Here is a 53,994-nt window from a genome sequence, read left to right on the forward strand (position 1 = left end):
ATGATGTTGACCACACCGGCGATGGCGTCAGAGCCGTACAGCGCCGAAGCGCCGTCGGTCAGCACTTCCACGCGCTCGACGATGGCCGACGGAATGGAGGCGAGGTCCGAATAACCGCCGGCGCTGACGCCCATGCGGCGGCCGTCGATGAGCACCAGGCTGCGTTCCGGGCCCAGGTTGCGCAGGCTGACATACATGCCGCCGAAATCGCGCGAGGAGGTCAGCGAGGAGGCGCGGCTCATGCTCGGCGAACCGGCAGCGGTCACGTCCTGCAGGATGTCGGCAACATTGACGTAGCCCTTCTTCTCGATCTCTGCGCGGTTCAGCGCAACCACCGGCTGGGCGGTTTCGACACTGGCCTGGCGGATGCGCGAGCCGGTGATCTCGATGCGGTCGAGGTTGGTGGTGTTGTCGCCTGCATCCTGTGCAAAGGCGGGGGTGGTGCAGCTGGCGGCCAGCGCGAGGGTGATCGCGTTGCGCAGCGGGGTGGTCTTCAGGAACATCCGTGAAATCTCGTGTTTCAGAAAAAAACATGCGCCCGTTCTGTGGGCGCGGAGGGTGCTGCAAACCAACGTGGGGGGCGCGATTCTAGAGTGTTTTCATTCGTAACTGTTTGTCCCGGCGTGTCACATGCGCGCGAAGATGAATCGCAACCAACAATCCACAGGCTGGATGTGCGCAGCATCACGTGTGCGCTGTTTTGCGTGCGCAGAGGCATCGATAGCGGCCGGTGCTGGGTAATCTGTAATGCGCGTGGTGTGCGGTCGTTCATCCGCGCATGGCGTCTGCACGGTAGATCTGCGCCATAAAAAACGGGCGAAGCCTTCGCTTCGCCCGCTCACATCCATCGCTTCATGCACTGCGTTGATCAGGTTTCGCGCAACGCCGTGGTGATCGGCAACCGCGCCGCGCGCAGTGCCGGGAACAACCCGCCGACCAGGCCGATGCCCAGCGCCCACTTCAAGCCGGTCCACAGCAGTTCCGGCGACACATGGAACTTGAACACCACCGCGCTGAAGTTGCTGCCGATGGTGGACACGCTGTAGCCATTGAACACCAGCCACGCCACGGCGCAGCCCAGCAGGCCGCCCAGCAGCGCCAGCAACATGGTTTCCAGCATTACCGCGGTCACCACCGGCAGGCTGCGGAAGCCGATTGCGCGCATGGTGGCGATCTCGCGCGCACGCGTAGCCACTGCCGCATACATGGTGTTGAGCGCGCCGAACACCGCGCCCACCGCCATGATGGTGCCGATCACCTTGCCGAGGATGTCGATCAGCTTGGTCAGGCCACCGCCCTGCTTGCTGTAGTACGCGCGGGTGGTTTCCACATCCAGCTTCAGGCGCGGATCGGCGGCAACGGCGGCCTTGAACTGCTCGAAGCCGGGCTTGCCTTCGGTACGCACGCTGATCGACTGCCAGGCACTGCGCTGGTAGGTGGTGGCCAGCGTATCGGCGTCGGTCCACAGTTCCGAATCATGCGCATCGCCGGTAGCGAACACGCCCACCACGGTCCAGCTCTGGTTGCCCAGGGTGAGGGTCTTGCCCACTTCCATATCGCGGAACTGGCCCTGCGCACCCTGGCCGACCACGATCTCGCGCAGGCCGGCGCTGAACTTGCGGCCCTGCACGATCTTCACTTTGTCATGCACGGCCCAGGCCTGCGGGCCAACGCCGCGGAACTGCGCATTGACGTCTGTGCCGTCGGCGCGCGAAACCAGGTTCACCACCTGCGACAGTTCCGGCGACAGCAGCGGGCGGCCTTCGCCATCGCGCGCCACGCCGGGCAGGGTGGACAGGGTGGGCACCTGTTCGCGGGTGATGACCGAGTTGGTTTCCGCCTGCGAACCGCCGCGCAGCACGATGGCGGTGGTGTCATCGCCGGTATTGCTGAGCGTGGCCTGGAAGCCTTCGCCCATGGCCAGCATGGCCACCAGCACGCCGACCACGCCGGCAATGCCGACCACGATCACCGAGGACGCGCCCCAGCGTTGCGGCAGGCTGGCCACGCCGATGCGGGTGGCGGCCAGCGCCAGCCGTCCGCCGCGGGTCAGCAGCAGCCACAACGCCAACAGCACCGCCACGGCAAGTACGCCAAACCACGGCAGGCCGATCCACAGCACCAGGCCCACCGCCAGCAGCAGCACGGTGAAGGCGTTGCCGAACCACTTCTTGAGCTTGTTCATGGGGTGTCCTCCTCAGCGGCCGGCCAGTGCGTCGACGATCTTCAGGCGCTTGGCGCGCAACGCCGGCAACAGGCCGACGATGATGCCGATCACCACGATCAGGCCCAGCCCCACCAGCCAGGTGGGCGTGGGGACGTGGGGCGGCAGCATGCCCATGCTCTTCGGGCCGATGGCCGGCAGGATCAGCGCGGCCAGGCCCATGCCGATCAGGCCGCCCAGGCCGATCAGCAGCACCGATTCCACCATCACCAGCGCCAGCACGGTGCTGTCCTTGAAGCCCAGCGTCTTCAGCGTGGCCAGTTCCGGCACGCGTTCGCGCACGGCCTGGGCCATGGTGTTGCCGGTCAGCAGCAGCAGGGTGAAGAACACCGCTCCCATGATCGAGGTCACGATCATGCCGATGTCGGCAAACTGCTTGACGAAGGCCTGCTGGAACGCCGATTCGGTCTGGGTCTTGGTCTCGTGGTCGGAGTTGGCCGAGATCGCATCGATGGCCTGGGCCACGCGCGAGGCATGGTCCGGGTTGTCCAGGGTGACCGTGTACCAGCTCACCTGGTTCTTGATGTAATCGTTGGATTCGTCGAAGTACTTCCAGTTCATCATCAACTGGCGTTCTTCGTTGCCGGCCTGTGCGCGGTCCTTGGAACGGTAGATGCCCTTCAGTTCCAGTGGCCAGTCGTTGCTGCCGCCGCGCGGGAAGATGGTGGCCTGCAGCGGAATGGTGTCACCGATCTTCCAGCCGAACTGATTGGCCAGCGTTTCGCCGACGATGGCGCCGGTGCGGGTCTGCTTCCAGTCTTCCAGCTGCGCCGGGTCGATCTGCAGTTCGCGGTACACATCGAAGTAGTTGGGCGACACCGAGAAGTTGGGGAAGAAGTTCTTCGGGTCCTGGTAGATGCCGCCGAACCACATGCCATAGGCCACGTCGCGCACGCCGGCCACCTGCCGCACCTGGGTTTCCAGGCGGATCGGCAGCGACTGGGTGATGGACAGGCGCGAGGCGACGATCAGGCGGTTGGCACCTTCCACGCTGCCGCCGGAATTGAAGGCCACGCGCACCGAATCGAGCATGCCGAACAACAGGAACGCGGCCACCACCGACAGCAGGGTCAGCAGGGTGCGGGTACGGCTGCGGAACAGCTGCGCCCACACCAGGGAGAAGTATTTCATCGCCGCAGCCTCCGTCAGTGGGCCAGCGGGGCGTCGGCCAGCTCGCCCTTGTCCAGGTGCACCGTGTGGGTGGCGTACTCGGCCGCCTTCGGGTCATGGGTGACCATGATGATGGTCTTGCCGTGTTCGCGGTTGAGCTGCTGCAGCAGGCCCAGGATCTCCTCGGCCGACTGCCGGTCCAGGTCGCCGGTGGGTTCGTCGCAGATCAGGAAGGTGGGGTCGGAAACGATGGCGCGGGCGATCGCCACGCGCTGCTGCTGGCCACCGGACAGTTCGTTGGGGCGATGGCTGCGGCGGTCGGCGAGGCCGACCAGGGTCAGCGCGATTTCGGCGTTGCGCTTGCGCTGGGCCGCGCTGAGGTGGGTCAGCAGCAGCGGCAGTTCTACGTTCTTCTGCGCGGTCAGCATCGGCATCAGGTTGTAGAACTGGAATACGAAGCCGACGTGGTGGCTGCGCCAGGTGGACAGCTGGCCGCCGCTCATCTGGTCGATGCGCTCGCCCTCGATGCTGATCTCGCCGCCGCTGGGGTTGTCCAGCCCGCCGATCAGGTTCAGCAGGGTGGTCTTGCCCGAACCGGACGGGCCCATCAGGGCGACGAAGTCACCGCGGGCGATGTCCAGGTCGATGCCGTGCAGCACCTGCACCTTTTCCGGGCCACGTTGGTAGGTCTTGGTGATGTTGCGCAGTGAAACCAGGGTCGACATCGGGAATTCTCCACAGAGGCGGGAAACAGGAATGCGCGCCGGCTGCAGGCCGGAGGGCAGGCGTCGAGCGGTGTTGCCGGCGGCGCCACGCAGGCGCCAGGCCGTTACTGCGCTTGTTTCTGCTGCACCTTGCTGCCGTCGTGCAGGGTGTCGGGCGGGCTCAGCACTACCGCTTCACCGGCGCTCACGCCCTTCAGCAGCTGGCGGTCCTTGCCCATGGCCTGGCCGGTCTGCACGCTGCGCTGCTGCACGCGATTGTCATCGCCCAGCACGAACGCCACCGACGCGCCGTCGCGCTGCACCACGGCGTTGTCCGGCACGCGCACGCCCTGCGCCGTGCTGGCCGCGGCCTGCGGCTGCGCCTGTTCCAGGAAGCTGACCCGCACGCCCATCTCCGGCACGATGCGCGGGTCCTTCACCTTCAGCGCCACCCGTACCTTCACCGTGGCCTTGCCGCGGTCGGCGGTGGGAATGATGGCGATCACCTCGCCCGGAATCTTCCATTCCGGGTAGGCATTGAGCGTGGCTTCCACCGGCATCTTCGGCTGCACGCGGCCGATGAAGGCCTCGCCCACTTCCACTTCGATTTCCAGCGAATCCATGTCCACGATGGTGCCGATGCCGGTGCGGGTGAAGCCGCCGCCCGCGGACAGCGGCGAGACGATTTCGCCCGGCTGCGCCGCCTTGGCGGTCACCACGCCGGAAAACGGGGCGCGCACGATGTTGTTGTCCACGCCCAGATCGGCAATGGCCAACTGGTCGCTGGCGACCTTGACGTTGCGTTGGGCCGTTTCCAGCTGCGCGCGCAGGCTGTCACGCTGGGCCACGGCCTGGTCGTACTGCGAACGCGAGACCAGCTGCTGGCCCACCAGCGCCTGCAGGCGGCTGGCTTCGGCGGCGGCCTGGCGCTGCTGCGCCTGCAGGCCGGCCACCTGTGCTCGTGCGGCCTGCACCTGCGATGCGGAGAGGCTGCGCTGCGCATCGGCATCGATCGGGTCCAGGGTGGCCATGATCTGCCCGGCCTCCACCCGCATGCCTTCCTCGATCATGACTTCGCGCACCTTGCCGGTGATCTTGGCCGACACCGTGGCCATGCGCCGGGCCACCACGTAGCCGCTGGCATCGAGCACCGAACTGCTGGCATTGCCCTGCTGGATGGCCACGGCCGGGGCGGTACTTACTTCCACCGCCGGTTCGCGGCCGAACAGCAGGAAGGCCGCGCCCCCCAGCAGCAGCACCAGCAGCGCCAGCACGATCCACAGCCAGCGGCGCGAACCGCCGCTACCGCGCGGGGGCGGCGGCGCGCCGCGGTCGATACGGAGTTCTTTCAACAATTCGGCAGAAGCGTTCATTGCGTTCCATCACAGGCGTTCGGGCGGGTGTGACCGGAAGCGCGGGCAGCGGCGGTTCCGGCGGTGGAGCGTGCGGCACAGCATGACGGCAGGCACGGCGGCAGGGGCAGTGACAGCTGTCATTGGAAGTTCCTGACGGCGGCAACTGCCGGATGTGACCACGGCAGCACAGGATGGCAACGTCCCCGCTACCGGCACTGCACATGGATCCGATTCCCCCGTCGCTGGCCCGCCTGCAGCAGGTGCAGGTGCACTACGGCAACCACACCGCGCTGCACGGCATCGACCTGCAGGTGCGCGCTGGCCAGGTGCTGGCGCTGCTGGGCCGCAACGGTGCCGGCAAGAGTACCGCGATCAGCGTGTTGTTGGGCCTGCGCCGCGCCGACGCCGGCCAGGTGGAACTGCTGGGCGGTGATCCGCAGCAGCGCGCCAGCCGCCTTGGCCTGGGGCTGATGCTGCAGAGCACCAACCTGCCGCCGATGCTGCGCGTGGACGAACTGGTGCAGCAGGCCCGTGCCTGCTATCCCGACCCATGGCCGTTGCCCGAAGTGCTGCAGCGCGCCGGCCTGCAGGACGTGGCACAGCGCCGCTATGGCCAGTTGTCCGGCGGCCAGCAGCGCCGCGTGCAGTTCGCCATTGCCATCTGCGGCCGGCCGCGCGTGCTGTTCCTGGATGAACCCACCACCGGCCTGGACATTCAGGCCCGGCAGGGGATGTGGCAGGCGGTGCGGCAGTTGGTGGCGGAAGGCTGCGGCGTGCTGCTTACGACACACTATCTGGAAGAGGCCGAGGCGCTGGCGCAGCGCGTGGTGGTGCTGGAAGGCGGCCGCGTGCTGGCCGACGCACCCTTGGCCGAGCTGCGCCTGGCCGACCGGCCGCGCCGCATCCGCTGCCGCAGCGCGCTGGCTGTCGAGGACGTGCAGGACTGGACGGGCGTGCAGCAGGTACAGCGCGACGGCGCGCATCTGCAGCTGCTGGCCAGCCCGGCCGAGCCGGTGGTGGCGCGCCTGCTGGCCGCCGATGCACAGCTGCGGGAGCTGGAAGTGCAGGGCGCCGCCCTGGCCGATGCATTCCTTGATCTGACCCGGGAGGCTGCATGAACACCCTCGTTCACCGTGAATCCAGCAGCGCAGACCGCTGCCGTGCCGCGCTGCGCCCCTACGCCGCCGAACTGCTGGCCGAGCTGCGCCGCGCCTGGCGAACGCCGGCCTTCGTGCTGCCGTCGCTGTTGTTCCCGGTGCTGTTCTACCTGCTGTTTGGCGTGCTGCTGGGGCGCGGCCACGCGCCGCTGTACCTGCTGGCCACTTACTGCGTGTTTGGTGCCATGGCGCCCGCCCTGTTCGGCTTCGGCGTGCAGCTGGCGCTGGACCGCGAAGGCGGCCTGCTGACCCTCAAGCGCGCGCTGCCGCTGCCCCCGGCGGCGCCGTTGCTGGCGCGGCTGGCGATGGCGGTGCTGTTTGCCACGTTGATTGCCGCGCTGCTGGTTGCCGTGGCGCATGCCTTCGGTGGCGTGCGCTTGCAGCCGCTGCAGATCCTGCAGCTGCTGGCCGTGGCGGCGCTGGCCGCGGTGCCGTTGGGTGCCATCGGTCTGCTGATCGGCAGCCACGTGGGCGCCAGTGCGGCGCCAGCGGTGGTGAACCTGGTGTACCTGCCGCTGGCGCTGCTGTCCGGCCTGTGGCTGCCGTTGGCGGCCCTGCCGAAGGTGTTTTCCACGGTGGCGCCGCTGTGGCCGACCTGGCATCTGGCGCAGCTGGCGCTGCCGGTCGTGGGGCAGCCCGCCACCGGCAGCACCCTGGGCCATCTGCTGGCGCTGCTGGCAGTGGCCGCCGCCGCCCTGCTGCTGGCGCGCCGCCGCCTGCGTCGGATCGGCTGAACTGGCATGATCGACAGCGATCATCCCCGTCTGGATTCCCCCGTGCCATCGAACTGGCTTGCGTCGCTGCTGCGCCCTGCGCCGGATTCATCGGTGGCCGATCTGCTGCGGCGTGGCAAGTCGCCGTGGAGCGGCGCCATCCATCTGCTGTGGTCGGTCTGGATCTTCCTGACCCCGGTGCTGGGCAATGGCTTCACCCTGCGCTGGCTGTTCATCACCCTGGCCAGCTATCCGCTGTTCCTGCTGCTGTACGCTCGGGTGATGCTGGCGCCGCGCCACCACGCCTGGCGCTACGCGCTGGCCATGATCGCCATGGCGCTGGTGCTGCTGCCCTGGTATCCGTCGGGCCTGAGCTACTTCGTGTTTGGCTGCGTACTGCTGCGCATGAGCGGGCGCGGCGGCTGGTGGGTGTACCTGCTGCAGCTGACCGGCCTGAACCTGCTGTTCGGCGCGGTGGCGCTGTACTTCGGCTACCCCTGGCAGGCGCTGGTGTGGATGCCGGCCGTCTCTTTCATCGTGGGCCTGGTGGTGAACGTGGAATCGCTCAGCCACCAGCGCGACGTGGCCTTGCAGCTTTCCCAGGACGAAGTACGGCGGCTGGCCACCACCGCCGAGCGCGAGCGCATCGGCCGCGACCTGCACGACCTGCTGGGCCATACCCTTTCGCTGATCACGCTGAAACTGGAACTGGCGCGCAAGCTGTACGACCGCCAGGACGAACGTGCGCGGCAGGAAATCGGCGAGGCCGAGGCGATTGCCCGCGAAGCGCTGGCGCAGGTACGCAGCGCGGTGACCGGCATCCGCGCCAGTGACCTGGCCGGTGAGCTGGCCTCGGCACGCCTGTTGCTGGAATGCCAGCAGGTGCATCTGCAGTACAGCGTGCCGCCGCCGATGCCGGTGGAGGTGGAACGCGGCCTGGCGCTGGTGCTGCGCGAAGCGGCCACCAATATCGTGCGCCATGCGCAGGCCACGCAGGCGCAGGTGGACTTCATGCTGGAAGGACGACAACTGGTGATGCAGATACGCGATGACGGCCGCGGCGGCGTGCAGGCCGAAGGCAATGGCTTGTGCGGCATGCGCGAACGGGTGGCCGCGCTGACCGGTGCGCTGGCCGTGCAGTCGCCGCGTGGCGAGGGCACCGTGCTGACCGTGCGCGTGCCGCTGGCGGCGGCCACGGTGGCGGTGGCCCCGGCTTCCCTGCCGCAGGAGGGCGCCGCATGATCCGCATCCTGCTGGCCGAAGACCAGGCCATGGTGCGTGGCGCCTTGTCGGCACTGCTGGGCCTGGAACCGGATATCGAGGTGCTGGGCAGTGCCGCCGATGGGGAAACCGCGTGGCGGATGCTGCAGCAGTTGCAGCCAGACATCCTGGTGACCGACATCGAGATGCCGGGCCTGACCGGCCTGGAGCTGGCCCAGCGCATCGCGCGGCAGGAGCTGCCGATCAAGGTGGTGATCGTGACCACCTTCGCCCGTGCCGGTTTCCTGCGCCGCGCGCTGGAGGCGGGCGTGCTGGGCTACCTGTTGAAGGACGCGCCGGCGGAGAACCTGGCCGAGGCCCTGCGCAAGGTGCAGCAGGGCGTTCGTGCGATCGACCCGCAACTGGCGCTGGATGCCTGGTCGCAGGCCGACCCGCTGACCGACCGCGAGCGCCGCGTGCTGCGCCTGGCCGGCGAAGGCCGCAGCGCCAGCGAGATTGCCGAACAGCTGGGCCTGTCGCACGGCACGGTGCGCAACTACCTGTCCGAATGCATCGGCAAGCTGGGCGTGGCCAACCGCATCGAAGCGTATCGGCTGGCGCGGCAGAAGGGCTGGCTGTAGGCAGCGGTAGCGCCGGGCCATGGCCGGCGGCCGATTTCTGCGGGGGCGCGCGCGCTTTCTGTAGAGCCGAGCCATGCTCGGCTGCTGTTCGTGTGCAGGCGCGGAAACGATCCGCCGGGCATGGCCCTGCGCTACCCCTTCAGTCCTTGCCGCGGGCCATGGCCTGGAACACGCCGTCGCGGCGCACCCACAGGTGGAACAGCGCTGCGCCCACATGCATCAGCACCGTGGCGAACAGCACGTAGGCCAGCAGGCTGTGCGCATTGCGCAGGGCCGCATACAGCGCCGGGCTGTGCGGCACCAGGGCCGGCAGGTGCACGCCGCCCCACAGGGTGATCGGATAGCCACCGGCCGACAGCATCGCCCAGCCGATCAGCGGCATCGCCAGCATCAGCGCATACAGCATCCAGTGCGACGCCGTGGCCGCCAGCACCTGCCAGGCCGGCAGATCGGCCGGCAGCGGGGGCGGACGGTGGCGCAGACGGTTGTACAGGCGCAGCAGCACCAACACGAAGATCGCCACGCCCAGCGGCCGGTGCAGGTCGATCAGCAGCGGCCGCAGGTGCAACGAAGCGACCATGGTCACGCCGATGAACAGCATGGCCACGATCATCACCGCCATGGTCCAGTGCAGCACCCGCGCCAGCAGGTTGAAGTGGCCGTTGCCGGTGTTCATCGTGCGGCCTCCTTCGGTTGTTCGACGTTGCCGGCGGCGCGTTCGCGTTCGCGCCGGTTGAAGGACTGCGAGTACACCGCCGAGCGGGCGGCCAGGATCGGATCATCGCTGCCACGCACGCCGCTGGGCAGGATCAGCGGATCGAAGTTGATCTGTCCGCAGGCGCCTTCTTCCTGCGATTGCATGCGGTCCAGGCTGAGCACGCCGGCCACTACCTGTTCGCGGGATTCGGGCCACGGCACCGACGGGTCGTCGATGGCATCGCCGGCGGCGGCGGTGCTGACCACCAGGTTCCAGCGCACCGGGCCGCTGGCCAAGCGCTGGCGCAGTTCCTGGCTGAGGAAATCGACGCTGGCCTGCTTGCGCGCCTCGGCATCCATGACCACCACCGGCGCCTGCGGCTGCCAGCGCCAGCGCACCGCGCGCTTCTGGCCCTGGGCGTTGGTGAACCAGAAGCTGTTCACGCTGTTGTAGGTGGTGTCGGCCCAGCTGCTGGTCCACGGCGCGGTCTTGGCCCACTGCTGGAACGCCTGTGCGCTGGGGTACTTCGCCAGCACGGCGGCCATCTTCGCCGGGTCGGGCTTGCCGGTGGCCGGGTCGGGAATGCCGGCGCGGGTCTGTTCGAAGAAGGCCTCGGCGGTGGGTACGGCGAAGAACGGGAAGCTGTTCATCGCCATCCGCCATTCCTGGCCGTCATCGCTCACCATCTGCACGGCCAGGCTGCGCACGCGCGCGGTGTTGTCGGCGCCATAGGGATCGCCACCGCCGATCGACAGGCGGCCCATCACCGGCACGCGTGGCTGCGAGAACACCCGGGCGCTGGACAGGGTGCGGGCCTGTGCGCTGGGTTCGAACCAGCCGCTTACGCAGATGCCCTTGCTGTGTGCCCGGCGGAAACCGGGATGGGCCGGGCCGGTGGCTTCGATGGTGTCGGTGAAGCGCTGCGCGGTGAGGCGGTCGCCGATCCAGCCGGCCAGCCACGCGAAGAGGAGCGCAACGCCGCCCAGTATCAGCGCGATCAGGGCGATCCAGGGCAGCGGCGTGTGCGGGCGGGGCGGGCGCGGCCCCTGGCCGGCGCGGGTGAAACGGAACAAGGGCATGGTCGGGTTCCTGCCTTCACTGGACGTGTGGGTGGTCGACCCGCACATCCTCGCAGAACCCTTCCAGGCCCGGTATTCAATTTTTCGTCAGATTTGCCGACCGGTTCCGGTAGCGCCGGGCCATGCCCGGCGGCATCTTCAGGCGTAACGCGCCTTCAGCATCGCCCAAGCCGAACGCAGCGCCAGCGCTTCGCCACCGGCCGGGCGACCCGGGCGTTCGCCGTCGTTCCAGGCGTACACATCCAGGTGCGCCCAGCGCTGGCCCTCGGCCAGGAAGCGTTCCAGGTACAGCGCGGCGGTGACCGAACCGGCCATGCGCGAACCGGCGTTGGCCAGGTCGGCCACGCCACTGGACAGATAGCGCAGGTACGGGCGCCACAGCGGCATGCGCCACACCGGGTCACGGGTGGCATCGCCGGCCTGCAGCCACTGCTGGGCCACGTTGTCGTCGTTGCTGAACAGCGCCGGCAGATCCGGGCCCAGCGCAATGCGCGCCGCACCGGTCAGGGTGGCGAAATCCAGTACCAGGTCCGGCTGCTGTTCGCTGGCGAAGGTGAGTGCATCGCACAGGATCACCCGGCCTTCGGCGTCGGTGTTGTCGATTTCCACGCTCAGGCCCTTGCGGGTGGCGATGACTTCGCCGGGGCGGAACGCATCGGGGCCGATCGCGTTTTCCACGGCCGGCACCAGCAGGGTCAGCCGCACCGGCAGCTGCTGCGCCATCACCAGACCGGCCAGAGCCAGGGCGTGGGCGGCGCCGCCCATGTCCTTCTTCATGTTGCGCATGCCATCGGCGGGCTTGATGTCCAGGCCGCCGGTGTCGAAGCACACGCCCTTGCCGACTACCACCAGCGCCGTGTCGCTTTCCTTGCCCCAGCGCAGCACCACCAGGCGCGGTGCACGGTGCGAGGCACGGCCAACGGCATGGATGGCCGGGAAGTTCTGCTGCAGCAGCGCATCGCCGGTGATCGCTTCGACCTGCGCACCGTGGGCGTCGGCCAACGCGCGCGCTGCATCTTCCAGCTGCTGCGGGCCCATGTCCTCGGTGGGGGTGTTCACCCAGTCGCGCACGCGCAGGCTGGCGGCGATCAGGTCGGCCACTTCACCCTGCGGCGCGGCCACCAGCTGTGCCGGTGCGCGGTTGCGCTTGCGGTAGCGGTCGAAGCGGTAGCTGCCCAGGCCCCAGCCCAGTTGCAGCAGGGCCTGTTCGTCGGCGCTCAGTTCGCTGGCCAGCTGCCACACGCTGCCTTCGGGCAGGGCGTGCGGAGCATGCGCATAGCTGTAGGCATCGGCACGGTCGCCCACGCCGATCACCGCACCGGCCAGGCCGTCGCTGCCCGGCAGCAGGGCCACGCTGTGCGCGGCGGCGTTGAAGCCCTGTGCGCCCAGCCAGGCCTGGGTGGCCGCCGGCTGGGTCGCCTTCCACGCCTCGAACTGGCTGCGGTCGAGCACGTACAGCGGCAGGGCGGTGGCGGTGGCAGGGGTGAAACCAGTGATCTCGCTCATGCGTCAGCTACTCCGGGGTGCGGCGGCGTCGAGGTTGGCATCCAGCCAATCGGCCAGGCCGGTAAGGGTGTCGAACTGCAGGTCGGGCTGCAGCTGCGGATGATTCCAGGTGGCCGCTTCGCGGTTGATCCAGCAACCGCGCAGGCCCGCGGCGATCGCGCCGGCCACGTCCATTTCAATGTGGTCGCCCACGTGCAGTACCTGCGCCGGGGCCACGCCCAGGCGTTCGCAGGCGGCATGGAAGATGCTCGGTTCCGGCTTGGCGGCGCCGTGTTCGCGGGCCCCCAGCTGGAAGGCGAAGTGATGGGCCAGGCCGATGCGCTGCAGATCGGCGTTGCCGTTGCTGAGTGCGGCCACCGGCACGCGTGCGGCAATGCGGGCCAGCGCATCCAGCGCGTCCGGATAGCACTCCACCTGGTTGCGCGCGGCGTAGAACGCCTCGTAGGCCGGCTCCAGCAGGTCCAGGCTGGCACCACTGTTCTGCAGCGCCTCCTGCAGGGTCAGCCGGCGCAGGGCGCTCAGGTCGAAATGCAGCTGTGGGTTGTCGCGGAACGAGCGCTCGCGCAGTTCGCGCATGGCCGCCACCGGATACATCGCGGCGGTGGCGGGGCTGTGTTCACGCATCCAGTCGTACAGGACCTGGTCGATGCGGGCGCCGATGGGAGCAAACGGCCACAGCGTGTCGTCGAGGTCGAGGGTGATGGCAAGGACAGGGAATTTCACCCCGCCATTCTACGCCCGCGCGGCCGGGCTTTCATTCCAGCAGCCGCGCCCAGCCGTGCATGCCCTCCAGCCGTGCCAGCACCAGCTTGATGCAGACCAGCAGCGGCACCGCCAGCAGCAGGCCGATCATGCCCCAGGCCCAACCGAACACCATCAGCGCGAGGATCAGCACCAGCGGCGACAGTTTCATGCGTCGGCCCAGCACGATGGGGGTCACCAGCTGACCTTCCAGGGTATGCAGGGCAAGGTAGGCCGCGGCCGGCAGCAGTGCCTGCAGCGGATCGCGGAATTCGACAAAGCCCATCAGCAGCATCAGCGCCACGCCGATCAGCGGGCCCACGTAGGGCGCGAAATTCAGCAGCGCCGCCACCGTGCCCCACAGCAACGCTTCCTGCAGGCCAATGCCCAGCAGCATCAGCACGCCGGCGAACAGCAGGCCGACCAGGGTGTTGATGACGGTGATGGTCAGCACGTAGCGCGATACCTCGCGCTCGATCGAACGCAGGATGTCGCTGGTGAAGCGTTGCTGCTGGCGGTTGGGGAACAAGGCGATGGCTGCGCGCTGCAGGCTCTGCCCGTAGATCATGAAGAACAGGGTGAGCAGCACCACCGCCAGTACCGAAGCGGCCAGGCGCGGCGCGCGGGTCAGCATGCGGTAGGGATCGTCCAGCTGGGTGCGGATGACCTGTACGCGGCGGCTGCTCTCGCCGCCGGCCACGCGGGCGAAGTTTTCCGCGGCCTGGTTGGCCTGCTGCACCGGCTTGGTCAGGTCCTGCACCTGGCGGGCTACCTTGCGCAGCTGCTGCGGTGCTTCCTGCGCCCAGTCCATGGCCGGGCCTACCAGCTGCACCGCCAGCGCGGTGGTCACCCCCAGCCCGGCGCCCAGGATCAACAGCGCGCCCAGTGCGCGCGGAATCCACAGTTTCTGCAGCAGCCGCAGGATCGGGTTGCCCACCAGGGCGAAAAACATGGCCAGCAGGATGGGCAGGAAGATGTCCTGCGCCGCCCACAGCGTGTACGCCACGGCCAGGGTGGCCAGAATCACCAGCGACATCGGGCCGCGCGGGCGCGACGGTGGCGGCAGCGGCGCATCGGGCGCGGGCGCGGGCGAAGAGGGGGACAACAGGGGCTCGCTCATCGGCGCACCGACCGGGAAGGGAAGCGCATTATCGTCCCGCCGCGATCAACGCGGCGGGTTCACGGTGTCAACGTTCAGAGACGTCGGTAGCGGCCTCGGCCGGCTGCGGCACGCGCAGCTCCTCGGCCGCACGCGGCGCTGCCGGGGCAGGGGCGGCCGCAGGCGCCGGCCGTGGCGTGGCCTGCCCGGCTGCCGTATCCGCCGCGGCGTCGGCAGCGGCATCTGCGGTATCGGCGGCCTCGTCGGCGGTATCGGCGGCATGGGCCGCCATCGCCGCGGCGAACGCCGCCTGGCCACTGGCCATCAGGTTGGACACCGAGCCGATCATCTGCAGCCAGCGCGCGCCATTCACCTTGCCCGGCACTTCCAGCTTGCCGGCCACGAAGCCGCCGGCCAGGCCGACCACCACGATGCGCAACGGCGACCAGCCGCGGCGCCAGACCTGGCTGAGCACGCCCCAGTTGTCCTGGGTTTCGGCCATGCGCACGGCCACCACCTGTTCGCAGCGCTTCACCCGCCGCTGCAGTGCGCCGAATTTCATGGCTTGCCCTCCGGAATCTGCACATCGGCGTCCGGGTCTTCCTCGCTGGGCTCATCGAACAGGCCCAGGCGTGACAGCTGACGCCGGGTGGCATGCATGCCGGTGTGGTGGAAGAAGTAGGACACCCGCCAGATCGCGTAGCCGGTAACAGCCAGGCTGAGCAGGGAGGTGATCAGCAGTGCCTGCAGCCAGCTCAGGCCCCAGCTCTGCAGCAGGGCGATGAGGGTGGCCGCCATCAGCAGCCAGGCCGAGGCACCGAACACGATGCCGACCCCGGCCCACGCCAGCGCACGGCCAAACGCACTGCGGGCCAGGGCGAAGTCGGCCGAGGCCAGGCGCCGCAGCGAACGCAGCGAGTGCTTGGCCGAATCGGCGGCGGCTTTGCCGGCCGCGCCGACCTGGCGGATGCTCTCGTCCAGCGGCGGGGTCGCCGCCGGATCGGGAGCCTGCGTGGTGTCTTCGCTCACGCGGCTTACTTGTTGTTGCTGCTGGCCAGCTTGGCGATCAGCCAGCCGGCGGCGAAGGCAACGCCGAACGAGGCCAGCGGACGTTCACGGATCAGCTCGGCGGCGCTGTCCACCAGATCCTTGCCCTTGTCCATCAGTGCATCGACCTGTTCCTTGGCGGCGGCACCGCCGAACTCGGCAGCGGCCAGGCCGGACAGCGCGCTGTCGGACAGTTCGGCCTTCACGTTGGCCTTGCCGATGCGCAGTTCGTCACCGGCGGCGCCGGTTGCACCCTTGATCGCACCGCCGGCAGCGCTGGCGGCCTGCTTCAGGTGGGAACCGGCTTCACCCAGGTGTTCCTTCAGGTTCTCGGTATTGGTGGGGCTCATCGAATCACTCCTGTTGCGATGGGGGGACGAACGGATGTTCGGCCGATGGGACGGGTAGCAATAGCATCGGCCGGGTATAGGGGGTGTTACGGCGGGGCGATCAGCGCATCACCAACTGGCCCTGCTGCTGGCCATTGTTGCGCAGGATGCGCAGCACCAGGGTGGGCGGGCGCTGCTGGAAATTGGCGCGCCAGCTGGCCAGGTCGGCGAATTCACCCACCGTGGCCTCGGCGATGATGTCGCCCTGCTGCAGGCCGTTGCTGGCCGCGCGGCTGCCGCGCTTGACCTCGCTGACCAGCACACCGCCCACGCCGGACTGGCGCAGCGATTCGGGCAGATCGACGAAGGTCGCCCCGCCCAGGCGCGGGTCCAGGCTGTCGCCGGTCACCGCACGTGCCTGCTCTTTCAGCGTGGCCTTGATCTGCAGCGGCTTGCCCTCGCGGCGCACGTCCAGGGTCAGCACGCTGCCCACCGCGGCCAGGCCTTCCACGTTGTGCAGTGCTTCTGCACTGTCCACCCGCTGGCCATTGGCCGACACCACCACGTCGCCTGGCTTCAGCCCGGCGCTGGCACCGGCCGAACCGGCCAGCACGCGGGTGACCAGCGCGCCGCGCGTTTCGCCAAGCCCCAGGCCCTGGGCGATCTGCGCACTCAGGTTCTGGCTCTCGATGCCCAGCGTGCCGCGCACCACCACGCCATGCTTCACCAGCTGGTCCACCACGCTGCGGGCCAGGTTGGATGGAATGGCCAGGCCCAGGCCGATGTTGCCGGCCATGCTGCCCTGCGGGTTGTAGCTGGCGGTGTTGATGCCCACCAGCTGGCCCTGCAGGTTGACCAGCGCGCCACCGGAATTGCCGGGGTTGATGGACGCATCGGTCTGGATGAAGTTCTGGTAGCCCAGCCCGCGGATGCCGCTGCGGCCGACCGCCGAGACGATGCCCGAGGTGACCGTCTGGCTGAAACCGAACGGGTTGCCGATGGCCACCACGAAGTCACCCACCCGCAGCTGGTTGCTGTCGGCCAGCTTGATGTCGGTCAGGTTCTGCGCCGGAATGCGGATCAGCGCGATATCGGTGTCGCGGTCCGAGCCGAGGAACTCGGCCTTTACCGTGCGTCCGTCGGCCAGGGTGACCTGCACGTCGTCGGCGTTGTCGATCACGTGGTGGTTGGTCAGCACCAGCCCCTCGCTGGCATCGATGATCACGCCCGAGCCCAGCGATTCGTTGATGCGTTCCTGCGGAATATCCGGGAACAGGCGGCGGAAGAACGGGTCGTTGAAGAAGGGGTTGCGTACGCGCACCACCTGTTTGGTGTTGACGCTGACCACCGCAGGCATGGCCTTTTCCAGCATCGGCGCCAGCGAGGGCACCGCCTGCCCGGCCACCGATGCCGGCAGCGCCGCGGTGGTGGGCAGTGCGGCCGGCAACGGTGCTGCATCGGCACGGTTGTCCAGGTGCGCGTTGAGGCCGGTGGCAACGAAGCCGCCGAAGGCTGCGGCAATGGCGAGCGTGAGCAGGGTGGGTAGCGGTCGCATGGCAGTCAAATTGTTGGCGTGGGTGGGGGGCCGTAGGCCTATACGGTAGAACAAGCTGAATGAGTGTGTCGCGATCCGGATAAATGGCCCATGAAAAAACCAGGGCGCCGGCGGCGTGTACGCGACCCGCGCCGGTACGCATGCAGGCAACAGGCGACACATGGACACAGCGCGATACTTGCGCAGTTCCGCGCATATGGGCAGCACGATGCCGCTTGTCCGCAACCGTCGCAACGCGTGGCCGGCGCACGTTCCAGCGCATGCAGCTGCGTGCACGCAATGTTCGCGCACCGCTGAAAAAAAGGGGTTTGCCGGATCCTGCACGGCGCATCGGCCCGGTTCGCCTACCTTAGTACCGTCGCACAGGATGCGATTGCGAAAGCGTGACCCGTTCCACGATGGCGATTGTCGGTATAGCATCGCCCCGTTTTGACAATCCAGGCCCCCAGGAGGGCAACATGAGCAACGGTAATGGTGTGTCGGTCGTGACCGACGCCGTCGAGAACGTGAAAGAAACCGCCACCAACGTCGGCGAGACCATCGCCCACGCCGCCGAAGACGCCGTGAAGTCGGTCAAGAAGACCGTCAAGCGCGCCACCAAGGCTGCCGGTACCCGCGTTGCCAAGGCCAAGAAGGCCGTGGCCAAGGTCGAAAAGACCGTTGCCAAGAAGGCCGAGAAGGCTGCCAAGTCGGTTGGCAAGACCGTTGCCAAGGCGAAGAAGAAGCTGGAAACCGCCAAGAAGAATGCCAAGGCCGAAGCCGCTGCCCTGAAGAAGGAAGTGGCCAAGAAGAAGGCGGCTGCCGGCAAGGCCGTGACCAAGAAGGCCGCCGCTGCCAAGAAGACCACCAAGGCTGCCACCAAGGCTGCCGGCAAGAAGGTCGCCACCGTGAAGAAGGCCGCCACCAAGAAGGCTGCCGTGGCCAAGAAGACCGTCGCCAAGAAGACCGCCGCTGCCAAGAAGGTTGTCGGCAAGAAGGTCGCGACCGCCAAGAAGGCTGTGGCCAAGAAGACCGTCGCCGCCAAGAAGGTCGCCGGCAAGAAGGCCGTGGCTGCGAAGAAGGTTGTCGGCAAGAAGGTTGCGGCCGGCAAGAAGGTCGCCACCAAGAAGACCGCGGTGGCCAGGAAGGCTGTCGGCAAGAAGGTTGCCGCCACCAAGAAGGTCGCCACCAAGAAGACTGCGGCCGCCAAGAAGGTTGTCGGCAAGAAGGTCGCCGCCACCCGCAAGACCGTGGCCAAGAAGGCTGCACCGCTGAAGAAGGTCGCGGCCAAGAAGGTCGCTGCCAAGAAGGCACCGGCGAAGAAGGTTGTCGCCAAGAAGGCGCCGGCCAAGAAGGCCGTGCGCAAGGCTGCCAAGCGCAAGTAATCCGCGCTGGCGCCATCAACCCTTCCGCCCTGATCCGGGCGGAAGGGTTTTTTTTTGCCTGTCAGTGGCGTGCCAGCTGCACCGTCGGCCGCCACTGCAGCACCGCCAACGCGGCCAGCGGCAAGGCACCGCCGAACACCGCCACGCCGGTCCAGCCGAAGTGATGCCAGGCCAGCGCGCCGGCCCACGAGCCGAACGCCCCGCCCAGGAACATGCCCGTCATGAAGACCGTGTTGAGCCGGCTCTTGAACTCCGGGTGCAGGCCGTACACCTGGTGCTGGTGGCTGACCAGCGCCACCTGCACGCCGAAGTCGAGCACCACCACGCCCAGCACCAGGCCGGGCAGGCCCGGCCACAGGCCCAGCAGCAGCCACGATGCCAGCGTGGCCAGCACACCCAGCCGCACCACCGGTGCCGGTCCACGGCGGTCGGCCAAGCGCCCGGCCATCGGTGCGATCGCCACGCCCACCACGCCGATGATGCCGAACAGCCCGGCCGTGGCAGCACCCAGTTGCAGCGGCGGCGCGGCCAGGTGCAGCGACAGCGTGGTCCAGAACACCGAGAACGAGGCGAACAGCAGCGCCTGCGCCCAGGTGGCCCGGCGCAGCAGCGGATGGTCGCGCCACAGTGTGCGCAACGATCCCAGCAGTGCACCGTAACCGGGCGGGTGGCCCGGCGGTGCATGCCGTGGCAGCGAACGCGCCATCAGCAGCGCTGCGCCCAGCGCCAGCGGCACGCCCAGCCAGAACATGGCGCGCCAACTGCTGGCGCTCGATACCAGCCCGGCCAGCGTACGGCTGAGCAGGATGCCGGCCAGCAGGCCGCTCATCACCGTGCCGATGGCCGCACCGCGGCGCTCCGGCGCCACCAGCAGCGCAGTGAACGGCACGATCTGCTGGGCGACGGTGGCGGCCGCCCCCAGCAGGATCGCGCCGATCGCCAAGGTGGCCAGCCCCGGCGCCAGCGCCGACACCACCAGGGCCACCGCCACCGCCAGGAACTGCAGCACGATCAGCCGCCGCCGTTCGTGGCGGTCGCCCAGCGGCAGCAGCAGGAGCAGGCCGGCGGCGTAGCCGAGCTGGGTGAGCGCAGGTATCCAGCTGCTTACCCGCACATCGCCCAGGTCATGGGCCATGGCCGCCAGCATCGGCTGGTTGTAGTAGATGTTGGCCACGCCCAGGCCGGCGGCCACGGCCATGGCGAACAACGGTGCGGCGCGCGTGGCGCCGACCGCAGTGGGGGAGGAAGACATGACACGGCTCCTGGCGGAAAAACGCGCGGGCGTGCTGCAGTGCCCGCGCGCGGGCAGACCTCAGCCTTGCACGAAGGCCAGCAGGTCCGGATTGATTACATCGGCGTGGGTGGTCAGCATGCCGTGCGGATACCCCGGGTAGACCTTCAGCGTGCCGTTGGCCAGCAGCTTGATCGACTCACGTGCGGCCGCATCGATCGGCACGATCTGGTCGTCGTCACCATGCAGGACCAGGGTCGGCACGGTGATCGCCTTCAGATCTTCGGTGAAGTCGGTTTCGGAGAAGGCCTTGATGCCTTCGTAATGAGCCTTGGCACTGCCGGCCATGCCCTGCCGCCACCAGTTCTGGATGGCGCCGGGAACGACCTGTGCGCCATCGCGGTTGAAGCCGTAGAACGGGCCGCCGGGCAGGTCCAGGAAGAACTGCGAGCGGTTGGCCGCCAGTGCTGCACGCAGGCCGTCGAACACATCGATCGGCAGGCCCTTGGGGTAGGCCGCGGTGCGCAGCATGATCGGCGGCACCGCGCTGACCAGCACGGCCTTGGCCACGCGGCCCTGCGGCTGGCCGTAGCGGGCCACGTAACGCGCCACCTCGCCACCGCCGGTGGAATGGCCGATATGCACTGCGTTGCGCAGGTCCAGGTGCTGCATGACCACCGCGGCATCGGCGGCGTAGTGGTCCACGTCGTGGCCTTCGCTCACCTGCGCCGAACGGCCGTGGCCGCGGCGGTCATGGGCGATCACGCGGAAACCCTTGGCCAGGAAGAACAGCATCTGCGTGTCCCAGTCATCGCTGGACAGCGGCCAGCCATGGTGGAAGACGATCGGCTGGGCCTCCTTCGGGCCCCAGTCCTTGTAGAAGATCTCGACGCCATCGGGGGTGGTGACAGTGCTCATCCGGGTAACTCCTCAGGGGTGGGTGGGAACGAGGTCCACGCTACGCCTGGGGTGCTCGGCGCAACATCACACGCTCGGTTCGCCGGGGCATACCTTGGTGTGATCGCCTTCGCCGAACAGCCGCTGCAGGCAGTCGGCCAGGGCAGCGGCGTCCACCGGCTTGCGCAGGAACGCCGCCGCGCCGGAGGCACGCACGCGCTGTTCCACGGCCGCGGTGGGGAAGGCGGTCAGGAAGATCATCGGCGGTACGGCGCCACGTGCGTGCAGGCGCGCCTGCAGTTGTTCACCATCGAGCACGGGCATCTGCACATCGCTGATGATGCAGGCCGGCACGGGCAGCGTGCTGTCATCCAGCAGCGCCTGGCCGTGGGCGTAGGCACGCACGGCATAGCCCAGCGCGCGCATCAGGCTGGACAGCGACGCGCGGACGCCGGCATCGTCGTCCACGATCGCGATGAGGGGGGGCGGAAACATGTGGGACTCCTTCATGCCACCCCGGACGCAACGGGTCCGGACTTGGCTGGTGTCCTTTATGCCGCAGCCGCGCGGCCGCCACCATCATACGCAGGTGTGGGTAGCGGCCCGGGCGCGGGCTGTGCTCAGTGGCCGATGCCCAGGGCTTCGGCCTGGCGCACCAGCTCGGCCAGCGAGCGCACGCCCATCTTGCGCATCACGTTGCCGCGGTGGATCTTCACCGTGATCTCGCTCAACTGCAGTTCGGCGGCCACCTGCTTGTTCATCAGGCCCGACACCACCAGGGCCATCACCTCGCGCTCGCGGCTGGTCAGGGTGGCGTAGTGCGCGCGCACGCCATCCAGCGCGCCATCGCTCTGGCGGCGCTGGCGGTCGCGTTCGATGGCCGCGGTCACCGCATCCAGCATGTCCTGGTCGCGGAAGGGCTTGGCCAGGAAATCCACCGCGCCGGCTTTCATCGCTTTCACCGTCATCGGAATGTCGCCATGTCCGGTCATGAACACCACCGGCAGGGCCACGCCCTGGGCGGCCAGCTGGGCCTGCACATCCAGACCGCTCACGCCCTGCAGGCGCACGTCTAGCACGATGCAGCCGGGCACATCGGGCAGCGGCTGCGCGCCCAGTTCGCCAGGGGCCGCGTACAGCCGCGTCTGCAGCCCGACCGAGCGCAGCAGGCTGTCCAGCGAGGTGCGCACGGACGGATCGTCATCCACGATCACCACCAACGGTGGCGCAGCGGGTGGGGGCGCGGAACGATGCATGTCAGGCGGTCTCCGGTGCAGTGGCCAGCAGCAGGGTAAAGCAGGTGCCGGTGCCGGGCGTGCTGCGTACCTGCAGCTGGCCGCCGTGGGCTTCCACGGTGGTGCGGCAGATCGGCAGGCCCATGCCCATGCCCTGCGGCTTGGTGGTGAAGAAGGGCTCGAACAGGCGCGCCACGTGTTCGGCGGCGATGCCCGGGCCGGTGTCGCTCACGTCGATGCGCACGTGGCCGTCGATCGCCTGCAGTTCGATGTGCAGGGTGCGCACGCCGGGCTGGCCGCTCATGGCCTGGCAGGCATTCAGCAGCAGGTTCACCAGCACCTGCTGCAGCTGGATGCGCTGGCCCGGCACGTCCGGCAGCGCGGCCACCTGGTCGACCTGTACCTGCACCTGCTCGCGCTGCAGCTCATGCTGCAGCAGGCGCAGGGCATCGTCCACCAGCACGGCCGGGGCCAGCACTTCGTGCGCGGGTGGTGTCTTGCCCAGGAAGTCGCGCACGTTCTTCACGATGCCGCTGGCACGGCGCCCTTCGGCAATGGTGCGCTCGATCGCCAGTTCCACTTCGTGCAGTTCCGGCTGCGGTCGGCGCAGCCAGCGCAGCCCAGCCTCGCCATTGGTCACCACTGCCATCAGCGGCTGGTTCACTTCGTGCGCCAGCGACGCGGTCAGTTCACCCAGGGTGGCCACGCGGCTGGCATGGGCCAGTTCGGCCTGCGCGGCCAACGCGCGGGCCTCGGCCTGCTTGCGCTCGTGGATGTCGACCACGAACACCAGCACCGTGCCATCGCCTTCGCGGCGGTCGGGGAAAGTGATGGTGAACAGCACCGGCACCGTGCTGCCGTCGGCGCGCACGATGGATGTCTCGCCTTCGCAGTGCGGCGCGCCGGCAACGAAGGCAGCCAGCGATGCGGCGAAGGTACGGTCGTCGTCGGCCAACACCGCATCGACCGTCGCCGGTGGTGCGCCTTCGCCGATCAGGCGGCGGAAGGCCGGGTTCAGGCCCACCAGGCGCGCCCGTTGCCGGAAGCGGGTGAGCGCCTGTGGGGATGCCTGCAGATAGGCCTGCAGCTGCGCGCGGTCGCCCACCCCATGCCGCGACAGTTCGGCCTGCACCTCGCTCCAATCCTGTTCCACCACGCCGATGCGGCTGCCGTCGAACATGCGCCGGTAGCGCTGTTCGCTGCGCACCAGCGCGGCGTGTGCTGCCTGCCGTTCGCTCACATCGGTATGCGTTTCCAGCACCCGCAGCGGCCGCCCCTGGCGATCGCGCTGCAGCACCCAGCGGCTTTCCAGCCACAGCGTGCGGCCGGCGCGGGTGCGCTGCGCCAGCAGGCCTTCCCAGCGGTCGTGCTGCAGCAGGTCCGCTTCAATCTGCGAGCGCGGCGCCGGGTAGCGGGTCTGCAGCAGGCGGTCGGCCGGCTGGCCGGCGGCTTCCTCGCGGCTCCAGCCGTAGACCTGCTCGGCGGTCAGGTTCCAGAAGCCGATCACCCCGGCCGGGTCGCGCACGAAGATCATGTCGTGCGACAGGTCCAGCAGCACGGCCTGGTCGGCCAGGGTGCGCATGGAACGCTGGTTCTGCAGGGCCAGCACGGCCGCGATCGCGATCGCCACCAGACTGACCAGTGCGCGCACGGTCTGCGGCCCCACGTGGTCGATGCCGTGCGTATCCAGATAGGCGCACAGGGTCAGTCCGGCGCCAGCCACCGCCACGGCAATGATGTCGCCGCGGCGGCCGGTACGCGCCACCAGCAGCACCGGCAGCACGTACAGCACCGCCACCGCGCCTTCCAGCGTGGACAGCGTATCGAACAGGGCGATGGCCAGCACCACCACGCAGGCCACCGCACGCAGTGCCATCGCGGGAATGATCCGGTGCGGGAACACCACGTCGCCGCCGCCGCTGGGGTGCGGTGCCGGGGTCCAGGGGGATGGGGTGCGCGGCGTTGGCATCGGGCCTCCTGTGCCAGGGTGGGGCGCCGCCTGTCGGCCACGCCGAAAGACCGCTGCTACGGTCCCTTGCCCGCCCATGCTGGGCAAGGAACCGGCGCGGCGTCTTGCACGGATGTGCGCAGCCGGCCGGGCAAACCAAGGTATGCCCCGGACGATACCCAGGTGCAATGGGCGCCGGCCCGCGCGCTGCCTACGCTGGATCCGTCCCCCACTGGAACCGCCGCCATGACCGCTCCCACCTTTTCCAGCGCCCTGCGCGTACGCAACGACCTGGGCGCGCAGGCCGCCGCCGATCTGGCCCCGGCGCTGACCGCGCTGCTGGCCGACATGTTCGCGCTGTACCTGAAGACGAAGAACTTCCATTGGCACATGAGCGGTCCGCACTTCCGCGATTACCACCTGATGCTGGACGAGCAGTCCGCGCAGGTGCTGGCCACCACCGATGCCATTGCCGAGCGCGCGCGCAAGGTCGGCGGCACCACCCTGCGTTCAATCGGCCACATCCAGCGCATCCAGCGCCTGCTGGACAACGATGCCGACTATGTCACCGCGCAGGACATGCTGGCCGAACTGGCCGACGATAACCGCCGCCTGGCCGGCTTCCTGCGTGCCACCCATGGCGTGTGCAGCGCGTACGGCGACGTGGCCAGCACCAGCCTGATCGAAACCTGGATCGACGAGGCCGAACGCCGCAGCTGGTTCCTGGGCGCCTGCCGCGAAACCCGCTGATCACCCGACCCGTCCGCATTGCAAGGAGAGCGGTAATGCACACCCCATTGGCCGTGGCCCCCGCCGAACCGTCCCCCGCCAGCCGCCTGGCCATGCTGGGCCATGATCTGAACAACGTGCTGCAGGCGGCCGCCGCCGCGATCGGGCTGGCGCTGCAGGGCGGCCGTCTGGGCCCGGCCGACAGCGCGCTGCTGGACGTGGCCGGGCAGGCCCTGCAGCAGGGTGCCGGCATGGCCCGGCTGTTCCTGGGCCAGGACATTCCGCGCCCGTGCAGCAGTGATGGCGTGGATCTGGCCGAGCTGGTGCAGGAAATGGCGCCGCTGCTCCAGCACGCCATCGCCCCGGCCCTGCAGCTGGAACTGGATGCGTGCGCGCTGTCCGGACGCGTGCAGGTGGACCGCAGTGCCCTGCAGCGTGCGCTGGTGAACCTGGCCCTGAACGCGCGCGAGGCCTGCGCGCCAGGCGCGCGCCTGCGCATCAGCACCGACACCTGCACCCTGGTGGTCGCCGGCCCCGGGCGGACACCGGGCCGCTACGGCATCGTGCGCGTGGCCGACAACGGCCCGGGCATCGATCCGGCGGTGGCCGCACGTGTGTTCGAGCCCGGCGCCAGCAGCCGTGGCCCGGGGCGCGGCCTCGGCCTGGCCCAGGTGCGCGCCGCGGTGGAAGCCAGCGGTGGCTTCGTGGATGTGCAGTCCTCGCCACGCCGCGGTACCTGCTTCCTGCTGGCCCTTCCCAGCACGATCGCCTGATCCCTACGGAGAACATCATGTCTGGTTCTGCCATGCCCCTGTCCCGTCACGTCCGTTCGCTGGCCCACGCAGAACTGGCCCATGCCAGTGCGCTGGGCGAAGTCCGCCGCCTGGACGGCACCGCGTTCCCGCTGCTGCAGGGGCTGTCGATCAAGCGCCTGCGGCTGGAAGCCGACGCCATGCGCGAAGCGCACTGGCATGCCAATGCCGATGAACTGGCCTACGTCTGCCAGGGCCAGGTGCGCGTGCAGGTGATCGACAACGGTGACCAGGTCACTGCGTTTGTCGTGTCAGAAGGGCAGATGTTCCATGTTCCCAGCGGTGCACTGCATTTGATTGAAAACCTGGGCCCCGGCCGCGCCGAACTGATCATCGCCTTCAGCCATGCGCACCCGCAGGATTTCTCGCTGCAGGCGGCCTTCGGCGCGATGAGCGACGCGGTGCTGGGCAATACCTTCGATCTGCCCGCCAGCGCCTTCGCGGCGCTGCCACGTGATACCGACACCCGCTACCTGGTACCGCGCCCACTGGGTCTGCCGCCTGCGTCGCCCGATCACGCGCAGCCGCTGCGCTTCGACGTGGAAGCGCAGTCGGCACCGGTGACCTTCCCGTATGGCCACGCACGGGTCGCCCGCAGCCAGTTCTGGCCCGCCCTGCGCCATCTGGCCATGTACTCGTTGCAGATCGGCGAAGACGGCATGCGCGAACCGCACTGGCACCCCGATACCGCCGAAATGGGCTACGTGCACCGCGGCCATGCGCGCATGACCGTGCTAGACCCCGACGGCAGCACCGACACCTACCTGTTGTCACCGGGCGATGTGTACTTCATTCCCCCGGCCTACCCACACCAGATCGAAGCACTGGGGCAGGACATCCATTTCCTGGTCTTCTTCGACCGGCCGATGCCCGCCGATATCGGCTACCGCCTGTGTGGCGCGGCGCTGCCACCGGCCACCCTGGCCGCAACCTTCGGCGTACCGGTGGAGCGCATGCCGGTGCTGCCGGCCACCGCCCGCGACCCGCTGATCGTGGCCTGCGGCAATCCTCTCGATCCCTGCACCTGAAGTAGGCCACCATGCAGGTCTTCCCGGGGAGGCCTGCGCATGCGCGGTATCGACTTCAGTTCCTGGCAGGGAGTGCTGTCCACGCTGGCCGGGCTGGTATTGATCACCTTGCTGGGCGTGGGCATCCGCCTGTTGGTCATGCAGACCCTGCAGCAGCGCCGCGAGCGTGAAAACCGGCAGATCAACGAGCGCCTGCGCACGCTGATGGCTGCCTACAAGACGCTGGGCGGCTCGTTCACCGGCGATCTGGGCGTGGACCCCACCCATCTTCGCGAACTGCGCCAGCGCGCCCATGAAAGCGGCAGCGCCGAGCCCGGCTCGGAGCGTGCGCGGCGCATCCGCGATGCGGTGGAGGCGGCGTTGTCGGACATCCTGCTGCTGGGCACCGACGAACAGGTGCGGCTGGCCGCGCGTGCCGCCACCGAACTGGCGCAGGGCCGGCCAGTGCATACCCATGAACTGGTGGTGTCGCTGCGTGACTTCGTGCGCCAGGCACTGGACCTGGCACCGGTGCCGGCCGACCTGCAGATTCCACCGCAGGGCCCAACCCGTCCGGCCAGTGGCGGCGCCGGCGGCAACAAGGCGCGGGGCGGCGAGGGCGAGGCCAAGGGCGGCCGCGGCGGTGGTGGCGGCGGTGGCGGTGGAGCGGGCGCCGGCATGGGCGGCCTGGGCCTTGGGGCCGGCGCCGCGCTGGGCGCCGGCCATGCCAGCGAAGACGACCCCAGCGCGCGCTGAGGCGCTTCGCGTCGGGTCAGTCAGGGCAACAGATCCAGGATCGGCACGAAGCCGCCATAGATCATCCGTGCGCCATCGAAGGGCATCGGGTTCTTCGACGGATCCATCCGCGGGTCTTCCATCATCTTCTGCATGCCCGTATCGCGGGTGGCCTTGTCGGGCCATTCAATCCAGGAAAACACCACCGTCTCATCCGGCGTGGCCTTCACTGCGCCGAAGAAGTCAGTGGTCTTGCCTGGCGGCACATCGTCGCCCCAGCACTCGACCACGCGCAGCGCGCCGTATTCGATGAACACGACGTCGCCCATGCGGGCGTGGGCCAGGAATTTTTCCTTGTTGGCGGTGGGCACCGCCAGGACGAAACCATCGATGTAGCTCATCACTTGCCTCCGTGGTGGACCGTGGCGGATGCACGGTCTTGCTGGTTCGACGAATCAGTGCGCGTGCAATCGACACGCAGGCGCCCATTGGAATGCAGTGCATGTGCACGCAGCGCGCGCGTATGCCAGAAACTGCCTGAATCAAGCCCGAAAATTCAGCAATGCGAAGACCGCGGTTTTCAGGGAGCGTTGTGTCGAATAACGGAGAATTTACATTCCCGATGCGATGGCGCCTTGGCGCTGCTGCACACCATAAGAAAGTAAAGGTGTACCCCCATGAAGAATTCGCTGATTGCCCTGGCTCTGGCCGCTGCCCTGCCGTTCACCGCTTCGGCCGCTGAAAACCTGTCCTACAACTACGCCGAGGCCGACTACGCCAAGACCGACGTTGATGGCGTGAAGGCCGACGGCTACGGCGTCAAGGGTTCCTACGGCTTCCTGCCGAACTTCCATGCCTTCGGTGAATACAGCCGCCAGGAAGTGGACCACACCAACATCAAGGTCGACCAGTGGAAGGTCGGCGCCGGTTACAACGTTGAAATCGCACCGTCCAGCGATTTCGTCGCCCGCGTGGCCTACCAGAAGTTCGACCAGAAGCACGGCCTGGACTTCAACGGCTACAGCGCTGAAGCCGGTATCCGCACCGCCTTCGGCGCCCACGCCGAAGTCTATGGCCTGGTCGGCTACGAAGACTATTCGAAGAAGCACGGCGTGGACATCGACGGCCAGTGGTACGGCCGCCTGGGTGGCCAGGTGAAGCTGAACCAGAACTGGGGCGTGAACGGCGAACTGAAGATGAACCGCCACGGCGACAAGGAATACACCGTCGGCCCGCGCTTCAGCTGGTAATCGCCGCGCCGCGCGCATCGCGCCGGCAACGCATCAACAGGCCCGGTCTTGACCGGGCCTGTTCTGTTTCAGCTATCGAAACCGCGCATGACCACGGCGCGGTGCGCGTGCTGCATTGCAACGAATTGGATTCCGCAGCGGGCGGTGGCGGCCTACGGTGGCATTCCCGAAATGCCGGATATGCAGCGATGCCCGTCCTTCCGCCCCTGCTACCCGACCGGCCGCGCCGGCTGGCACTGTTGGATCCGCACCCGGTGCTGCGGCTGGGCGTGGAAGTGCTGTTGCGGCAGCACAGCGGCGTGGAGGTGTGCGGCAGCTACGCCGATGAGCGCGAACTGCTGCAGCGCTTGAACCGCGAGCCCGGCGGCATAGATCTGCTGTTGATCGATGCACTGCCGCTGGGCGATCTGGGCGATGGCATGGCACTGCTGCGCCGGTTGTCGCGCCAGTGGCCGCAGCTGCCGGTGCTGGTGCTGTCGGCGCATTGCAACGCCAGCACGGTCACCACGGCCATGCAGGCTGGTGCGCGCGGTTTCCTGTCCAAGGCCACTGCGCCCGACATGCTGCTGCGCGCGGTGGATGTGGTGTCTCGCGGCGGACGATTCGTGCCGCCCGACCTGCGCGTCCAGCTCAGCCGGTCGCGCACCCTGCTTGCGGTCGCGCCCAGCCTGGCGCCGCTCAGCCGCCGCGAACGCGAAGTGCTGCGGCTGGTGCTGCAGGGCTGCAGCACCGGCGAAATGGCCCAGCGCTTCCAGCGTGCGGCCAGCACCATCAGTACCCAGAAGAAAACCGCCTACCAGAAGCTGGGCATCCGCAGCGATGGCGAACTGTTCCGCATCCGCCACCTGCTGGAATGCAGCTGAGGCCGGCTTACTGCCCCTGGTACTGCTTCTCTTCCACCAGCGCCGAACCGGCCACGCGGTTGATCTCGTTCTTCACCACGATGCGTTCGCCGTTGGTGCCGTACACGCCGCGTGCCAACTGCACGAAGGCATCGTCGAACACCTGCGCCGCTTCCTTGTCGCGCAGCTGGTCCTGGATGTCCCACATGCGCTCGTTGATCTCCTTCAGCTGCACCTTCAGCGCCTGCAGCGCGGGCTGTGCCTGCAGCTGCTGCTGCAGCAGCGGCAGCAGACCGTCCAGTTCGGTGCGCACGTTGGCGACCTTGGCCGCATCGGTGATGCGTTCGGCCTTGATCTCGAGAATGGTGATCTTGTCGATCAGCTCGCCGATCGATACCGGGGTGAGAATGGCGTCCACGCGACTACTTCCTGGAAACAGGCGGCCATGATAGCGCGCCTGTTCCCTGTCATCGCCCACGCACCGCCGCTAGGCCGGGCGTGCGCGCAGGGCGCCCGGCAGCCACAGCAGCAGGGCCAGCACTGCCACGCTGGCACCGGCCACGCACACGCCGGTCCAGCCAAAGTGCTGGTACACCTGCGCCGACAGCAGCGAGCCCAGCGAGCCGCCGATGAAGTAGCCGGTCATGTAACCGGCGTTGAGGCGGTTGCGCGCTTCTGGCTGCAGGGCGTAGATCAGGTTCTGGTTGCTGACATGCAGCAGCTGTGCGGCCAGGTCCAGCACCACCACGCCCACCAGCAGCGCCAGCAAAGAATGCGCCGACAACCCCAGCGGCAGCCAAGACAGCAGCAGCATCAGCAGTGCGATGGCGGTTGCGCGGCCGGCCTGGCCGCGGTCAGCCATGCGCCCGGCCAGACCCGCCGCCAGCGTACCGGCGGCGCCGACCAGGCCGAACAGGCCGATGGTGGCGTCGCTGTAGGCGTACGGCGGCTGCGCCAGCAGGAACGCCAGCGGTGTCCAGAAGATGGCGAACATGGCAAAGCTGCAGGCCCCCAGCAGGGTGCGCTGGCGCAGCACCGGCTCCTGCACGAACAGCGTGCCGATCGAACGCAGCAGGGCGAAATAGCCCAGCCCGGCCGAGTGATGGAAGCGTGGCAGGCCGCGCTGCAGCGCGGCGGCGGTCAGCACCAGCACGCCGGCGGCGATGGCATAGACCAGGCGCCAGTCGCCCAGGCTGGACAGCAGCCCGGCCACCGTGCGCGCCAGCAGGATGCCCAGCAGCAGGCCGCTCATCAGCGTGCCCACCACGCGACCGCGGTGTTCCGGCGCGGCCAGGGTGGCGGCGAAGGGCACCAGCACCTGCGCCACCACCGAGAACAGACCGGTGATGGTCGTGCCCACCAGCAGCCAGGTCAGGCTGGGCGCGCAGGCGCTGATCACCAGGCCGCCGGCCGACAGCAGGCTCATCACCACGATCAGGCGCCGCCGCTCGAACAGATCGCCCAGCGGCACCAGCAGGATCAGGCCGGCGGCATAGCTCAGCTGCGCGGCGGTCACCACCATGCCCACCTGCCCGAACGGCACGCCGAAGGCATCGGCGATGGTATGCAGCAGCGGCTGGGCGTAATAGTTGCTGGCCACCACTACGCCGGTTGCCACCGACATCAGCAGCACCTGCCAGCGGTGCAGGGGGGGAAGGGCAGGGCTCACGCGTTGATCCAAGTGCAGGGGCGCACAGTGTCCGCCTGCTGCGCCCATGATGGAAATGAATCATCATCATCCCTGTCATCTGAAATCGAGATACATGGGTGAACCTGAAGCAGCTTGAGTTTGCCGTGGCCCTGGCCGAAGAAGGCAACTTCACCCGTGCCGCCGCGCGCTGCCACGTGGTGCAGTCGGCGCTGAGCCACCAGATCGCGCATCTGGAACAGGAACTGGGCACGCCGCTGTTCGAGCGCCTGCCGCGCCAGGTGCGCACCACCGCGGCCGGTGAAGCGCTGCTGGTGCATGCGCGGCAGGTGTTGGCCAGCCTGCGCCACCTGCGCGCCGACGTGGCAGCGGTCAGCGGCGAAGTGCGCGGCATGCTGGCCATCGGCCAGATCTCGTCACTCACCGATATCGACGTGGTGGCCTTGCTCGCCGCCTTCCAGCACGCGCACCCGCAGGTGGAATTCCAGTTGCGGGTGGACAAGAGCGAGACCTTGATCGAGCAGGTGCAGGCGCGCGTGCTGGACGTGGCCCTGGTGGGGCTGGCGCCGTCGGCGCAGCTGGATGGGGTGTGCCAGCAGGTGCTGCTGGAAGAGGATCTGGTGGCGGTGCTGGCGCCGGCCCATCGGCTGGCAGGCCGGCGGCGGCTGGCCCTGGCCGATCTGCAGGACGAAGCGCTGGTGGATTTCCCGCGCGGCACCGGTGCGCGGCGCCAGACCGACGATGCCTTCGCCGCGGCCGGGCTGCCGCATGCGGTGCGCTTCGAGGTCAACCTGATGGAACTGGTGGAACGCTTCGTGCGGCAGGGCCTGGCGATCGGCATCGTGCCGGTGTCGATCGCCGCCGGCTTCCAGCATGTGCTGCAGGTGCCGCTGCAGCCCACGCCCACGCGCCGCGTGCATCTGGTCTGGCAGCGCCTGCCGACCCCGGCCGCGCGTGCCTTCGTGCAGGCCGTGCTCAGCCGCGCAGGCGCAGGCTCAGCCCCTTGAGGAAGTTGCGCAGCATCTGGTCCAGGCAGCGCCGGTAGTTGGTGTGGCCGGGCTGGCGGAACAGCGCACCCACTTCCGATTTGGATACACGGAAGCCGGCACTGGCGAAGATCTCCATCAGGTCCACATCGCGCAGCTGGAAAGCCACGCGCAGCTTCTTCAACACCAGGTTGTTGTCGATGCGGGTTTCCACCGGGCGCAGCGGCTGGCTTTCGTCGCGGCCGCGCAGGTGCACGATCAGGCCATCCAGGAAATGCGCCAGGGCACTGTCGCTCATCGCCTGGAAGCCGGGCTCATCCTCACGCAGCAGCCAGGCTTTCACCTGCTCGTTATCCACGGCGAATGCCGGGTCGGCCATCTGGCACAGGGTCACCACGTGGTGGTCACCCAGATCCAGGGAATAGCGCACGCTGCGCAGGACATCGTTGTTGATCATGGCCCATTGTACCGGCCCGGCCGCTGTCACCGGACTGTCACCGGATTGCAGCATCGTGGGCGCTCTCCCGCTCAGGTCCTTGCGATGCGCCGGTTCGTCTTCTCCGCCCTGCTGCTGGCCAGCAGCTTCAGCGCCAGCGCGCAGGCCTCGTACGTACCGCTGGAACAGCGGCTGAGCGCGGCGCAGCTGGCCGAGATCGGGCTCAGCCCGGCACAGCTGCAGGCGCTGAACCGCGCGCTGCGCCAGGTCGAGACCCAGGCCGCGGAGACCCACACCGCCGCCGCGCCCGTGCCAGCGGGCGTTCCCGCGCCGGCCGCCATGCACCTGGGGCTGGAAGAGGGCCCGGTAAGTGCGCGGCTGGTGGGCGAGGTGGCCGGCTGGGCGCCGGGTACCGTGTTCACCCTGGACAACGGCCAGCAGTGGCAGGTCATGAAGGGCCAGATGACGTTGCGCGCACCGCTGCAGGCGCCGCAGATCGAAGTGATACCGGGCATTGCCGGGCGCTGGTTCCTGCAGGTCGATGAAGACCTGCCCAAGGCGCGGGTATTCCGCCTGCGCTGAACGACCCCGGGGTCGGATCCCAGTGCCACGGGCACCGGGCTCTGCCCCAACCCGGGCAACCCGGCGGGCACCCCGGCCCGATATGGCAAACGCAGCCGGCGGCCGACGGTGCCAGAATGGGGGTCTGGTTCCCCACGGAGTTGTCTGCATGACCCGCACCGTCCTGATTACCGGCGCCACATCCGGCTTCGGCGCCGCCGCCGTCCATCGCTTCGCCCAGGCCGGGTGGAAGGTGATCGCTACCGGCCGGCGTGGTGAGCGCCTGCAGCCGCTGGTCGACCGTTACGGCAAGGACGTGGTGCACGCGGCGGTGTTCGATGTGCGCGATCCGGTGGCGATGGAGGCCGCGCTGCTGGCCCTGCCGCCGGCCTTTGGTGATATCGATCTGCTGGTGAACAACGCCGGCCTGGCGCAGGGCACCGCGCCGGCGCAGAGCGCCAGCCTGCAGGACTGGACCACCATGATCGACACCAACATCACCGCGCTGGTCACGCTGACCCACCGCCTGCTGCCGCTGCTGGTGGAGCGCAAGGGCGCGATCATCAACATTTCTTCGGTGGCCGGCGTCTACCCGTACCCTGGCGGCAACGCCTACGGCGGCACCAAGGCCTTCGTCAGCCAGTTCTCGCTGGGCCTGCGTTCGGACCTGCACGGCACCGGCGTGCGCGTGACCACCATCGAGCCGGGCATGGCCGAAACCGAGTTCACCGTGGTGCGCACCCATGGCGACCAGGCAGCCTCGGACAAGCTGTACACCGGCGCCAACCCGATGACCGCCGAAGACATCGCCGAACAGATCTTCTGGGTGGCCACGCTGCCGCCGCACCTGAACATCAATCGCCTGGAGCTGATGCCGGTCAGCCAATCGTTCGCCGGCTTCCAGGTCGCCCGCGAAGGCTGACCCGGGGCGCAGCTTTTTGTAGAGTCGAGCCATGCTCGACTGCTCTCGCTGCATTCAACGCCAGTCGAGCATGGCTCGACTCTACAAAAGCAGAAAAGCCGGGCAATGCCCGGCTTTTTTCATTTACTGCGCCTTGATCGCCATCGCCTGCAGGCCGGTGCCATCCAGCTTCTGCTTGGCTTCGGCCAGCTCACCGGCACTGCCATAGGGCCCCATGCGCACGCGGTAGACGGTCTTGCCATTGATCTGCGCCGATTCCACGCGTGCGGCCAGCCCCATCATGGCCAGCTTGGCCTTGGTCGCTTCGGCATCGCCAGACGCACCGAAGGCGCCGGCCTGCAGGATGTAGCGCGTGTTGTCAGCGGCGGCTGCCGGTGCCGTCGCCGCAGCCGCAGCCGACGTCGCCGCCGCGGTTTCGCTGCGTACCGGTGCGGTGGCCGGCGGGGTCGCCGCTGCCGCCGCGGGGCGTTCACTCAACGGCGCCGGCAACGGGCGTTCGCTGGCGGTGACCGCAGCGGTGCTGGCCACGCTGGCCGTTGCTGCCGGGGCGGCAGCCGGCGTTGCAGCCGGCGCAGCCGGAACCGGCTTGCCTTCCAGTGCCGCCTGCGCGCGCTGCGCCTCGGCCTTGGCCCGGCGCAGTTCCTCGGCGCGCGCGCTGGCGGCCAGTTCGGCGTCGGACATCTCCACTTCCTTGCCCGGCAGCAGGGTGTAGAAGTCGTACTGGGTGGCGGCCGGCTTTTCCGGTTCAGCCGGCTTGGCGGCAGCGGCCGGCGTGGCCGGCTGGCTGCCGACATCGGCATCGGCGTCGGCCACCGGGGCCGGCTGCGCGTTCGGGTTCGGCTGCGGCCCGGCACGCAGGAAACCATCGCCTTCGCCCTTGAACAGATTGGGCGCCGCCAGAAACACCACGGCGGCAATGGCCACACCGGCCACCAGCCACACCCATCCGGGCGTGCCCTGGCTGCTGCTGTTGCGCCTGGCCTGTGTCTTGCCGCGTCGTGCTGCCATGTCTACTGCTTCTCCGGGGAATTACATTTTTTCCGGGGCGCTGACGCCCAGGAGGTCGAGGCCGTTGGCCAGCACCTGCCGTGCCGCGTTGGCCAGGGCCAGGCGTGCATCCAGCTCGGACTGATCCAGTTCGAGGATCTTCTTGCTCTGATACCACGTGTGGAAGGCGTGTGCCAGTTCGCGCAGGTACTGCGCCACCAGGTGCGGTTCCATCAGCGTGCCGGCCGATTCCACCACTTCCGGGTAGCGCGACATTTCCACCATCAGCCACAGCGAGGCTTCGTCGTCCAGCGTGGTCAGTCCGGCCAGGCCGGCGCTGGGCGAATGGGTGATGCCCTTTTCCTGGGCCTGGCGCAGCAGGCTGCACACGCGTGCATGCGCGTACTGCACGTAGAACACCGGGTTGTCGTTGCTCTGCTGGCGGGCCAGGTCGATGTCGAAGGTCAGCTGCGAATCGGGCTTGCGCGCGATCAGGAACCAACGGGTGGCATCACGGCCGGCTTCGTCGATCAGGTCGCGCAGGGTGAAGTAGCTGCCGGCTCGCTTGGACAGCTTCACTTCTTCGCCGCCACGCATCACCGTCACCATCTGGTGCAGCACGTATTCGGGCCAGCCCTGCGGAATACCCACTTCCATGGCCTGCAGGCCGGCGCGCACGCGTGCCAGCGAACCGTGGTGGTCGGCACCCAGTTCGGTGATCGCGCGCTCGTAGCCACGCTGCCACTTGGACAGGTGGTAGGCCACGTCCGGCACGAAGTAAGTGAAGGTGCCGTCGGACTTGCGCATCACGCGGTCCTTGTCGTCACCGAAGTCGGTGCTGCGCAGCCACAGTGCGCCGCCTTCCTCATAGGTGTGGCCCGAGGCCTGCAGCTTGGCCACCGCTTCGGCTACCTTGCCGTCGGCGTACAGCGAGCTTTCCAGGAAGTAGATGTCGAAATCCACGCCGAACGCGGCCAGGTCCAGGTTCTGCTCGTTGCGCAGGTAGGCCACGGCAAAGCGACGGATGGCCTGCAGGTCGTCCGGGTCCTTGGCGCCGACCACGGTGGTGCCTTCCAGGTCCACGCTGGCGCCGGCCATGTAGGCACGGCCTACATCGGCAATATATTCACCGCGGTAGCCACCTTCGGGCCAACCGTCCTGGTCGGGGGCGATGCCCTTCACGCGGGCCTGGGTGGACAGCGCCAGGTTTTCGATCTGCACGCCGGCGTCGTTGTAGTAGAACTCGCGCTTGGCATTCCAGCCGTTGGCATCCAGCACGCGGGCAATGCAGTCGCCGATGGCCGCCGCGCGGCCGTGGCCGACATGCAGCGGGCCGGTCGGGTTGGCCGACACATACTCCACGCCCACCGTGCGGCCATTGCCGGACAGGTTGCGGCCGTAGTCGTGGGCTTCCTTCAGCACCAGCGCGGCTTCGCGCTGGTAGGCGGCCGGGGCAAGGTGGAAATTGATGAAGCCCGGGCCAGCGATCTCGACCTTGCTGACGTCCTCGCTGCGCGGCAGTGCGTCCACCAGCGCCTGCGCCACGGCGCGCGGGTTGCTGCGCGCGGCCTTGGCCAGCAGCATGGCGGCGTTGGTGGCGAAGTCGCCATGCTCGCGGGTCTTCGGGCGTTCGACCACGAAGTCCGGCGTCAGGGTGTCGGCGGGCAGGGTGCCATTGGCGCGCAAGGCTTCGATGCCTTGGTTGATCAGGGCGCGGAGGAGATTTTTCACGAGGCCTGCTGTGAGAATGAGCGGCGGAATCGCCCATTTTAGCGCAGATACCGGTCAACCCGCTGACCGGGCCCCTGCGGCCGGGGCTGCCACCGTGGCCGGTTCAGCCGGGCAGGCGGGCGTTCACCTTTGGCAGCAGACCCCGTTCAGCAAACGACACCGGGCGCCCTTCGCCCACCACGAAGTGGTCCAGCAGGCGCACGTCCACCATGGCCAGGGCCTGCTGCAGTTCGCGGGTGATGCGGGTATCGGCGGCCGACGGTTCAGGATCGCCCGAAGGGTGGTTGTGGCTGAGAATGACCGCTGCGGCGTTGTGCAGCAGGGCCCGGCGCACCACTTCGCGCGGGTAGACCGGGGCGGCATTGATCGTGCCGTGGAACAGCTCCTCGCAGGCCAGCAGGCGGTGGCGGTTGTCCAGGAACAGGGCCATGAAGATTTCCCGGGGCTGGCCGCGCAGCCGGTGCTGCAGGTAGCGGCCCACGGCGCTGGGGTTTTCGCCCACGCAGTCGCCCTGCTGCAGCTCGGCGGCCAGGTAGCGCTGGGCCAGCTCCAGACCGGCGGCCAACGTACAACTGCGCGCAGGGCCCAGCCCGGGCAGGCGGGTCAGTTCGGCGGGCGGGCGGTCCAGCAGCACCCGTAACGGACCGTGGGCCTGCAGCAGGTCGCGCGCGGTCTGCACGGCGTCGCGTCCGCCGAAGCCCGAGCCCAGGAACAGGGCGAGCAGTTCGGCATCGGACAGTGCGGCCGGGCCGCGGGCCAGCAGCTTTTCGCGGGGGCGTTCGTTCTCGGGCCAGTCGAGGATGGTCATGGCCCATCGTGGCCGCCCGCGATCGTCGCGGGCATCGGCGCTTGCCGCGCCCTGCGGTGGGGCAAGCCCTCAATCGCGCTGGCGCTTCAGGTACTCGTACAGTTCCTGGTTGCTGTGCAGGCCCAGCTTGCGCTTGGCTTCGGCCTTCTGCCGGCTGATGGTCTTGGCGCTGCGGCCGCTGTGGTCGGCAATGGCGTTCACGCTCAGACCCTCGGCCAGCAGCTGTATCACTTCCTGCTCGCGCGCCGACAACGGCGAGGGCTCGCGCTGGAACATCAGGTCACGTGACTGCAGGTGCCGGCGCAGCTGCTGGGAAACGAACACCTGCCCGCCCATGGCCGCATGCAGCGCCTGCGGCAGCTCGGCGAAATCGGCGGCCTTGTCGACCAGGCCATGCACGCCATCACGCAGCAGCCCATCCAGCAGGCCGGGATGTCGCGCGCCGGTCAGCACCACCACGGGCAGCTGTGGGTGCCGTTCGCGTAGTGTCGCCACCAGTTCCGGACCATCCGGGCCGGGGCCGGGCATGGCCAGGTCGGTCAGCACGGCATGGCAGCAGCGCTCGCCCACCAGGCGCAGCAGGCCGGCGCCATCGCAGGCGGCGCCGGCTACATCCAGACGGTGGCGTTCGAGCACGATGCGTATGCCGTGCAGGACCACCGGGTGGTCGTCGGCAATGATGATGCGCGGGTGCACGGCATGCTCCTGGGAAAACAGACGGCACACGCGGCGTGGCCGCCCATGATTCTGCAAAACAGCGCGGTCGCACAGGTATAGGAAAGTTCCGAATCGAACAACGGTCGAAGCGGAACTTCATGTGGTCATAACCCTATGTGCTGATAGCGGCCCGCTATGTGCGCCATGCACCGGGACGCCACCGCCCTTCGGGTAAGCTAGCGCCCTCGTTTGCACAGGAATTCCAGGTGGCTGATTCTCCCAACGCCTCCCCCGCGCCGGCCCGCGCGCTGGCGGGCCAGAAACTGCTGTTGTGCGTAGGCGGTGGCATCGCCGCGTACAAGGCCCTGGAACTGGTGCGGCGCCTGCGTGATGCCGGCGCCCTGGTGCAGGTGGCGATGACCGCCGGCGCCCAGCAGTTCGTCACCCCGCTCAGCTTCCAGGCACTGTCCGGCCAGCCGACCCGCACCACGCTGTGGGACAGCGCGGCCGAGCAGGCCATGGGCCATATCGAACTGGCGCGCTGGGCCGACCGTATCGTGGTCGCCCCCGGCACCGCCGATCTGCTGGCCCGCCTGGCCCACGGCCACGCCGACGATCTGGTCAGCACGCTGTGCCTGGCCAGCACTGCGCCGCTCACCGTGTGCCCGGCCATGAACCACCGCATGTGGCTGCACCCGGCCACCCAGGCCAACATCGCCCTGCTGCGCCAGCGCGGCGCGCAGGTGATCGGCCCGGTGGATGGCCCGCTGGCCGAAGGCGAATCGGGCCCCGGCAGGCTGGCCGAACCGGGCGACATCGTGGCCGCGCTGGCCGCCGTGGGGGCACCGCCGGTGGTCGAGGCCGCGCCGGAAACCCGCGCGCTGCAGGGCCTGCGCCTGCTCATCAGTGCTGGCCCGACCTATGAAGACATCGACCCGGTGCGCTACGTCGGCAACCGCAGCAGCGGCAAGATGGGCTTCGCCCTGGCCGCAGCGGCCGCCACGTTGGGCGCGCAGGTGGTGCTGGTCAGCGGCCCGGTGCAGCTGCCCACGCCGCCCGGCGTGCAGCGCGTGGATGTGCGCTCGGCCGCGCAGATGCGCCAGGCCGTGCTGGACGCGTTGCCGGCGGACATCTACATCGGTGCCGCCGCCGTGTCCGACTACACCCCGCGCCAGGTGGCCGCGCAGAAGCTGAAGAAGACCGCCGACAGCCAGTCGCTGGTGATCGAGCTGGTGCGCACCCCGGACATCCTGGCCGAGGTGGCTGCGCAGACCCAGGCCCTGAAGCTGGTGGTCGGCTTCGCCGCCGAAACGCACGATGTGGAGAAGTACGCGCGCGGCAAGCTGGTCGACAAGCGTCTGGATCTGGTGATCGCCAACCAGGTGGGCATCAGCGGCGGCGGCTTCGAAAGTGACAACAATGCGGCCACTGCCTTCTGGCAGGACGGCGAACAGGTATTCCCGGCCACCAGCAAGCGCGAACTGGCCGAACAACTGCTGGCGCTGATCGCGCGGAGGCTTACGGCATGACCCAGACGTTTTCCCCGCAGCCGCTGCAGGTGAAGCTGCTCGACCCGCGTTTTGGTGACAGCTGGCCGCTGCCGGCCTACGCCACCGAAGCCAGCGCGGGCATGGACCTGCGCGCGGCGCTGGAAACCGCATTGACCCTGCAGCCCGGTGATACCGCGCTGGTGCCCAGCGGCCTGGCCATCCATATTGCCGATCCCGGCCTGTGCGCGGTCATCCTGCCGCGTTCGGGCCTGGGCCACCGCCACGGCATCGTGCTGGGCAACGGCACCGGCCTGATCGATGCCGATTACCAGGGCCCACTGCTGATCAGCGTCTGGAACCGCGGCCGCGAAGCCTTCACTATCGAACCGGGCGATCGCATCGCCCAGCTGGTCGTCGTTCCGATTGCCCGCGTCAGCCTGCAGGTGGTGGATACTTTCACCGACAGCGTGCGGGGAACGGGTGGATTCGGCCATACCGGGGTGCGTTGACGGGGGAGATCAATGAGCGGCAACGGGGAAGCGAAGCAGGCAAAGTCGTTGGGTCGGGGGGCACCGCTGCTGGGTGTGCTGCTGGTACTGCTGGCCGGGTGGTTCGGCTGGAGCGCGGTGCAGCAGTGGCGTCAGGCGGCCAACGGCGAGGCACTGGAAACGGCCCGCGACCAGGCCGTGCAGGGGCTTCAGCAGGCCGCTGCCGGCCAGTTGCAGCAGTTGCAGAAGCACCTGCAGAGCGATCGCGTGCAGCAGGCGCTGCGCGCTGGCGATGCCGCCGCCGCGGCCCTGGCCCTGCGTGAAAGCTGGACCGGCGTGGAGCAGGTGGACGTGCTCGGCGCCGACCTTGCCGCCGCCTATGCCGACATGCCGGCGTTCGGTTACTCGCGGCTGGCCCTGCTGGAATCGGCGCTGGCCGACGGCAAGCCGGCCCTGCGCGTGGTGCGCGATGCGGGCGGCAACCGCCTGGGTCTGGCCGCCGCCGTCGAGCTGGGCAGCGCCGGCCCGGCCGTGGCCTATGTGCGCCAGCCGCTGCTGCGCCTGACCGCGCCGCTGGACCAGGTGCGTACCCCCGCCGACGGCTTCCTGGCCCTGCGCCAGGGCGGCCATGACATCGTGGCACAGGGCGATGCCGGCCTGCGCGAGAGCGCCGAGGCGCTGGCGCGCCCGGTGGCCGGTACCCCCCTGCGGTTGGCCGCGGCGGTACCCAACATCGAGGCCGGCCCACTGGGCCTGGGCGCGTTGGGCAGCGCCATCGTCGCGCTGCTGCTGCTGTTCATCGCCGTATTGCTGGTGGTCGGTCGCAACCGCCTGCCGAAATCGCTGCCGCTGCGCCGCACCGCCGCCAGCGAGGGCGACCAGGGTCCGACCCTGCGCGAGAGCCTGCAGATGTCCGCCCCGCCGCCGTTGCTGGCCAGCGGCGATGAAGGTGATGCCGTGGCGCCGCCGCCGGTCCCGCCGGTGGCGCTGGCCCCAGGCATCTTCCGCGCCTACGACATCCGTGGCGTGGTCGGCAGCGAACTGAACCCGAAGACCGCGGCCCTGATCGGCCAGGCCATCGGTACCGTGGCGCTGGAACAGGGCCTGCGCGAGGTGGTGATCGGCCGGGATGGGCGCCTGTCCGGCCCGGAACTGGCCGCCGCCCTGGCCGAGGGCCTGCGCCGCGCCGGCTGCTCGGTCATCGATATCGGCCTGGCCGCCACGCCGGTGGTCTATTTCGCCGCCTTCCACCTGCGCACCGGTACCTGCGTGGCCGTGACCGGCAGCCACAACCCGCCCGAGTACAACGGCTTCAAGATCGTCATCGGCGGTGAAACCCTGTCCGGCGATGCGATCACTGATCTCTACCAGCGCATCAGCGAAGGCCGCCTGCAGCAGGCCGCCACCCCGGGCGACTACCAGCAGCGCGACGTCGCAGCCGACTACATCCAGCGCATCGCCGACGACGTCCAGCTGGACCGTCCGCTGAAGGTCGTCGCCGACGCCGGCAACGGCGTGGCCGGTGCGTTCGCCCCGCAGTTGCTGGAAGCCATCGGCGCCGAGGTCATTCCGCTTTACTGCGATGTCGATGGCAGTTTCCCCAACCATCACCCCGATCCGAGCGAGCCGGCCAACCTGGAAGACCTGGTGCAGACGGTCAAGCGCTTCGGTGCCGACCTGGGCGTGGCCTTCGATGGCGATGGCGACCGCCTGGGCGTGGTCACCGGCGAAGGCCGTATCATCTACGCCGACCGCCTGTTGATGCTGTTTGCCGCCGATGTGCTGATGCGCAACCCCGGCGCGATGGTCATCTACGACGTGAAATGCACCGGCAAGCTGTCCGATCACGTGCTGCGCAATGGCGGCAGCCCGTTGATGTGGAAGACCGGGCATTCGCTGATGAAGGCCAAGATGCGCGAGACCGACGCCGAACTGGCCGGCGAGATGAGCGGTCACTTCTTCTTCAAGGAACGCTGGTTCGGTTTCGACGATGGCCTGTACGCTGCCGCGCGCCTGCTGGAAATCCTGGCCCAGCGCGAGGAAACCCCGGACGAGGTGCTGGCCGAGCTGCCCGAAACCGTAGCCACGCCGGAACTGAAGGTGCCGGTGGCCGATGGCACGCCGCACGCGCTGGTGGCGATGCTGGTCGATGCGGCGCAGTCGGCGGAGTCGCCCTACACGGGCGGGCGCCTGTCCACCATCGATGGCCTGCGCGTGGACTTCCCCGACGGCTGGGGTCTGGTACGTGCATCCAACACCACCCCGGTGCTGGTGCTGCGCTTTGAAGGCAACGACGAAGCCGCGCTGGAACGCATCCAGGCGTTGTTCCGCAGCCAGCTGCAGACGGTACTGGGCGACACCCCGCTGGGGTTCTGATCGAACCTGGGGGCCGGCCCATCCACGCATGGCGTGTATCTACCTGGTAGGTGCCGACCTTGGTCGGCACGCCTCACCCCTTGAACCTCAGCCCCACGCCTGGTTCGGTGAACAGGTAACGCGAATCCAGCGCCGAATCGCCCAGCTTGTGCCGCAGCTTGCCCACCAGGATCCGCAGGTAGTGGGTGTCGTGCTGGTGCGTGGGGCCCCAGATCTCCTGCAGGATCTGCGGCTGGGTCACCACCCGCCCGGCATTGCGCAGCAGCAGCGACAGCAGCGCGTACTCCTTGCGGGTCAAGGCCACCGGCTCGCCGTCCAGCGCCACTTCGCGGCGCACCAGGTCCACATGCAGGTGGCCATCATCGAACACCGGCGGCGCGCCATCGCTGGGCACGCTGCGCGTGCGCAGCACTGCGCGGACCCGCGCCATCAGTTCCTGGGTGCCGAACGGCTTGGTCACGTAGTCGTTGGCGCCGTTGTCCAGCGCCCGCACCTTCTCGGCCTCGCCGGCGCGCACGGTCAGCATGATCACCGGCACCTGGCTCCACTGCCGCAGCTGCTGCAGCACCTCGTGCCCTTCCATGTCCGGCAGGCCGATATCCAGGATCACCAGATCCATGTCCTCGCTGGCCGCCAGTTGCAGGCCCTCCTCGCCGCTGGCGGCCTGCCGCACCTGGTAACCCTGCGCACGCAGGCTGATGTCCAGGAAACGGCGGATCTGGGTTTCATCGTCGATCACCAGCACGCGTGCGGCCGGCACGCTGGCGTCAGTCGGCATCGGGCTCATGGTGGTCAGCAGGTTTCAGCAAGGGCAGGGTGATGCGGATCAGGGTACCGCGGCCGTCGCGCCCGGGCAGCGCCTGCACGCTGCCGCCGTGGGCGCCGATCATGCCCTGGCAGATGGTCAGGCCCAGGCCGGTGCCATGGCGGCCGCGGTCGCCGCGTTCCACGCTGTAGAACATGTCGAAGATGCGCGCGCGTTCGTCATCGGGAATACCCGGGCCGGCATCGATCACGTCGATCTGCAGCTGGCCGTCGGCCAACCGTGCCTGCACCTGCACGGCGGCGCCGGGGGGCGAGAACTTCGCCGCGTTCTCCATCACGTTGAACACGGCCTGTTCCACCAGCGCCGGGTGTACCCAGATCGGCGCCAGCGCGGCCGGAATGTCCAGCTGCAGGCGCACCTGCGGCTGGTAGCGCTGCAGGCGCCGCGCCGCCGAACCGATCAGCTCGTCCACGCCGATCCAGTCGCGGTTGATCTGCAGCCCGTCATGGCCCAGGCGGGTCATGTCCAGCAGGTTCTGGATGTAGCGGTCCAGCCGTTCGCCCTCCACCTGGATGGTGTCCAGCAGGGCCCTCCGGTCGGCGCCGTCCATCGCATCGCCATAGCTGGCCAGGCTGTCGGCCGAGCCGATCATCGCCGCCAGCGGCGAGCGCAGGTCGTGCGATACCGAAGACAGCAGGGCAGAGCGCAGCCGCTCGGTCTCGTTGCTTACGTGGGCCTGTTCCAGCTCGGCCACCAGGCGCGTGCGCAGCACGGCCTGGGCGATGTCATCCACCATGGCTTCGGCCAGTTGCCGCTGCTCGGGCAACAGACGGGTGTCGGGCAGGTACAGGCCGGCCACGCCAAGGGCGCGGGCATCGCCATCCAGCAGCGGCAGGAACCACCATTGGGCACCGGCCAGCGTATCGGTGAAGCGGCCACCGGGCTGGCCGTGGCGCTGCGCCCAGTCGGCCGCCGCCAGGTCGGTGTCGCCAGGCAGCACGCGGCCGCCGGTGGCAGTGTCGGTGCCAATGCGCAGCCATGCCGGCACATCCAGCGCCTGCTGCAGGGCCTGGCGCCCGGCCTGCGCCACCTCGCCCGGCCCGGCCGCGCTGGCAAGCTGCCGGCCCAGCTGCTGGCGTGCCCGTGCGTGGCGGTTGGCCGCGCGCAGGGCAATCACCTGCATGCGCAGCCGCGATGCCAGGCGCCCGGCCACCAGCGCTGCGGCCAGGAACAGGAAGACGGTGATCACCCCTTGCCGCGCGCTGATGGCGAAGGTGAAGCGCGGCGCGATGAACAGGAAGTTGTAGGCCAGGAAGCACAGGATCGCGGCCATCGCGGCCACGCTGGCGCGGGTACGCGCGGCCACCAGCACCACCGCCACGATGAACACCATCGACAGGTCGGCCATGCCCACCCAGCGTTCGCCCAGCCACGCCACCGCGCAGGCCAGCGCGGTGGCAACCAGCGCCTGCACCGGCTCGTAGCTGATGCCGCGCATCGGCGGCAGCAGGCCTTCGCGGCGCGAACGGGCGCGGGCCTGCGGCGTGCTGATGATGGTGATCTCGTAATGTGCCCCGCGCTGGATCAGCTGCTGGGTCAGGGTGCGGTTGAACATGCGGGCCAACGGACGTTCGCGGGTACGGCCCAGCACCAGCGTCGAAATGCCATTGTGCGCGGCATGGTCCAGCAGGGCATCGGCAATGCTGGAACCGTGCAGCAGCTCGGCCTCGCCACCCAGGCGCCGTGCCAGCGCGAATGCCGCATCGATCTCGCGGCGGGTGGCATCGTCCTGGCGCCGGCCCTGCACGGTCACCACCGTCCACGGTGCGTCGCGGCGTTCGGCAATGCGCCGCGCCACCCGCACCAGGTATTCGCTCTGGCCACCGCCATCAATGGCCACCAGCACGCCGCGGCGCAACGGCAGGTTCACCTCGCCACGCGCGGCCCGGGTCTCGCGCAGGCTGCTGTCCACGCGGTCGGCGGCTTCCTGCATGGCCAGTTCGCGCAGCGCGGTCAGGTTGGCCGGTGAAAAGAACGCCTGCAGTGCCTGCGCGGCCTGCTCGGGTACGTACACCTTGCCCTGCTGCAGGCGCGCGATCAGTTCGCGCGGCGGCAGGTCCACCAGCACGATGTCGTGCAGGCGGTCCAGCACCACGTCGGGCACGGTCTCGCTCACCCGCACACCGGTGATCCGCATCACCACATCGTTCAGGCTTTCCAGGTGTTGGATGTTCACCGTGGTCCAGACGTCGATGCCGGCATCCAGCAGCTCCATCACATCCTGCCAGCGCCGTTCGTGGCGGCTGCCGGGCACGTTGCGATGGGCCAGTTCATCCACCAGCGCCAGCGCCGGCCGGCGTGCCAGCAGCGCATCCAGGTCCATCTCGTGCAAGGCGTGGCCGCGGTAGTCCACGTCCTTCAGTGGCAGCTGCGGCAGGCCGTCCAGCAGGGCCTGGGTTTCGGCGCGGCCGTGGGTTTCCACCAGCCCCACCACCAGGTCCACGCCGCGGCGGCGCTGTTCCTGTGCACGGGCCAGCATGGCGTAGGTCTTGCCCACGCCCGGCGCTGCGCCGAGGAAAACGGTCAGCTTTCCGCCGGCTTCGCGCTGCAGGCCGTGCACCAGCGCATCGGCCTGGCGGGTACGCGCATCAGGGGTTCGAGCCGCTGTCATGATCACCGGTGGGCGCGCGGCCGTCGGGGCCGCACCGCGCTTCAGCCTGCGGGCGCCAGCCCTTTCAGTTCACGGTAGCGCTGCAGGGTGGTTTCGATCTCGGCCTTCAGCGCCACCTGTTGCTGCTCGAAACTGGCCTGCAGGCGCTGCTGCGAGCGCAGCTGCGCATGCCGCTGGCGGATCAGGTCGGCCTGCTTGTCGGCCACCGCGGCGCCGGCCAGTTCGCGATCACCGGCCGCGCCCAGCAGCGCCACCAGCGAATCACGCAGGCTGGCCACGTTGTAGCGGGCGGTCTTCAGGTTGTTGTCCAGCACTTCCTGGCGTTCGCTGAACACGCGCCGCAGCGCGTCTTCGTCGGAATAGGTCACCAGCATGGCCTGCTCGGTGCGCTGGCGGGTCAGCTCGGCCATCTTGTCCAGCTGGGTCTGCGCCGCCGCCGTGGACGCGGCGGCACGTTCCTCATCGTTCAACGCGCGCTCGACCTGGGCATTGCGCAGGCCGCTGTTCACGTTGAATTCCTCACGCGCGTTGTTCACCGCGTCGGCCGGCAGCGCATCGCTGCAGATCCGTTCCTTGCCCTGGTTCCAGCAGTACAGCTTCTTTTCCGCCTTGCCGCTGGACTGCGCCAGGGCGGTAGCCGGAACCGCCAGCAGCAGGCTGGCGGCAACAATGGCAGGAACTCGGAACATGCGACCTTCCCCTGGGTCAGCGTGCGGAGCGGACGCCGTACTGGGCCCGATAGGCTTCCAGCGGCTGCCGGTAGCCCACAAGTTCCGGGTTTCCGGAGGCGAAATCAAGCAGGTCGGCCAGGGTGGCCACCGCGATCACCGGAATGCCGGCTTCCTCGGCCACGGCCTGCGCGGCCGAACGGTGGTCGGCTTCCGAGGCGATCTCCTGGCGGTCCAGGGCCACCACGATGCCGGCCGGGGTGCCACCGGCGGCGCGGATGATGGCCATGGCTTCGCGGATCGCGGTGCCGGCGGTGATCACATCGTCCACGATCAGCACGCGCTTGCCGGTCAGGTCGGCACCGATCAGCTGGCCGCCTTCACCGTGGTCCTTCACTTCCTTGCGGTTGAACGACAGCGGCAGGTCGCGGCCGCGCTGGGCCAGTTCGCAGGCCATCGCGGTGGCCAGCGGAATGCCCTTGTAGGCCGGGCCGAAGACCACGTCGTACTTGATCCCGCTGGCGTCGATGGCATCGGCGTAGCAGGCGCCCAGCTGGGCCAGCAGCGAGCCGGAATCGAACCGGCCGGCATTGAAGAAATAGGGGCTCAGGCGGCCGGACTTCAGGGTGAACTGGCCGAAGCGCAGGGCGTCGGCGGTCAGGGCCAGCTGCAGGAAACGGTGGCGATGGTCGCTCATCAAAACTCTGTTCATCATCATTTGGAGCATAAATCCTAATCCAGCTGGGCCTTTCGCGCTCGTCCGGCCCGCCGTGAAGGCCCGCCCGGGGGGCGCCGGCGGACTGCGCAGCCCCATGGCCAACCGGTATGCTTGCCCGGTTTCCCGCCGTAGGTTCTTCTGCATGCGCATCATCAGCTTCAACGCCAATGGCATCCGTTCGGCCGCCACCAAGGGCTTCCTCGACTGGTTCCGCGCCCAGGACGCCGACGTTCTGTGCATCCAGGAAACCAAGGCGCAGGAAGACCAGCTGACCGACCCGATGTTCCGCCCCGATGGCCACCACTGCTTCTACCGCGATGCCATCACCAAGAAGGGCTACAGCGGCGTGGCCATCTACAGCAAGCGCGAGCCCGACCAGGTCATCACCTCGCTGGGCTGGGCCCCGTTCGACGACGAAGGCCGCTACATCGAGGCCCGCTTCGGCAATCTCAGCGTGGTCTCCTTCTATATTCCCTCCGGCAGCTCGGGCGACCTGCGCCAGGGCTTCAAGTTCGAAGTGATGGAGTGGCTGCGGCCGATCCTGGAAGAGTGGGCGCGCAGTGGCCGCGACTACGTGCTGTGTGGCGACTGGAACATCGTCCGGTCGGCGCTGGACATCAAGAACTGGAAATCCAACCAGAAGAATTCCGGCTGCCTGCCCGAAGAGCGCGACTGGCTGAACGCCCTGTGCGCCGACCATGGCCAGGCCACCGATGTCGCTTCCGGCCGCGGCTGGGCCGATGCTTACCGCCTGCTCAACCCCACCGGCGAGGATTACACCTGGTGGAGCAACCGGGGCGCGGCCCGCGCCAACAACGTCGGTTGGCGCATCGATTACCAGTTCATCACCGCGGGCCTGCGTGACCGCCTGCGCAGCTGCTCGATCTACCGCGACGAGCGTTTCTCCGACCACGCCCCGTTCACCGTGGACTACGACCTGTGACCGAGGCCGCTGCGGCGCCCAGCTACAAGGGTTGGGCCGGCATCAAGCGCGCCTTCGGCACGCCGTCGGCGCTGACCATGGCCCTGCTGGGCTTCGGCAGCGGCCTGCCGTTCCTGCTGATCGCCTCGCAGACCCTGTCCACCCGCCTGCGCGATGTCGGCCTGGACCTGGGCAGCATCGGCCTGATCAGCCTGGCCAGCTTCTTCTACCTGCTGAAGTTCGTGTGGGCACCGCTGCTGGACCGGTACGCCTTCCCGCTGCTGGGCCGGCTCGGCCGTCGCCGCTCCTGGCTGCTGGTGTCGCAGGTGGCGGTGCTGGTCGGCCTGGTAGCGCTGGCCTTCGTGCGCCCCGAACAGGGCGTGTGGCCGCTGGTCGGCTGGGTGCTGGCCGCGTCCTTTGCCGGCGCCACCCAGGATTCGGTGGTCGATGCCTACCGCATCGAGATCGCCCCGCAGACCGCGCAGGCGGCCCTGGCGGCCACTTATACGCTGGGCTACCGCATCGGCCTGATCCTGGCCGGCGCCGGTGCGCTGTACCTGGCCCAGTTCGAAGGCTGGATCGTGGCCTACCTGGCCATGGCCGCGCTGATGCTGCTGCCGATCCTGGCCACCCTGTTCTGCCGCGAGCCCGATCGCCCGGCCAACGCGGTGCAGCGCCGCATCGACGTGGCCGAAGCCTTCGTACAGCCGATCACCAGCTTCTTCAGCCGCAACGGCATCGCCCTGGCACTGGGGCTGCTGGCCTTCGTCGGCCTGTTCAAGTTCCCCGACCAGGTGATCGGGGTCATGGCCGGCCCGTTCTATCTGGATTCGGGCTTCGACAAGGCCGACATCGCCACCGTGTCCAAGCTGTTCGGTGTGTGGATGGGCATTGGCGGCGCCTTTCTCGGCGGTATCGCGGTGGCCGCGTTCGGTTTCCGTCGCATGCTGCTGGTGGCCGCGCTGGGTGTGGCCCTGTCCAACCTGGCCTTCCTGCTGATGGCGCACAACCCCGGCCAGCTGTGGGCGTTCTATGCCGCGCTCAGCGCCGACAACCTGTTCCAGGGCTTCGCCGGCACCGTGCTGGTGGCCTTCATGTCCTCGCTCACCGACCGCAACTTCACCGCCACCCAGTACGCGCTGCTGGTGTCGCTGGCCAACCTGCCGGGCAAGTTCGTCGGTGGCGTGTCCGGTTACATCGTCGAAGCCAGCTCATACAGCACCTTCTTCATGCTCAGCGCGGTCACCGTGGTACCGACCCTGCTGCTGCTGGCCTGGCTGTGGCCGCGCATCCTGGATCGCGGGCCGCCGGCCGCCCCCTGATTGCCTGCACGCCCCGGCTGCGGGATGATCGCCACGTGCGCCGGGGGGGCGGTGCCTTGCGAACGGGGAGTGAGCATGGCCGACATAGTGCTGCGCGACGTCGATCCGCTGCTGCTGGAACGTATCCGGCGGGTGGCGGTCGCGCGCGGCTGGACCCACGAACAGACCTGCCAGGCGGTGCTGGAGCAGGGGCTGTTGAGCAGTGAACTGGAAGTGCGCTCGGGCTTTGGCGATCCCGAAGTGGATGCGCTGTCGGCGGCCATCGCCGCGCTGCAGGCCATGCCCGCCGGCCAGGGCTTCGATTAGCGCCCTTGTAGAGTCGATCCATGCTCGACTGCCGTCCCCGGCGGATGCCACCCACCTCACGCCAGGTGGATCGCCCCCAGGATCCGCGGACCCTGCGCCCCGGTCACCGCCGGCAGGTTGCCCGGCAACCCCTCCATCGTGCGCTGGGCCAGCCAGGCAAAACCCATTGCTTCCACGTATTCCGGGTCCAGCCCATGCCGCGCGCTGGATACAACCTGCACGCCCGGCAGCCGCGCGGCCAACCGCCGCATCAGCTGTGCGTTGTGTACACCGCCACCGCAGACCAGCACCCGCCGCGTGCCCGGCTGCTGCGCCAGCAGCGCATCGGCCACGGTCATCGCGGTCAGCTCCAGCAGGGTGGCCTGCACATCGGCGGCACTGAACTGGCCCTCGCCCATGTGCGCTTCGGCCCAAGCCAGGTGGAACTGTTCGCGCCCGGTGCTCTTGGGCGGCGGCAGATCGAACCACGGGTCGGCCCGCCAGGCGGCCAGCAGGCTGTCATCCACCGCACCACTGGCGGCAAACGCGCCATCGGCGTCGAAGCTGCGGCCGGTGTGGCGCTGGCACCACGCATCCATCAGTGCATTGGCCGGGCCGGTGTCGAAGCCGCGCACCGCGCCCTGTTGGGGAATCAGGGTCAGGTTGCCGATTCCGCCCAGGTTCAACACCGCGCGGTCTTCATCGGCAGCGCCCAGCATGGCCAGGTGGAACGCGGGCATCAGCGGCGCGCCATGGCCGCCGGCCGCCACGTCGCGGCGGCGGAAGTCGCACACGGTGGTGATGCCGGTCAGCTCGGCAATCCGGTTGCCATCGCCCAGCTGCACGGTGAAGGCCGGGTCGGCCAGCGGCCGGTGGCGCACGGTCTGCCCGTGCGAGCCGATCGCCCGCACCTGCGCACGATCCACCCCAGCCTCGTCCAGCAGTTGGTTGGCCGCGCCGGCGAAGGCGATTGCGATCCGCGCATCCAATTCGCCCAGCTCTTCCAGCGACTGCAGCGGGCCGCCTTCGCCCAGCGCGACCAGCCGGGCACGCAGCACCGGTTCCCACCGCGCGGTCAGCCCGTGCACGAAGTGGCAGCCGCCGGCAGCGGGGAACTGCACCAGGGCGGCGTCGATGCCATCGGCGCTGGTGCCCGACATCAGGCCAAGGTACAGGGGGGCGTTCGAGTCGGCGGCGGCGTTCATGGCGGGCATAAAAAAAGGACGTGGCAAGCTTGTGCTGCCACGTCCTTGTTCGTCAACGCAGGGGCTCAGCCGCGCTTGCGGGCCGGCGCCTTGGCGTCCTTGGCGCTGGCCACCTCGGTGGCATCGGCCTCGCGGCTGGCGGGGGCCGGGCTGGCCTCGGCGTAGATCAGCTTTTCCATGCCCTGGATACGCGCCATGGCCGGTGCGGTCTGCGCGCGGAAGGCCACCAGCTCGGCGCCCTTCAGCGGTTCCGGCGGCGGCATGGTCACCGTCAGCGGGTTGCGGTGCTGGCCATTCACGCGGAATTCGTAGTGCAGGTGCGGGCCGGTGGCCAGGCCGGTGGAGCCCACGTAGCCGATCACCGTGCCCTGGGCCACGCGCTGGCCGTTCTTGATGCCGGCAAAGCGCGACATGTGCCCGTACAGGGTGGTGTGGCCGCGGCCATGGTCCAGGATCACCACGTTGCCGTAGCCACGCTGCACGCCCACGAACTGCACACGTGCATCACCGGCGGCCATGATCGGGGTGCCGGTGCGGGCGGCGTAGTCCACGCCCTTGTGCATGCGCATCTTGCCCAGCACCGGGTGCTTGCGCGCCCCGAAGGTCGAGCTCAGGCGCGCGAAGGGAATCGGCATGCGGATGAAGCTCTTCTTCAGCGAACGGCCGTTGATGTCGTAGTACTCCGACTTGCCGTTGCGCTCGAAGCGGAAGCCCGAATAGGTCTTGCCGCCGGTGGTGAAGGTGGCCGCCAGGATCTTGCTGGTGTCGACCTTCTCGCCTTCGCGCCAGGTCTCGTCCATCACCACGCTGAAGCGGTCGCCCGGCTGCAGGTCCTTCGAGAAATCGATGTCGTACTTGAAGATGTCGTCGGTCATCGTCGCGATCGCCGACGGCGACAGCCCGGCACGGCGTGCCGCGGCATACAGCGAACTGGTGATCTCGCCACTGGTGACCACCGTGCGCGTGGACGTCTCGCGCTGGGTCACCTTTTCCTTGATGTCATTGCCGGCCAGGCTCAGCTCCACCCGGTGCTCGCCATCGCGGTCGAAGCGGATGCTGCGCAGGTCGCCCGACAGCGGCATGTCGAAGGCGATCTCGGCGCCCGGGCGCAGCTTGGTCAGCGAATCGCGCGCGCCGGGATGGTCCAGCACCCGGTGCAGGGTGCTGGCCGGAATGCCGGCCTGGTCGAACAGTTCGCTCAGGGTCTGGCCGCGCTGCACCCGCAGCACCTGCCAGCTGTCGCCGGGGGTCTGCTGCTGGCGCGCCTGCGCAAGCGGCGGCAGCGGAAGGGCCAGGCTGGTGTGGCTGTCGGCGTAGGGCGCATCAATAGTGTGCGAAAAGCCGGGAACAATGGTCGCCACCAGCGCGCCAATGGTTGCGAACAGGCTCGCGTGCATCCAGTGGCGGCGGGTCCAGCGCTCGTTGAAAGCGGCGGGAAGGTGTTGCCTGAGCTTCCGGTGCAGGGCGTTGTCGTGCAGGACGTGGAGTCGTTCCTGGAAGCGCTGCTTGCGTGCGCGCCCTTGGTCGGAATTGTGCATCAGCGGTGTTTTCCTGGCTGGCCCGGGAGCGCGGGCCTGTTCGGCGGTTACCATAGACACCTGAGAAAACCGCGTCAAACCCTTGTGCCTATTGGCTTTTGTGAAGCCAATCGGGTTAACTTGGCGTTAACACCCCACATAAGAAACGGCACTGCCGGGAGTAGTCACGTGTCCTCGATTGAAGAAGCCCTTGCCCTGATCGGCCGCGGAGCCGACGAGATCCTGAAGCTCGAGGATCTGCGTGCGCGCCTGCAGGAAGGCCGCCCGCTGCGCGTGAAGGCAGGCTTCGACCCCACCGCCCCCGACCTGCACCTGGGCCACACCGTGCTGCTGAACAAGCTGCGCCAGTTCCAGGACCTCGGCCACCAGGTCATCTTCCTGATCGGCGACTTCACCGGCATGATCGGCGACCCGTCCGGCAAGAGCCTGACCCGCAAGCCGCTCAGCCGCGAGGACGTGCTGGCCAACGCCCGCACCTATGAAGAGCAGGTATTCAAGGTGCTGGACCGGGACAAGACCGAAGTCCGCTTCAATTCCGAGTGGTTCGGCAAGATGGGCGCGGCCGACATGATCCGCCTGGCCGGCCAGCACACCGTGGCCCGCATGCTCGAGCGTGACGACTTCGCCAAGCGCTATGCGGCCCAGCAGTCCATCGCCATCCATGAGTTCCTGTACCCGCTGGTGCAGGGCTACGACTCGGTGGCGCTGGAAGCGGACGTCGAACTGGGTGGTACCGACCAGAAGTTCAACCTGCTGATGGGCCGTGGCCTGCAGGAGCACCATGGCCAGAAGCCGCAGGTGGTGCTGACCATGCCGTTGCTGGAAGGCCTGGACGGGGTCAACAAGATGTCCAAGTCGCTGGGCAACTATATTGGTATCAGCGAGCCGGCCATCGACATCGTCACCAAGGCCATGAAGGTCGACGACGCCCTGATGTGGCGCTGGATCGAGCTGCTGTCCTTCGACATCAGCCAGGCCGAGGCAGTGTCGCTGCGTGAACAGGTCGCCGCCGGCACCCTGAACCCGCGGGTGGTGAAGCTGCGCCTGGCCCGTGAACTGGCCACCCGCTTCCACGACGCCGCTGCGGCCGAGCAGGCCATTGCCGGTTGGGAAGCGGCGGTGACCGGGCAGGGCGACATCACCCAGCTCCCGCTGCAGGACGTGGCCATTCCGGCCGAGGGCCTGCGGATTGCCGCGCTGCTGACCGCCGCCGGCCTGACCCCCAGCAACTCCGAAGCCAACCGCAAGCTCAAGGAGCGCGCGGTGAAGGTGGACGGTGAAGTAGTGGAAGATGGCCAGCAGGTGCTGCAGCCGGGTTTCGAAGGCCTGCTGCAGGTTGGCAAGCGCACCTTTGCCCGGGTGCGTCTGGTTGCGGCCTGACTCTTCCTTGCGGTATGCCTCCACGGGCGCGATGCATGAACGGATGCAACATCCGTTGAAAAAAATCGCCACACCCCCTTCACAAACTCTGTGGATGGGGGCATACTTCTTCTCCCCCGTCGCAGGGGTCGCCACCAAGGGGCTTCAGCGACAACAGGGCGCCCACCACCGCCGAACGAGATCATCGAACGAGGGTGTTGACAGGCTGAAAAAGTCTGACAT

The 53,994-nt window shown here is 68.6% G+C and carries 54 protein-coding genes (1 of these 54 cut by a window edge); 21 read left to right on the forward strand and 33 right to left on the reverse strand.

The features are described from left to right. The 5 genes from C1922_RS01565 to C1922_RS01585 all read right to left on the reverse strand — a co-directional run. Nucleotides 1-503, reverse strand: partial view of a TonB-dependent receptor gene (locus C1922_RS01565; RefSeq protein WP_108748175.1) — the 5' portion only. The gene continues 2,332 nt to the left of window position 1, outside the view; the window shows 503 of its 2,835 coding nt (coding positions 1-503); its start codon is at nt 501-503; the stop codon falls past the left edge of the window. Nucleotides 504-868: 365 nt separating this feature from the next. Then, nucleotides 869-2,185: an ABC transporter permease gene (locus C1922_RS01570; protein WP_108748176.1), complete on the reverse strand. Its 1,317-nt coding sequence runs from the start codon at nt 2,183-2,185 to the stop codon at nt 869-871. A 12-nt stretch (nt 2,186-2,197) separates the two neighbouring features. Next, the gene (locus tag C1922_RS01575) at nt 2,198-3,355 is read right to left on the reverse strand and encodes an ABC transporter permease (protein WP_108748177.1); all 1,158 of its coding nucleotides are present in this window, start codon (nt 3,353-3,355) and stop codon (nt 2,198-2,200) included. Between the two features lie 14 nt (nt 3,356-3,369). Continuing rightward, the gene (locus tag C1922_RS01580) at nt 3,370-4,059 is read right to left on the reverse strand and encodes an ABC transporter ATP-binding protein (protein ID WP_004153799.1); all 690 of its coding nucleotides are present in this window, start codon (nt 4,057-4,059) and stop codon (nt 3,370-3,372) included. A 104-nt stretch (nt 4,060-4,163) separates the two neighbouring features. Further along, nucleotides 4,164-5,411, reverse strand: coding sequence for an efflux RND transporter periplasmic adaptor subunit (locus tag C1922_RS01585; RefSeq protein WP_108748178.1), 1,248 nt, complete (start codon nt 5,409-5,411; stop codon nt 4,164-4,166). Nucleotides 5,412-5,614: 203 nt separating this feature from the next. Here C1922_RS01585 and C1922_RS01590 point away from each other — a divergent pair, with 203 nt between their 5' ends. From C1922_RS01590 to C1922_RS01605, 4 genes are read left to right on the forward strand one after another with little or no spacing between them, the layout of a single operon-like run. Continuing rightward, on the forward strand, nt 5,615-6,511 hold the full coding sequence (locus C1922_RS01590) for an ABC transporter ATP-binding protein (RefSeq protein ID WP_108748179.1): 897 nt from the start codon (nt 5,615-5,617) through the stop codon (nt 6,509-6,511). Further along, on the forward strand, nt 6,508-7,284 hold the full coding sequence (locus C1922_RS01595) for an ABC transporter permease (protein ID WP_108748180.1): 777 nt from the start codon (nt 6,508-6,510) through the stop codon (nt 7,282-7,284). The genes C1922_RS01590 and C1922_RS01595 overlap by 4 nt, the downstream gene beginning before the upstream one ends. A 6-nt stretch (nt 7,285-7,290) precedes the next feature. Continuing rightward, nucleotides 7,291-8,505: a sensor histidine kinase gene (locus C1922_RS01600; protein WP_108748181.1), complete on the forward strand. Its 1,215-nt coding sequence runs from the start codon at nt 7,291-7,293 to the stop codon at nt 8,503-8,505. Further along, nucleotides 8,502-9,104 carry a response regulator transcription factor gene (locus tag C1922_RS01605; RefSeq protein ID WP_108748182.1) on the forward strand — a complete coding sequence of 201 codons (603 nt, stop codon included), beginning with the start codon at nt 8,502-8,504 and terminating at the stop codon, nt 9,102-9,104. The genes C1922_RS01600 and C1922_RS01605 overlap by 4 nt, the downstream gene beginning before the upstream one ends. A gap of 139 nt (nt 9,105-9,243) precedes the next feature. On the opposite strand, the gene C1922_RS01610 is transcribed toward C1922_RS01605, so the two are convergent. The 9 genes from C1922_RS01610 to C1922_RS01650 form a co-directional block, all read right to left on the reverse strand. Next, nucleotides 9,244-9,780, reverse strand: a complete 537-nt coding sequence (locus C1922_RS01610; protein WP_108748183.1) for a cytochrome b — start codon at nt 9,778-9,780, stop codon at nt 9,244-9,246. Continuing rightward, nucleotides 9,777-10,880, reverse strand: coding sequence for a catalase family peroxidase (locus C1922_RS01615; RefSeq protein WP_108748184.1), 1,104 nt, complete (start codon nt 10,878-10,880; stop codon nt 9,777-9,779). Before C1922_RS01615 ends, C1922_RS01610 begins: the two co-directional genes overlap by 4 nt. A 138-nt stretch (nt 10,881-11,018) precedes the next feature. After that, nucleotides 11,019-12,386: a M17 family metallopeptidase gene (locus C1922_RS01620; protein ID WP_108748185.1), complete on the reverse strand. Its 1,368-nt coding sequence runs from the start codon at nt 12,384-12,386 to the stop codon at nt 11,019-11,021. 3 nt (nt 12,387-12,389) lie between these two features. Further along, the gene (locus C1922_RS01625) at nt 12,390-13,109 is read right to left on the reverse strand and encodes an HAD family hydrolase (RefSeq protein ID WP_108748186.1); all 720 of its coding nucleotides are present in this window, start codon (nt 13,107-13,109) and stop codon (nt 12,390-12,392) included. A 31-nt stretch (nt 13,110-13,140) separates the two neighbouring features. Continuing rightward, the gene (locus C1922_RS01630) at nt 13,141-14,247 is read right to left on the reverse strand and encodes an AI-2E family transporter (RefSeq protein WP_108748187.1); all 1,107 of its coding nucleotides are present in this window, start codon (nt 14,245-14,247) and stop codon (nt 13,141-13,143) included. A gap of 67 nt (nt 14,248-14,314) precedes the next feature. Beyond that, complete coding sequence (locus C1922_RS01635) at nt 14,315-14,788, reverse strand: protein sip-5 (protein WP_108748188.1); 474 nt, start codon at nt 14,786-14,788, stop codon at nt 14,315-14,317. Then, nucleotides 14,785-15,255, reverse strand: a complete 471-nt coding sequence (locus C1922_RS01640; protein ID WP_108748189.1) for a phage holin family protein — start codon at nt 15,253-15,255, stop codon at nt 14,785-14,787. The genes C1922_RS01635 and C1922_RS01640 overlap by 4 nt, the downstream gene beginning before the upstream one ends. A gap of 5 nt (nt 15,256-15,260) precedes the next feature. Beyond that, the gene (locus tag C1922_RS01645; RefSeq protein WP_108748190.1) at nt 15,261-15,623 is read right to left on the reverse strand and encodes a hypothetical protein; all 363 of its coding nucleotides are present in this window, start codon (nt 15,621-15,623) and stop codon (nt 15,261-15,263) included. A gap of 100 nt (nt 15,624-15,723) precedes the next feature. Continuing rightward, nucleotides 15,724-17,157, reverse strand: a complete 1,434-nt coding sequence (locus C1922_RS01650; protein WP_108748191.1) for a Do family serine endopeptidase — start codon at nt 17,155-17,157, stop codon at nt 15,724-15,726. Nucleotides 17,158-17,615: 458 nt separating this feature from the next. Between C1922_RS01650 and C1922_RS01655 the strand changes: the two genes are divergently transcribed. Beyond that, entirely contained in the window at nt 17,616-18,521 is a 906-nt protein-coding gene (locus C1922_RS01655) for a histone (protein ID WP_108748192.1), read from the forward strand. Nucleotides 18,522-18,582: 61 nt separating this feature from the next. Here the strand turns inward: C1922_RS01655 and C1922_RS01660 are convergent, their stop codons facing one another. The 5 genes from C1922_RS01660 to C1922_RS01680 form a co-directional block, all read right to left on the reverse strand. Continuing rightward, nucleotides 18,583-19,773, reverse strand: a complete 1,191-nt coding sequence (locus tag C1922_RS01660) for an MFS transporter (RefSeq protein WP_108748193.1) — start codon at nt 19,771-19,773, stop codon at nt 18,583-18,585. A gap of 60 nt (nt 19,774-19,833) precedes the next feature. Beyond that, nucleotides 19,834-20,670 (reverse strand): alpha/beta hydrolase, encoded by an 837-nt coding sequence (locus C1922_RS01665; RefSeq protein WP_108748194.1) that lies wholly within the window; start codon nt 20,668-20,670, stop codon nt 19,834-19,836. Between the two features lie 66 nt (nt 20,671-20,736). Beyond that, nucleotides 20,737-21,144, reverse strand: a complete 408-nt coding sequence (locus C1922_RS01670; protein WP_108748195.1) for a response regulator — start codon at nt 21,142-21,144, stop codon at nt 20,737-20,739. A 125-nt stretch (nt 21,145-21,269) separates the two neighbouring features. Continuing rightward, complete coding sequence (locus C1922_RS01675; protein WP_108748196.1) at nt 21,270-21,905, reverse strand: response regulator transcription factor; 636 nt, start codon at nt 21,903-21,905, stop codon at nt 21,270-21,272. A 1-nt stretch (nt 21,906) separates the two neighbouring features. Continuing rightward, on the reverse strand, nt 21,907-23,853 hold the full coding sequence (locus C1922_RS01680; RefSeq protein WP_199912213.1) for an ATP-binding protein: 1,947 nt from the start codon (nt 23,851-23,853) through the stop codon (nt 21,907-21,909). A gap of 225 nt (nt 23,854-24,078) precedes the next feature. Here C1922_RS01680 and C1922_RS01685 point away from each other — a divergent pair, with 225 nt between their 5' ends. The 4 genes from C1922_RS01685 to C1922_RS01700 are packed head-to-tail and all read left to right on the forward strand — an operon-like array spanning nt 24,079 to nt 27,136. Beyond that, the gene (locus tag C1922_RS01685; protein ID WP_108748197.1) at nt 24,079-24,582 is read left to right on the forward strand and encodes a DNA starvation/stationary phase protection protein; all 504 of its coding nucleotides are present in this window, start codon (nt 24,079-24,081) and stop codon (nt 24,580-24,582) included. A 35-nt stretch (nt 24,583-24,617) separates the two neighbouring features. Further along, the gene (locus C1922_RS01690) at nt 24,618-25,334 is read left to right on the forward strand and encodes an ATP-binding protein (protein ID WP_108748198.1); all 717 of its coding nucleotides are present in this window, start codon (nt 24,618-24,620) and stop codon (nt 25,332-25,334) included. A gap of 32 nt (nt 25,335-25,366) precedes the next feature. After that, on the forward strand, nt 25,367-26,401 hold the full coding sequence (locus tag C1922_RS01695) for a cupin domain-containing protein (protein WP_199912214.1): 1,035 nt from the start codon (nt 25,367-25,369) through the stop codon (nt 26,399-26,401). Between the two features lie 39 nt (nt 26,402-26,440). Further along, a complete protein-coding gene (locus C1922_RS01700; RefSeq protein ID WP_108748200.1) occupies nt 26,441-27,136 on the forward strand; it encodes a hypothetical protein in 696 nt (231 codons plus the stop codon). 20 nt (nt 27,137-27,156) lie between these two features. Here the strand turns inward: C1922_RS01700 and C1922_RS01705 are convergent, their stop codons facing one another. Continuing rightward, nucleotides 27,157-27,516, reverse strand: a complete 360-nt coding sequence (locus tag C1922_RS01705) for a DUF1428 domain-containing protein (protein ID WP_108748201.1) — start codon at nt 27,514-27,516, stop codon at nt 27,157-27,159. Between the two features lie 276 nt (nt 27,517-27,792). Between C1922_RS01705 and C1922_RS01710 the strand changes: the two genes are divergently transcribed. Together C1922_RS01710 and C1922_RS01715 are read left to right on the forward strand one after the other, a co-directional pair. Then, nucleotides 27,793-28,365, forward strand: coding sequence for an Ax21 family protein (locus tag C1922_RS01710; RefSeq protein ID WP_108748202.1), 573 nt, complete (start codon nt 27,793-27,795; stop codon nt 28,363-28,365). Between the two features lie 188 nt (nt 28,366-28,553). Continuing rightward, complete coding sequence (locus C1922_RS01715; protein ID WP_108748203.1) at nt 28,554-29,228, forward strand: response regulator transcription factor; 675 nt, start codon at nt 28,554-28,556, stop codon at nt 29,226-29,228. Nucleotides 29,229-29,235: 7 nt separating this feature from the next. On the opposite strand, the gene C1922_RS01720 is transcribed toward C1922_RS01715, so the two are convergent. Next, nucleotides 29,236-29,625, reverse strand: a complete 390-nt coding sequence (locus C1922_RS01720; RefSeq protein WP_108748204.1) for a DUF6165 family protein — start codon at nt 29,623-29,625, stop codon at nt 29,236-29,238. A gap of 69 nt (nt 29,626-29,694) precedes the next feature. After that, on the reverse strand, nt 29,695-30,831 hold the full coding sequence (locus C1922_RS01725; protein ID WP_343125599.1) for an MFS transporter: 1,137 nt from the start codon (nt 30,829-30,831) through the stop codon (nt 29,695-29,697). A gap of 143 nt (nt 30,832-30,974) precedes the next feature. On the opposite strand from C1922_RS01725, the gene C1922_RS01730 reads away from it, so the two are divergent. Then, nucleotides 30,975-31,862 (forward strand): LysR family transcriptional regulator, encoded by an 888-nt coding sequence (locus tag C1922_RS01730; protein ID WP_108748206.1) that lies wholly within the window; start codon nt 30,975-30,977, stop codon nt 31,860-31,862. Here the strand turns inward: C1922_RS01730 and C1922_RS01735 are convergent. Then, nucleotides 31,831-32,298, reverse strand: coding sequence for a DUF1456 family protein (locus C1922_RS01735; RefSeq protein ID WP_108748207.1), 468 nt, complete (start codon nt 32,296-32,298; stop codon nt 31,831-31,833). The two genes, C1922_RS01730 and C1922_RS01735, sit on opposite strands and share 32 nt — an antisense overlap. Before the next feature lie 84 nt (nt 32,299-32,382). Between C1922_RS01735 and C1922_RS01740 the strand changes: the two genes are divergently transcribed. Then, nucleotides 32,383-32,859, forward strand: coding sequence for a hypothetical protein (locus C1922_RS01740; protein WP_108748208.1), 477 nt, complete (start codon nt 32,383-32,385; stop codon nt 32,857-32,859). Nucleotides 32,860-33,007: 148 nt separating this feature from the next. Continuing rightward, entirely contained in the window at nt 33,008-33,760 is a 753-nt protein-coding gene (locus C1922_RS01745; RefSeq protein WP_108748209.1) for an SDR family NAD(P)-dependent oxidoreductase, read from the forward strand. Between the two features lie 123 nt (nt 33,761-33,883). On the opposite strand, the gene C1922_RS01750 is transcribed toward C1922_RS01745, so the two are convergent. The 4 genes from C1922_RS01750 to C1922_RS01765 form a co-directional block, all read right to left on the reverse strand. Next, nucleotides 33,884-34,768: an SPOR domain-containing protein gene (locus tag C1922_RS01750; protein WP_108748210.1), complete on the reverse strand. Its 885-nt coding sequence runs from the start codon at nt 34,766-34,768 to the stop codon at nt 33,884-33,886. 21 nt (nt 34,769-34,789) lie between these two features. Then, on the reverse strand, nt 34,790-36,478 hold the full coding sequence (gene argS / locus C1922_RS01755; protein WP_108748211.1) for an arginine--tRNA ligase: 1,689 nt from the start codon (nt 36,476-36,478) through the stop codon (nt 34,790-34,792). A gap of 103 nt (nt 36,479-36,581) precedes the next feature. Next, nucleotides 36,582-37,286 (reverse strand): DNA repair protein RadC, encoded by a 705-nt coding sequence (radC, locus tag C1922_RS01760; protein WP_108748212.1) that lies wholly within the window; start codon nt 37,284-37,286, stop codon nt 36,582-36,584. A 69-nt stretch (nt 37,287-37,355) separates the two neighbouring features. Beyond that, the gene (locus tag C1922_RS01765; protein ID WP_108748213.1) at nt 37,356-37,982 is read right to left on the reverse strand and encodes a response regulator transcription factor; all 627 of its coding nucleotides are present in this window, start codon (nt 37,980-37,982) and stop codon (nt 37,356-37,358) included. A 227-nt stretch (nt 37,983-38,209) separates the two neighbouring features. On the opposite strand from C1922_RS01765, the gene coaBC reads away from it, so the two are divergent. The 3 genes from coaBC to C1922_RS01780 are packed head-to-tail and all read left to right on the forward strand — an operon-like array spanning nt 38,210 to nt 42,297. After that, entirely contained in the window at nt 38,210-39,472 is a 1,263-nt protein-coding gene (gene coaBC / locus C1922_RS01770) for a bifunctional phosphopantothenoylcysteine decarboxylase/phosphopantothenate--cysteine ligase CoaBC (protein WP_108748214.1), read from the forward strand. After that, nucleotides 39,469-39,942, forward strand: a complete 474-nt coding sequence (dut, locus tag C1922_RS01775) for a dUTP diphosphatase (protein WP_108748215.1) — start codon at nt 39,469-39,471, stop codon at nt 39,940-39,942. Before coaBC ends, dut begins: the two co-directional genes overlap by 4 nt. Nucleotides 39,943-39,954: 12 nt before the next feature. After that, the gene (locus C1922_RS01780) at nt 39,955-42,297 is read left to right on the forward strand and encodes a phosphomannomutase/phosphoglucomutase (protein WP_108748216.1); all 2,343 of its coding nucleotides are present in this window, start codon (nt 39,955-39,957) and stop codon (nt 42,295-42,297) included. Between the two features lie 73 nt (nt 42,298-42,370). On the opposite strand, the gene C1922_RS01785 is transcribed toward C1922_RS01780, so the two are convergent. From C1922_RS01785 to pyrE, 4 genes are read right to left on the reverse strand one after another with little or no spacing between them, the layout of a single operon-like run. Continuing rightward, nucleotides 42,371-43,075 carry a response regulator transcription factor gene (locus tag C1922_RS01785; protein ID WP_199912249.1) on the reverse strand — a complete coding sequence of 235 codons (705 nt, stop codon included), beginning with the start codon at nt 43,073-43,075 and terminating at the stop codon, nt 42,371-42,373. Further along, complete coding sequence (locus tag C1922_RS01790) at nt 43,065-45,734, reverse strand: sensor histidine kinase KdpD (protein WP_108751449.1); 2,670 nt, start codon at nt 45,732-45,734, stop codon at nt 43,065-43,067. The genes C1922_RS01785 and C1922_RS01790 overlap by 11 nt, the downstream gene beginning before the upstream one ends. A 41-nt stretch (nt 45,735-45,775) precedes the next feature. After that, entirely contained in the window at nt 45,776-46,423 is a 648-nt protein-coding gene (locus tag C1922_RS01795; RefSeq protein WP_108748218.1) for a hypothetical protein, read from the reverse strand. A gap of 16 nt (nt 46,424-46,439) precedes the next feature. Beyond that, nucleotides 46,440-47,099 (reverse strand): orotate phosphoribosyltransferase, encoded by a 660-nt coding sequence (gene pyrE / locus C1922_RS01800; RefSeq protein ID WP_108748219.1) that lies wholly within the window; start codon nt 47,097-47,099, stop codon nt 46,440-46,442. 163 nt (nt 47,100-47,262) lie between these two features. On the opposite strand from pyrE, the gene C1922_RS01805 reads away from it, so the two are divergent. The 3 genes from C1922_RS01805 (at nt 47,263) to C1922_RS01815 (ending at nt 49,670) form a co-directional block, all read left to right on the forward strand. Then, nucleotides 47,263-48,063, forward strand: coding sequence for an exodeoxyribonuclease III (locus C1922_RS01805; RefSeq protein ID WP_108748220.1), 801 nt, complete (start codon nt 47,263-47,265; stop codon nt 48,061-48,063). Further along, nucleotides 48,060-49,364, forward strand: a complete 1,305-nt coding sequence (locus tag C1922_RS01810; RefSeq protein WP_108748221.1) for an MFS transporter — start codon at nt 48,060-48,062, stop codon at nt 49,362-49,364. Before C1922_RS01805 ends, C1922_RS01810 begins: the two co-directional genes overlap by 4 nt. A 75-nt stretch (nt 49,365-49,439) precedes the next feature. Next, nucleotides 49,440-49,670: a hypothetical protein gene (locus C1922_RS01815; protein ID WP_108751450.1), complete on the forward strand. Its 231-nt coding sequence runs from the start codon at nt 49,440-49,442 to the stop codon at nt 49,668-49,670. Between the two features lie 56 nt (nt 49,671-49,726). Here the strand turns inward: C1922_RS01815 and C1922_RS01820 are convergent, their stop codons facing one another. Both C1922_RS01820 and C1922_RS01825 read right to left on the reverse strand, forming a co-directional pair. After that, on the reverse strand, nt 49,727-50,854 hold the full coding sequence (locus tag C1922_RS01820) for an anhydro-N-acetylmuramic acid kinase (RefSeq protein ID WP_108751451.1): 1,128 nt from the start codon (nt 50,852-50,854) through the stop codon (nt 49,727-49,729). A 65-nt stretch (nt 50,855-50,919) separates the two neighbouring features. Next, entirely contained in the window at nt 50,920-52,392 is a 1,473-nt protein-coding gene (locus tag C1922_RS01825; protein WP_108748222.1) for a peptidoglycan DD-metalloendopeptidase family protein, read from the reverse strand. 168 nt (nt 52,393-52,560) lie between these two features. On the opposite strand from C1922_RS01825, the gene tyrS reads away from it, so the two are divergent. Beyond that, the gene (gene tyrS / locus C1922_RS01830; RefSeq protein WP_108748223.1) at nt 52,561-53,772 is read left to right on the forward strand and encodes a tyrosine--tRNA ligase; all 1,212 of its coding nucleotides are present in this window, start codon (nt 52,561-52,563) and stop codon (nt 53,770-53,772) included. Nucleotides 53,773-53,994 lie beyond the last annotated feature (222 nt).

The sequence above is a fragment of the Stenotrophomonas sp. ZAC14D2_NAIMI4_7 genome (assembly GCF_003086675.1).
Lineage (GTDB): Bacteria > Pseudomonadota > Gammaproteobacteria > Xanthomonadales > Xanthomonadaceae > Stenotrophomonas.

Bases quoted from the DNA above. Each gene is read 5' to 3' on its own strand.
- C1922_RS01570 (WP_108748176.1), bottom strand. From the start codon at position 2,185: ATGAACAAGCTCAAGAAGTGGTTCGGCAACGCCTTCACCGTGCTGCTG.
- C1922_RS01575 (WP_108748177.1), bottom strand. From the start codon at position 3,355: ATGAAATACTTCTCCCTGGTGTGGGCGCAGCTGTTCCGCAGCCGTACC.
- C1922_RS01580 (WP_004153799.1), bottom strand. From the start codon at position 4,059: ATGTCGACCCTGGTTTCACTGCGCAACATCACCAAGACCTACCAACGT.
- C1922_RS01585 (WP_108748178.1), bottom strand. From the start codon at position 5,411: ATGAACGCTTCTGCCGAATTGTTGAAAGAACTCCGTATCGACCGCGGC.
- C1922_RS01590 (WP_108748179.1), top strand. From the start codon at position 5,615: ATGGATCCGATTCCCCCGTCGCTGGCCCGCCTGCAGCAGGTGCAGGTG.
- C1922_RS01595 (WP_108748180.1), top strand. From the start codon at position 6,508: ATGAACACCCTCGTTCACCGTGAATCCAGCAGCGCAGACCGCTGCCGT.
- C1922_RS01600 (WP_108748181.1), top strand. From the start codon at position 7,291: ATGATCGACAGCGATCATCCCCGTCTGGATTCCCCCGTGCCATCGAAC.
- C1922_RS01605 (WP_108748182.1), top strand. From the start codon at position 8,502: ATGATCCGCATCCTGCTGGCCGAAGACCAGGCCATGGTGCGTGGCGCC.
- C1922_RS01610 (WP_108748183.1), bottom strand. From the start codon at position 9,780: ATGAACACCGGCAACGGCCACTTCAACCTGCTGGCGCGGGTGCTGCAC.
- C1922_RS01615 (WP_108748184.1), bottom strand. From the start codon at position 10,880: ATGCCCTTGTTCCGTTTCACCCGCGCCGGCCAGGGGCCGCGCCCGCCC.
- C1922_RS01620 (WP_108748185.1), bottom strand. From the start codon at position 12,386: ATGAGCGAGATCACTGGTTTCACCCCTGCCACCGCCACCGCCCTGCCG.
- C1922_RS01630 (WP_108748187.1), bottom strand. From the start codon at position 14,247: ATGAGCGAGCCCCTGTTGTCCCCCTCTTCGCCCGCGCCCGCGCCCGAT.
- C1922_RS01635 (WP_108748188.1), bottom strand. From the start codon at position 14,788: ATGAAATTCGGCGCACTGCAGCGGCGGGTGAAGCGCTGCGAACAGGTG.
- C1922_RS01645 (WP_108748190.1), bottom strand. From the start codon at position 15,623: ATGAGCCCCACCAATACCGAGAACCTGAAGGAACACCTGGGTGAAGCC.
- C1922_RS01650 (WP_108748191.1), bottom strand. From the start codon at position 17,157: ATGCGACCGCTACCCACCCTGCTCACGCTCGCCATTGCCGCAGCCTTC.
- C1922_RS01655 (WP_108748192.1), top strand. From the start codon at position 17,616: ATGAGCAACGGTAATGGTGTGTCGGTCGTGACCGACGCCGTCGAGAAC.
- C1922_RS01660 (WP_108748193.1), bottom strand. From the start codon at position 19,773: ATGTCTTCCTCCCCCACTGCGGTCGGCGCCACGCGCGCCGCACCGTTG.
- C1922_RS01665 (WP_108748194.1), bottom strand. From the start codon at position 20,670: ATGAGCACTGTCACCACCCCCGATGGCGTCGAGATCTTCTACAAGGAC.
- C1922_RS01670 (WP_108748195.1), bottom strand. From the start codon at position 21,144: ATGTTTCCGCCCCCCCTCATCGCGATCGTGGACGACGATGCCGGCGTC.
- C1922_RS01675 (WP_108748196.1), bottom strand. From the start codon at position 21,905: ATGCATCGTTCCGCGCCCCCACCCGCTGCGCCACCGTTGGTGGTGATC.
- C1922_RS01680 (WP_199912213.1), bottom strand. From the start codon at position 23,853: ATGCCAACGCCGCGCACCCCATCCCCCTGGACCCCGGCACCGCACCCC.
- C1922_RS01685 (WP_108748197.1), top strand. From the start codon at position 24,079: ATGACCGCTCCCACCTTTTCCAGCGCCCTGCGCGTACGCAACGACCTG.
- C1922_RS01690 (WP_108748198.1), top strand. From the start codon at position 24,618: ATGCACACCCCATTGGCCGTGGCCCCCGCCGAACCGTCCCCCGCCAGC.
- C1922_RS01695 (WP_199912214.1), top strand. From the start codon at position 25,367: ATGCCCCTGTCCCGTCACGTCCGTTCGCTGGCCCACGCAGAACTGGCC.
- C1922_RS01700 (WP_108748200.1), top strand. From the start codon at position 26,441: ATGCGCGGTATCGACTTCAGTTCCTGGCAGGGAGTGCTGTCCACGCTG.
- C1922_RS01705 (WP_108748201.1), bottom strand. From the start codon at position 27,516: ATGAGCTACATCGATGGTTTCGTCCTGGCGGTGCCCACCGCCAACAAG.
- C1922_RS01710 (WP_108748202.1), top strand. From the start codon at position 27,793: ATGAAGAATTCGCTGATTGCCCTGGCTCTGGCCGCTGCCCTGCCGTTC.
- C1922_RS01715 (WP_108748203.1), top strand. From the start codon at position 28,554: ATGCCCGTCCTTCCGCCCCTGCTACCCGACCGGCCGCGCCGGCTGGCA.
- C1922_RS01725 (WP_343125599.1), bottom strand. From the start codon at position 30,831: ATGTCGGTGGCAACCGGCGTAGTGGTGGCCAGCAACTATTACGCCCAG.
- C1922_RS01735 (WP_108748207.1), bottom strand. From the start codon at position 32,298: ATGATCAACAACGATGTCCTGCGCAGCGTGCGCTATTCCCTGGATCTG.
- C1922_RS01740 (WP_108748208.1), top strand. From the start codon at position 32,383: ATGCGCCGGTTCGTCTTCTCCGCCCTGCTGCTGGCCAGCAGCTTCAGC.
- C1922_RS01745 (WP_108748209.1), top strand. From the start codon at position 33,008: ATGACCCGCACCGTCCTGATTACCGGCGCCACATCCGGCTTCGGCGCC.
- C1922_RS01750 (WP_108748210.1), bottom strand. From the start codon at position 34,768: ATGGCAGCACGACGCGGCAAGACACAGGCCAGGCGCAACAGCAGCAGC.
- radC (WP_108748212.1), bottom strand. From the start codon at position 37,286: ATGACCATCCTCGACTGGCCCGAGAACGAACGCCCCCGCGAAAAGCTG.
- dut (WP_108748215.1), top strand. From the start codon at position 39,469: ATGACCCAGACGTTTTCCCCGCAGCCGCTGCAGGTGAAGCTGCTCGAC.
- C1922_RS01780 (WP_108748216.1), top strand. From the start codon at position 39,955: ATGAGCGGCAACGGGGAAGCGAAGCAGGCAAAGTCGTTGGGTCGGGGG.
- C1922_RS01785 (WP_199912249.1), bottom strand. From the start codon at position 43,075: ATGCCGACTGACGCCAGCGTGCCGGCCGCACGCGTGCTGGTGATCGAC.
- C1922_RS01790 (WP_108751449.1), bottom strand. From the start codon at position 45,734: ATGACAGCGGCTCGAACCCCTGATGCGCGTACCCGCCAGGCCGATGCG.
- C1922_RS01795 (WP_108748218.1), bottom strand. From the start codon at position 46,423: ATGTTCCGAGTTCCTGCCATTGTTGCCGCCAGCCTGCTGCTGGCGGTT.
- pyrE (WP_108748219.1), bottom strand. From the start codon at position 47,099: ATGAGCGACCATCGCCACCGTTTCCTGCAGCTGGCCCTGACCGCCGAC.
- C1922_RS01805 (WP_108748220.1), top strand. From the start codon at position 47,263: ATGCGCATCATCAGCTTCAACGCCAATGGCATCCGTTCGGCCGCCACC.
- C1922_RS01815 (WP_108751450.1), top strand. From the start codon at position 49,440: ATGGCCGACATAGTGCTGCGCGACGTCGATCCGCTGCTGCTGGAACGT.
- C1922_RS01820 (WP_108751451.1), bottom strand. From the start codon at position 50,854: ATGAACGCCGCCGCCGACTCGAACGCCCCCCTGTACCTTGGCCTGATG.
- C1922_RS01825 (WP_108748222.1), bottom strand. From the start codon at position 52,392: ATGCACAATTCCGACCAAGGGCGCGCACGCAAGCAGCGCTTCCAGGAA.